This window comes from Chryseolinea serpens (genome assembly GCF_900129725.1).
GTDB classification, from domain to species: domain Bacteria; phylum Bacteroidota; class Bacteroidia; order Cytophagales; family Cyclobacteriaceae; genus Chryseolinea; species Chryseolinea serpens.
This window is the reverse complement of record NZ_FQWQ01000001.1, coordinates 115,343-173,013: the sequence shown is the minus strand read 5'-3', so window position 1 is coordinate 173,013 and position 57,671 is coordinate 115,343. Positions and strand designations below refer to the sequence as shown.

Here is a 57,671-nt window from a genome sequence, read left to right as displayed (position 1 = left end):
AATCTTTCCCGTGGCAGCATCATAAGCCCGCACAAAGCCCGGGGCGGCATCGTAGCCTTCACCGAGCGCTGTGCCCTGTATGAGCAAATCGCCATAAATAATGCCGGGGGATGTGGCCCACACCGCCAGCGTGCTGGGGTCTCTACCTAAACCGTCGCGCAGATCGACGCGGCCTGCGACACCGAATGTTGGGATCAGACTGCCGTTGTCGGCGTTGAGGGCATAGAGATGGGGGCCTGCTGAAAAAAATATCCGTTTGTCTGTCCCCTTTTCCCAATACGTTACGCCGCGGTTAACGCCCGTTGCCTCGCTGTTCACAAAGGGATCGAACTTCCACAGTTCCTTTCCCGTGCCTGGTTCGAGTGCGACGAGTTTTAACTGCGGCGAAGTGACATACATCTTGCCGTTTACAATAATCGGATTGCATTGAATCGCTGAACGGTTCCCTTCCCGCGCATCCCCGGTGTGATACGTCCAGGCCACTTCCAGTTGGTTCACATTTTCCGGTGTGATCTCATCCAGTGTCGAATAGCCGGTGCTGCCGGCATCGCCGCGATAGACCGACCATGTCGTGTGCGCTTCGCGGTTCTTGGTGCACGCCAAGACGATCGCCAGGATGAAACAGGCAAAGAAGGGCGTAAAAAAAGAACGGTCTCTTGGCATGGTGAAAGAAGTTTTACGGCTCGAAAGTCGGGATCACATTAACTTATCACATCCCGTTAAAGATCTAAAATGCGTCTGTTGCGTACTGAATTTTTATCTCACCGCGCGAGCCCTGCATGTCCAACGCGCGCACCGTTGCGTGCAGATACTCGCCGTCGTGAACAAAGCGCTTCATCTCCAGTGCTTTTCCCGAGACGGCAACGTTGCCGGGCTTAGGGCACTTAATCTTCACGGTTTGTTCGCCATACATTTTTAAGTGGAGCTGCAATTCATTTCCTTGCTGGCGCATGGCATAGGGGTTGTAGGTGCCGTCATGCAAAACGTGCACGGGCATGGCTTGCGTTCCGAGGGTATACGTTAGTTCGTAGAGCTGGGGAGCGAGTTGTGGTAGATATAAAAAAGCAAATCCTTCCTCTTCATAATACGCGGGGATCATCCCCCCATTGAGGGTTGCCGATGAAACATGCTCTCCTTTTTTCAACAGGATCTTCAACACCATGTTGCCCAAGATGTCCCGGGCATAGGCTTCTTTCGGCATCTCGCTATTGTCGATCGTCACGGAGCCCTCGCGTGTCTCTGTTACTTGCGTATACCGGCGATAGAGCCATTGGGAGTGCAGCTGTTCGGTGTTCTTGGCGATGTAGCGATCTTCCAGTCTTTGAAATTTTTTGTAGTAGTTGATCCACTGCGTCGTCACATCGGCTTGTACAAAATCGTCTTGTGCCAGCCAGTTCACCCAGTGGCTTTCTACGATGTCGGTGCTTTGCATATCGATGAGCACTTTGGGCAACGATTGCAGCTCATACCAAAGGTTGCCATAGTTCATGCGATTGATCACGTGCGTGCCGTGGTCGAAGCCGCCACCGTTGGTTTCGGGTGGAGGCGACAATTCGGGGATTTGTGCAAAATCGGTGTTCGCATATTTAACGCCGGCTTCGGTCAGCAATTTTCCCAGGCTATAGTCGCCGTCGGGATTCCAGTAATAGCTATAGGCGCAGGGCACGAAGCTTTCGGGAAACGAGTGGCCGTGTTGAGGGGTGATGTCATATTGGGCCATGATCTCGATGAACCCCTGGATATGTTTCCGGAGGTCGTTCTCCGGCCAGGGCTTGCGGTCGATCAGGTTGTACCATTCCGCCCGGCGTTGAATGCCATCCCCGGCCCAGTACTCGTGGCCCGTGCCGTGGAAACCGAATTCCATAAAAGCGGCCTGTTCTTTCACATAGGCCATGATGGCAAATTCCTTATCGCTCACCCGGCCTTTGTTATTCCATTTCTCGCGCTGATAGGTGGTGGTGGGATATTTGGCCAGCACATTCTCCCGGTCCATTTCGCTCAAGATGAAAAGGCTTTGAATGCGGGCGCCTACTGCTTTGCCCACTTCCACCACGTAGGAATAGTCGTTCAAATCGAATAGACGCTTCACGCCGGCACGGTGGGGACCGGAGGGGGTTTGGCGCGAGAGGTTGCTGCCTTCATTCCATCCCAAATCATCAATGGCCACGGCAAAGCCACGGGGAAAGATGATCCTTTTCAAATTGTTCCGCTCCATCGTTCTGTACTGCTTTAAACCATCGACAGTTTTATCGTTTTAAAATTTTCATTGCATTTGTTTTGTACACCTTCTTCAGCACGGCGTCGCTCAGCCCAAACCCGCTCAGGGCCCAATGGTAGCCGGTCTGGCCGTTCGAATAAAAATGCTCATCGTTGGACTCCAGGATGCGAAATGTAAACGCATACATGTCCGGGCTCGCGCCCATGTCCGTTCCATATACAATGCGATCCTGGTATTTTTCAAAGAAGGCTTTCATATACCGCGGTATCGTGGCCGTTTCTGCGTAGCGGGCCGCGAGGTCGGCATACAAGTTCGGATATTTGTCGAATAGATTGCCGAGAATGCTGAGATCATATTCGCAGTTGGCATAGTGACAAGCAATGAATGTGGTGCCCGGATTATCACGCACGGCATTTTCCAGCGTTTTGATCAGCTGCGCATGGCTCAAGATGCCTGGCTTTGTCTGGTCCACTTTCCATTCATAGGCATTCATCAAACCATCGTTGGTAGAGTCCATGGGCTCATACATCCACATGGGTTCAGCCACGTGAACGTTGACCGGCAACTTCAATTCGCCGCATTTTTTCCAAAGGGGTTTCATGCGCGGGTCGTCGATGTGCATGCCCCATCCCTTGGTGGGCGACGAATAAAATTCACCCAGCCCTTTGTCGCCCAACTCCCCTACGCCTTTGGCTCCGAGGCGCGCGCAACGTTCCAGTTCTTTTACGGCACGCTCCGACCAACCCGGTTCAAGATAGCCCGTGTGATCAAAACCGCACCACACTTCGAAGCGGTTGCCAAAGGCCGAATATACCTGATAGATAGAGTCGAACTTGGCGCCAGTGGCATACGACAGGATGAGTGTTTTTTCAATCCCGCACTTGTCCATCGTTTTCACCCATTCCTGAATGTCGGCTTTGGTTTTGCCGTAAGGATGCGAGTGCATGTCGATGACCGGGAATTTCGCTTTCTCGATCCGGGTGATGGGAATTTTATAGATGGATTTTGGCCGATAATTTTTTAGGAGCAGTTCATCGGGTGTTTGCGCCTGGGCCGCCGCGGTGATAAAAAGCAGCCAGACGCCGAATCGTTTTACAATTGTCATGGGATATTTTAGTTAGGGGAAACCACTTCCAATTTCTCGCCGATCAGCTTCACCACCGACTGCGTGGCCTGCGGAAAGATCTTGCGCAAATCTATTTCATCATTGTCCTGCAACACTTGTTGCAGTGTTTTCATAAAAATGTTCTTCGTCTCCGTGGCCAGGTTCACCTTGGTGATGCCCCGCTTCACTGCCTCGCGGATCTGTGCTTCCGGAATGCCCGACGACCCGTGCAACACCAGCGCCGCTGGCGTGGCCGCGTGAATGGCCGACAACAATTCGAGTTGCAACTGTGGCGTTTCTTTGTAGAATCCGTGTGCCGAACCGATCGCGATCGCCAGAGCATGTGCCCCCGTTTCATCGATGAATCGCTTTGCTTCTTCCGGCTGCGTGTATTGACTCACCTTCTGCACCTGGCCCAGCTTTGCTACGTATCCTAACTCCGCTTCAACATTTGCGTTATACTTTTCCGCCAGCCTCACGACCGCGGAGGTGATCTTCACATTTTCTTCGAAAGGTTTTTCACTGGCGTCGATCATCACCGAATCGAAACCGGCATCGAGACAGCGGTGTGCCATTTCCTGCGAGCTTCCGTGATCGAGGTGAAGCCAGCCCTCTACCCCATATTCTTCCAACGCCGTTCTCGCCAACCCTGCGGCTACGCGCAATCCGAGGTATTGGATGGAGCTTTCCGACAATTGAAGGATGATCGGCTTGTGGGTTGCTTTTGCCGCCTGCAGCACGCCGGAGAGGGTTTCAAAATTATAGAAATTCGTGGCCAGCAATGCCTTGCCGTTTTGTCCGAGAGCTTTCAGTTTGTCTTGTAGGCGCATTTTAAAACGTGTAGTTAAAAGTGGATTGTGCGATGGTCTTGACCAGGCTCAGGTTCTCAAATGCGCCTGTGCCGCCGTGACGTGTCGTGTTGATGGCTCCCGTGAGGGCGCCGAACTCCAGGCATTCCTGCCAGGATCGTTGTTGCAAAAATTTATGGATGAAGCCCGCATCAAAGCTGTCGCCCGCCCCGATGCTGTCCACCACCGAAGTATTCACGAATGCGCGTTGGTGATAAAGCGATTGGCCATCCCAGAGGTAGGCTCCCTCGCTGCCGTTTTTTACCACGAATGCATTGCCGAATTCGCGCATGTAGGCCAGCGCTTCCTGGAGGTCAGCGATGCCCGTGAGGGCTTTTAGTTCTGCCGTGTTGGGCATGAAAATGTCGACGTGGGGAAGCAAGGCTTTCAGGTCGAGGTCCCACGTCTCGGAAGGGTCCCACTGCGGGTCGATCGAAGTTGTGAGGCCCAGCGCCTTGGCTTGCCGGAAGAGGGCGACAATATCTTTGCGGATACCTTGTTGAAGAAAGATGGAGCTTAAATGCAGGTGTCGCGCCTGGAGGAGCTTTTCGGTGGAGATATCCTCCAGTGTCAGGTGACTCATCGCGCCGGGGTAGGTCACCATGGCGCGGTCTTCCGAAAAATTCAATACGATGGTGGCACCCGTGTTGTGTTGCGGGGTGTGGAGGATATTACGGGTATCCACGCCCTTCGCGTGCAGGCTGGACAGGATGTGATCGCCAAAGTTGTCGAGGCCGATCTTGCCGGCATAAGTCACTTTCGTTCCCAACGTACTGAGGTTGCTGGCAAAGATGGCCGAGCTGCTGCCCAACGTGAGCGTCATTTGATGCGCCAGCACTTCTTTGCCCATCTCGGGGAATTTGTCGATGGTGTTCAGGATCAGGTCTACGTTCAATTCGCCCACCACCAATACATCGAAATGTTTCTCCATAGTTCTTTTCGGGGAATTAAAAGCCAGTATAGAAAGACCGTTGCATTTTCCAAAGGGCTTTTATGTGAGCGAATAGATGTTTACCCCTTCCACCACACGCGTGATGGCGCCCGTGGCCGATGGTGCGTCGGGCATCAGACCCGAGGCGAGCGACTTGAAGAAGCCCAGCAACTGCGCCGGTATGATGTAGCATACGGCCAGGAACTCCTCCTCTACCGATTTTCCATTTTCGGAAAGCTGAAACGCATGCTGCAGGGTGATGTCTTTGATCTCTGATTCGGAAATGCCTATTTCCAGGAGCGGAGGCGTTCCTTTCTTCATGGCCAGGATGAGATCTCTTTCGTAGTGATAGGCGTAGGCGTTGTTCGTCAACAGGTACACCACCAACGTGGTTTCGTCCACGACGGCTTTTGGACCATGACGGAAGCCCAGGTAAGAATCATTTTTACAGATCACTTTGCCGTCGGTGAATTCCTGCAATTTTAAGTGCGACTCGGTGGCGGTTCCGAAGAACGGGCCTGAGCCGAGAAACACGGCGCGTCGAAAATCTTTTTTGGCGATCTCCCGGAAATCTCCGGCATAGAGCTCGATCAATTTGCGGCCGTACTTGATAACGGTTTCCACACTGCTCTCCAACGTTTTCAGATCTTTCCGCTTCGCGATGAGCAGGCCCACCAACAACATGGTGGAATAGCTGCTGGTCATGGCCAGGCTTTGATCGTTGGACTCGGGTGGAAGATTAATGATGTAGTGGCGGGACTTGGAGGAGTAGTGTGCCAATTTTCCCTCGGCATTGCAGGTGATGATGAGGTGATAGCACGTGTGGCATATTTCGTCCGCCAAGGCAATGGCCGCCACGCTTTCGGGACTGTTGCCCGAGCGCGCAAAGGAAACGAGCAACGTTGGGATCTCTGGTGTTAAATAATCTTTCGGATGCGAAACGATGTCGGTTGTGGCGATGCAGTCCGTGGCGATGCCCGAATGGCGTTGAAAGACACCGCGCAGGGAAAGGCCGATAAAGGCACTGGTGCCGGCGCCGGCTAAAATGATCCGCTTGGTATTGCCCAATGCCTCGTCCATAAACTGGGCGATGGCAACTTCCTGATGTTTAATCTCTTCAAATGTTTTCTTCCAAAGTTCCGGCTGCTGGCAAATCTCCCTGGCCGTGTGTATCCCCCCTGATTTGACGAGATCGGATGCCTCTATCCCCAGATATTTCATATGTCCTTGTCTTTTAGTCGTGACAGAGCAAAAGTAGCAATAAAAATAAATTATACTTTCGTTTTGTTGCTTTTTTATAGTTCAAAACTTTCTTTTATTTACTATTCGATAACATTAAACCTTTTGAAGCGTGATCTATTTCATTTAAGGCTTGCTAAAGGTTATTTTCAGCTTATGAAAGAAAAACGCCAAATTTCCCCGTTCCAGGCCTATGAATTTACGGCTTTCCAAGGCACAGGAGAAGGCGCGCGTCCTCATTTCCATGGTTGGAAATTGCTTTTACCGGCATCCCAATATTTAACATTCACCCTAGCCCTGCACTTTTAACTTATGAACATTCGCATTTTCCTTTCCCTACTTTTCATTTTCCCGTTGCTGGCAACGGCGCAAAAGGCCGTGGTCACTGAAACCGAAAAAGAGTTTCTCACCTACCCTTTCGGCGAACCCAGCCCCGTGCCTATCCTGGCCGAGCGCAGCAACCGCATCTATCCGTATCACTCCTTCGATGGCTACAGCGCCACCGGTCAAAAGCAAAAATGGAAAGTGGTCAAGTTGGAGAACGACTATATTGAAGTGTACATCCTCCCGCAGGTGGGTGGCAAAGTGTGGGGTGCCATCGAAAAATCGACGGGCAAGGAATTCATCTATCGCAATGAAGTGATGAAGTTCCGCAACATTTCCATGCGTGGCCCGTGGACCAGCGGCGGCATCGAATTCAACTTCGGCTACATCGGCCACACACCCGCTACCACGAATCCCGTAGATTACAAGACGCAAGAAAATGCCGATGGCAGCGTGAGCTGTTTTGTCGGCACCATGGACCTTCCCTCGCGCACGCAATGGCGCGTGGAGATCAGGCTCCCCAAAGACAAGGCCTATTTTGAAACCCATGCTCTCTGGAACAACCCCACTCCGATCACACAATCGTATTACAACTGGATGACCGGCGCGGCTGTGGTTTCGGATGATCTCGAATTCTTTTATCCCGGCGACGAAGAACTGGGCCACGATGGCGCGAACGGTCCCTGGCCCGTGGATGCCGCCGGCCGCGATATCTCGAAATACGCCAACAGCAGATTCGGCTCCCACCGTTCCTCGCACATCGTGGGTGAATACACCGACTTCATGGGCGGCTATTACCACAAATCGAATTTCGGCTTTGGCCACTGGGCCCTCTACAACGATATGCCTGGACACAAGCTGTGGCTCTGGGCGCTGTCGCGCAACGGCGGCATTTGGGAAGATCTGCTCACCGATACGGATGGTCAATATATGGAGTTCCAGGCCGGCCGCATGTTCAACCAATTCCAGGCCTCATCCCTGCGTACACCGATCACCCAAGTTCCATTTTCTCCCGGCATGACCGACCGTTGGCAAGAGCTATGGTTCCCCGTGAAAGACATCGGCGGCCTCAGCGATGTTTCGCCTCAGGGTGTGTTGCATGTGACGCGCGATCAGGGAAAGCTCTCCATCGGCGTGAATGCATTGGCAGCCTCGCAGGCAAAGATCATCGTGACCTCGAACGGAAAGGTTATCCACGCGGAAAGCAAATCGCTCAAGCCCATGGAAGTAGTCCAAACGTCTGTGCCGCTGGACGGCAAAGCTCCTTTTGAAGTGGTGGTAGAAGGCATGGACCTGCGGTATAGTTCCGAAAATAAAAATCTCATCAAGCGACCTTTCGCTTCCTCCTTCAAAGCCGATCCTACCAGCGCGTCCTATTTGTATTATGCCGGCATGGAACAAAAGGAATCCCGAAATTATAAAGGCGCCAAAACATTTCTGTTGAATTGCCTGACCAAAGACGCCCAACACATCGGTGCCGTGACCGCGCTCTCCGAATTGTATTATCGCAGTCACCAATTCGACTCCGCGCTGTACTACAGCAACCTGGGTTTGCAATTGGATGCCTATGATCCTGGTGTGAATTATTATGCCGGGGTCAACTACCGGGCGCAGGGGGACTTACTCAATGCGCTGGAAACCTTCGGATGGGCCGCGCGTTCTGCCGAATACCGTTCGCCAGCCTATGCGCAAATGGCCGCCATCGAAATCCAACGCGGCGACCTTACACTGGGCGAACAATACGCACAGCAAGCGATTGATTTTAATCGGTATAATTTCAACGCCCTGCATACGCTCGCGATCATCTATCGAAAAACAAATCGCGCCGCCGAAGCCGACAAAACCCTGGAGAAGCTGCTCACCGCAGACGCGCTCGATCATTTTGCCGATTTTGAGAAATACCTGCTGCACAACACACCCGACAACCTCGCCCGGTTCAAGGCTACCATTCAAAATGAATTCCCTTATCAAACTTACCTGGAAGTCGCGCTGCAATACCAGTCCCTGGGACTTGCCGACGATGCCATACAAGTTCTTGACAAAGCACCGGCCCAACCGTTGGTCCACTTGTGGAAGGCCTACCTGAAGCAAGATGCCTCCGCCTTGACTGCCATCGCCGCCGAATCACCCGCGTTTGTTTTTCCGTTCCGCCTCGAGACGGTGGAGGTGCTGCAATGGGCCACACAAAAAAGCGACCATTGGAAATTCAAATACTATCTCGCCCTCAACGATTGGGGCATTCAACGCGAGAAAGATGCGCTCACCCTGTTCCAAGCCTGCGGCACCGCGCCCGATTATGCGCCCTTCTACACCTCGCGCGCCTTCCTCCAGAAAGGAAAAGACTCCCGGCAGGAACTCGCTGACCTGGAAACCGCCCAACGCCTCGACCCAAAAGACTGGAGGACCACCAGCACACTGATCGAATACTACGAACGCCAACAGGACCATCAAAAAACACTGACGCTCTCAGCCGCTGCTGTTAAGAAATTCAAAGGCAACTACACCCTGGGGCTGCAATATGCGAAAGCCCTTCTTAACACCGGCCAATACGCCGCCAGCGTGAAAACCCTGGAAGGAATGACCATCCTTCCCTTTGAAGGTTCCAGCGACGGCAAGACCGTCTACGAACAAGCCTACATGCTCTGGGCCCTCGACCTGATCGGCAAAAAGAAATACGCCGACGCCATGACCAAACTGGAGAAATCAAAAGCATGGCCCGAGAATCTCGGCGTGGGCAAACCCTATGACGCCGACACCCGGATGCAGGAATATGCGGAGGCATTCTGTTTGCAAAAAATGAACAAAGGCAAGGAAGCAGAAGCGCTTCAGACCGCGATCATCGAATACTCCAATCAACAACCGCTTGAGCCGACCCTCAACAACATTTTACCGTTTTGGGTATGGCAAAAGAAAGGAGACAAAGCCGCAATGCAAGCGTGGATTGAAAAGCTGAATACTGTGGCCTCACAACGTCCCGCCCATCGCTGGGTAGTGGCAACTGCCAGCGGCGACCAGAGCGGCAAGCAATCGGCTGAAACCGGGTTGAAAGGAAATCCTTATTTCTTGATTGTTGAAAAATTGAAGGGCTTAGGCATATAAAATTCCCCATATCAGAGTGTTGACTCCCTCGCCCGCAACTTGTTGATGGATCTCTACGAACAAGTTGCGGGCGCGAGTCGTATATCCAATGTCCATTAATCTGCTCAACAAAGATGCGGAACGTTGGCCTCCACTATACTCCTGCTATTTTACCACTGGCAATTTTCCGTATACATAATATTGGTGGCCATACAGTACTGGTATGAGGGCTAACATCAATTCTTCTGGGTAATCGTCATTTTCTAAATGAAATCTATAGTTCTTTCCATCAATTAGTTCGATTTCGATGTCTTTCACCTCAGCTTCAGATTCATTTGTCACGTAAGCGTCTTTTAGTTTAGTCAAATCAATTTGACTAAGTCCTTTACATATATCATCAAAAGTACCCGCTTTAAGCTGAATGATCTTCGTTCCAGTACTTGGATCTTTGTCGCTTAATTGCTGGAAAATAAGATTATCACCTCGTGAATAGGTTACCTTGTAGTTGTTAGCAAATAGTCCCAGACCTTGTTCGTATACGTGTGCCTTGATGGTTTTAATCGAACAATTCAAGTTAGCTTCTCTACTTCTATCTTGTACCAAAATCACTGTATCTCTGGCGGCTTTCAATGTTATTTCGTCACTGCGAGTACATTCTATTTTGAACGATTCCCACCGGCCATACGGCACGCTGTATATCTGCAATGTATCGTCTATAATCCGGTAGCTCTCGGTGTTTCCATAGTATACAAAGGGATATCGGCCCAGCCTCCAGTCGGAAGAATCCCATGGTAAAATACTGTAGGAAAAACCCGATGCAAGTTCAAGTCGATCTTTAAAAAATTCAACACGATTACCAGAATACAGATGCCCCGATCTCCGAAAGTCGCGAGACAAAGTACCTTCTTTGATCAACCATTTACCTTTCAAGTCACAATGCACGTGACAGCTACATGTAATTATAGAGATGTATAAAAGAAGCGTCAGGTTGATGAATTTCTTCGGAACTATCGTAGAACATTTCATTTGCTTCTGGCTTGAGTTAGCTGAGTTTATTGAAGCCCCCTTGCTACGCAATGAAGGTTAATAGTCGATCCTGGCCAAAGTCTTATCAACTCTCTGAATTAACTCCTCCGGTGATCCGAGGTCTTTCAAAAGGGTTCTAAATTCCTTAAAGAAATGGGCAGATTTCTGCCTTGTGCCCGTAAAGTAAGTTTCTGCTTTACCATCAATAAAGCTTGTAACTTTGAACACCCCAAATTCATCCAGGCCTCCTTCGCGAAGTAAGTCCTCGCTACTCTTAATATATTCAGACAAGGACTCAAACAAGCGCTTATCGACTTGAACAAACGATTCAGGCGCGACTACCTGCACTTTCTCCGTTGTTATGATTATTGGTGCCATCATCGCATCGCGGGGACCAGCCTGATCGATTCTAATATGATCAGACGTTATTTTACTTAGTGTTTGCGCCTCACAATATGTGTTTAAGAGCAAAAAAGAGATAATTATTGATCTTACCATTTTGTTTTATTTGTAAATGAGTCTAAATGCCAAGGACTAGGCTGCGCTACTTTCAACGGAATAACTGTGAGCTTTCCCTGATTAATGTCGAAACCGTAGGTCATCGTACGAAGTGGCACGAATACACCATTTTTTATTCCACCTATTGTTAGCTCCGCACGCCAGAAAACAGACTTAAAATTTATGCTTCTGCCTGGGTAATCCACCATTATCGTCTTAAAACCATCAGTATTGAAGGAAACAAAGGTATAATACGGCACTCCGTCACCCGGAGTGTCGTTAAATGGCGAAGACTGCGAATAGCTGTTTAGCGCATTAGTTCGAACAGTCTGGATCCATCCGTACTCCGAAAATTGTTCATTGGGGTCGTTAAAACCCAGTCTTATAAAAACACCAAGATATCTAGGATCGGAATAGTCTGCGTCATAATCTAAAACTGTAATTCCTCCTCCTACTTGCTGCGCGGCCAACCTCGCAATCCTCGCAATCCTCGCCTTCTCCACCTCACTCGCCACCCCATGCGCCACATGATTCGCCGACGCCACAATCGCCCCCACAGCAAATCCCCTCCAAAAATCATCTCCCGTGGCCTCCGACGCTAACCCAGAAACCCTGCTGCCGAACCAATCGAAGCCGTAACCTGAACCCACGGCGCCCGACTCCGCCACCGCCGAGCCGACACCGAAACTGATACACCCGACACTGCGCCAACGTTCAAGGCAAAGGTGCCCTTACCGCCTTAAATACTTGTATAAATCTTCGTTGTATTCCAAAATACCCAAGTAATAATCGGTTACACTGAACTGTATTGTATTACTCCGATCATTGTTAACTTCCTCCTTGTTTAGTTTGTCAGTCGAAAGAAAAACGAAGTACTGCGCTCCCTTCACAAGCTTCATTGCCGGTGGAAAACCTTCGCCACTACATTTGGCACTATGAAAAACAATTATCTTTTTTCTGTCGGGCGGAATCTTTTTTTGCTTGAAAATTTCAATTACGTCTCCATGAGCCGAGGAATAACACCTAAAGTTTTCCATCAAAAAAAATGAACTATCGATCGTCACCTTTATCAGCAATATCTCATCTGAGTTCGCCTTCAGGTTATCAATTGCTTCCGTACTCTGCCCATATAAAGTACCGACTACAGAAATAAAAATAATCGTAACTACCGCTTTGCTAATACTTAACATGGTCCGGTCCTATTGATCCTTTAGAGGTCGGAGTGCTCGGCCCCCTTGCAGCGCAACTACTTCACATTCAAATAAAGTGTATCAGAAACTGTTCCACTCCATCTTTCAAAACCATTTAAAATCTTTGGCAATTTCAAATGAGGCAACCTGGTTTTTACCTGTTTGTCATTAACATCCGAATAACTGTTGATTATTTTGTATGAACCCGGAGGTAGAGAGTTTATCCTAGTCATGTCCTTAGAGCTTTGGTGAGGCCTTAAGAAAGCTATTCGATCAAACTTCATCCTGACCCAGTTCATAACATCAGCGCTATCCTTCGTTGATTTGACAAACCGCTTATCACTCACGAATTCAGTGTAAAAAGCTCTTGCAAGAGAATCTGTAAATTTGCCTATTGACTGATCAAACACGGAAACTCTAGGAGCGACATCTCGCAGTTCAGCCGCGATTTCATCTCGATCTTTATTTATTACTTCAAAAGACCACCAACCTTCATTAAAGTCAACAAACTTATCTCCCTCTTGTTTCAGCACGTCAGTCGTGAAATATTGCATTCGATCAAAATACAATTTCTTGTTTGTTCGGTTTTCAATCTTTCCCAGTACTGCCGCTAATTGACCAAATTTTTTAGACTTAACGACAGATAGTTCAATAGCACAAACCACGTCATCCTTTTGAATTTCTGACGCAGTGCAGAGCAGCAGCGTAACAACTATTAATTCAATTTTCATTTGATTTCACGATTTTCACCAGCTTTTTTGTACGCTTCTACCATCCGTCTCCCATCATCCTACCAAAAATGAAGTAAATAGTTGCTGCCAAAATAAGGACTAGCGCAAGACCAATCTGTTGTCTTTTTATCAAAAGGATCAAGCTAGAGATTCCAAAAACCGGAATATTGACCATTGAAATCATGAAAGAATAATACACTAAATGAGCGGAGAAGTAGTGTGCATACACGACAGAATTTATTCGCTGCCAGTCACGAGGATACAAGAACGAAAGAAAACCATATAACGATATCATGATCATTATGCTTGCACTCAGAATCAAATAGATAAAGAATAGTTTTTTAAGTGTTTTCATTATCGCTCCGACGTTACTCCGGAAACCGCGGCAGCCGAACCAATCAACGCCGAGGCCTGATCCCTTGCGCCAATCAACTACTCCAGCCCACTCGAGTCGATATTTTCAATCTTCAACCAATTGCAACGTATAAACTGGGCGATCTGACAATTCAATCTGAAACTTGTCTTTTGTATACCTATAAAAAAGAATAAACTTATCTTTTATCTCAGCCGCAAATTCTTCTTCCTTTTTACCGACTATTTTGATTCGATTTACAACCCGGCCGTTCGAAACATCCGGATAGTCTCTTATCAATTCATAACGTGACCAAGATGAGGAGTTCTTCACTTTTCCGTCCATCGTAAAGGATAGACATTCATTAACACCAACAATGCAGAAGTGCTTGGCCATCTGTATGCGGAATACTGCCCCGTAAAAAGTACTAAATGCAAATCCTTGAAATTCGTTGACGAATTTAATCTCTGACATTCCAGTTGCGGATTCCATACTCAAGATCAAAAAAAAGCCCTGAGTGGAAAGAAAATACCGTGTTTCTGATACTTCCTTTAAATCAAAGTACATTAAATTAACAAAGCGCTCGACGTTTAATATCTCAATGCGTCCTCCATCGTACCCCAGCTGTGCAACGCTTTCTTCGCTTCCATATGCCTTTACCAAAACTCCCTGACTATTAACGGTAATTGACTGGAACGGAATAAGCATTTCTTTTGTGTCTTGTCTGACGGAAGCAGACAGAGCCATGACATATTTCAACGGAATCCAACACCCCTCTGTCAATGGTGTCGAATGCGCTACACTGCACCAAGCACAGATTAACTTTACTATTATTATCTTTCTCATCTATTATTGTCTTTATTATCGTTAACATTTCAAACCCAACTCTATGATACATCATACTTCACTAATTCTACTTTACTGGCCAGTACCAAACAGCTGCCCCGGAGGCTAAAGTAGAACCGGGGATACCATTACTAATCAGGTCAATATGTCCCATGGACTGACCTCCTTCGAATGGCACTTTATAAAAGACTCCCTGCAAATTTGCTTTTTTTGTATCGAATGCCTCCGGTGACATAACTTCTGGTTTTGCAAAAGTTTTACTCAACCATTCCGCCAATGCTTGTGAGCTTGTCACCCATCCTTCTGAAGTGATTGAATATCCCTTCGATTTCGCATAATCTCTTAGCGGCTTCAGTCAACTCCGGCCGCCTCAAGCGTCACACACATTCTTACAGCACATTGGTTTGCCGCCCAATCATCTAGACTAGGATGGCGGATAATGGGATCTCCATTGTTATCAACAGAATTGCATGGATATTTTAACCACATAGTCTCAAAAGTTGGCCAGACTTGCTGCGCGAGCACCCTCGCAATCCTCGCAAACCTCGCCTTCTCCACCTCACTCGCCACCCCATGCGCCACATGATTCGCCGACGCCACAATCGCCCCCACAGCAAACCCCTTCCAAAAATCATCTCCCGAAGCCTCCGACGCCACCCCAGAAACCGCTGCCGCTGAACCAATCGAAGCCGTAACCTGAACCCACTGCGCCGAACGAGCCGTTCCTTTCAGCACCCCTGCCCCAACCCAACTGCCTGCAAATCCAGAAAGTGCACCACTTCCATAACTTCCATTCTGAGCAACTGACAAGGTACCTTGTATGTGCGCATGAAGGGTTGCGCTCAACAATTGTTGCCCGGCCCAGGATTGAATACCCGACTCCGCCACCGCCGAGCCGACTCCGAAACTGAATGCACCCGACACTGCGCCTACCCCGACGTTCAAGGCAAAAGAGCCCCAATTCCAATTGTCGAATCCGTCTTCGCTGAAGGCAACGCTTGCCGTATACGACGCGGCTGCCACGGCTGCGCCAATGATGATGGCCGCGGCTATCGTGATGGGCTCTTCTCCGTTTTGGTCGATCGTGCTCACCGGGTTGTTGCCCATGCCCACAAACAAGCTAAAGCCGGTGAGTTTCGGGTCCATGGTGGTGAAGCGACCCAGTTGCGGATCGAACCTGCGGGCATGGAAGTCGTACCACTGCGTGTTTTCTTCCAGCTCTTTTCCCTGATAAAGGTATTTGATTTCGCTTACATTCTCACGGTGATAATCGTTAAAGGCCAGCCCAAACGGATAGTAGTCGGCTTGTGACAAGAGCGGGCTTAAAGTGTGCTCTACCGTAAAGTCGTCGAAGTACACTTCTACCGGGGTGTCGTTTTCGTTGGAAATCCAGGTATACAACAAGCCTGGGGAGCGTACTTCAATTTCCATTAGCAACTGCTCGTGGGGCCGATCGGTGCCGTCTTCGCGGGCATTTTCGGATATACGCACTCTATCCGATGCCAGGGTAACGTTGCCATCGGGCGTGAGGATCACATAATTGAGAAAGGCATCCGGGCTGGCGTCCGAACGGGCGGCACGAAGGTCATCGGCTGGCCAGGTCTGCGCCGATGAAAGAGACATTTTTCCGCCATCCACGCCTATGCCGGCTCGTGCAGCGGCCACCGTTGCGATGCCCGCCAACTTATCGACTACTGCCCTCAGGTTGGGGCGGGCCAAGTCCAGGTATTTTGCATAGACTTCCATCTTCACTTTGTCGCCTGGCATAACGCTAAGCGATTTTGCGAGGCCTTTCCGTTCGTTGGTTGTGCCGTTGAGCCTGATGGCGTTGTAGGTCTTGCCGGCAACCGGTGTGGTTTCAGGATAAGTGTGGTCGTAGAGCGGGAGGTTCACCACCACGGCCTTGTCGTAGTACAAAAACTCGCTGTGTTCTTTTGCCGCATTCACGGTTTCCATCGTGGCCGTGGCGGTAATCGTATTCACCTTCGTGGTGAACGTAGCCCGCACGTTGCCCAGGTAATCCTTTAGATCGTACTGATATTCCCAGCCCCGGCCCGCGGGCACGACACGGCCTTCGTCGTGAAGGATGAATTGGAGCACGCCGTTTTCGTAAACAAAAGGCCCGACGTAGTCGATCGTTTTAGCAGTGCCTCCTGTCGTCACTTTCTGTCGAAGCTTTTCGCCGCTGGCTGTGTAAAGATAGGTCACAAATTCGCTGGCCGACCTGGAGATCAACTCCGGTTTATCCAGGTAGTTGTATTGTATGCTGTTCAGTGCCGTCAGCCCTTTGTTTTTGTCGGTTGTCAGGTTGCCGTTGGCGTCGTAATGATAGTCATCCTCTCCGCCGGTGTTGCCGTCGACAAAACCTTCGTTGTCTATCCCGTCGTCGGTCACGTTCATCAGCTTGTTAGTTTGATAAGCATATTTCAACACGTCCTGGTCAGTGCCTGATTCGCCGCCCCGGTTCATCGACAGTATGTTACCATTCTGGTCGTACTGAAAGTTGTCCTCGTTAAACTGTTCGACGTTCTCCCACGTGCCGGCCTTCCGGCTGTGGTTGGCCGACAGCAGCCGGCTTTGTGCATCGTAGGCGAACCGGTAGCCGCGCTCGGTCGGCTCGTCGATGCCTTGCGACGCGTCTTGTATGCCCAGCCCTTGATTTACACTCCACCGGGTAGCCGATATATTACCACTGTACAGGGATGTAAACCCGGGTATCCCGATGTCGTCGTTATAACCCAGCTCCATGCCGAACAGGTCCTTGGGGTCGCCGGCCGCCTCTGCCGCAAGGTCTGCGTGGTTAATGCGTGTCATCCACCCTTGTGCATTGTATCTATAGTCGATAACCTGTTTAAAGGTGACACCCCTGTCTTCGGAGTGCAGTTTCTTTGTAACGACCTGCCCCACCTCGTTGTACTCTAGACTCGAAAGCAGCACTTCGGGGGAATTGTTCACCTGGTGCCACACGTGAAGCAGGCGGCTGGTGTGATCGTATTCGTGGCGCCGGTACAAAACGATGGCCTTCTTTTGAGGAACGTTGTGCGTGGTCTTGCTTTTCAGCACCAGACCTGTAAAATCCAGGACCATGGTGTTGCGGTCTACACCGCCAAGATGGTTGCTCGCGGAAGTTTGCACCACCCTCAGCTTCTGATCATAGTAACGCGCGCCCCATAGCCATACGTTATTTGCATCCAGCACTTTCGTCTTGGTGGCTGTTACAAGCCCCTTCACTTGCAGGAACGGTTTCGCCTGCTGGCTGTATGCCTTGCCCGCCATGGCAACCGTCCCTGCAATGTCTTTGGCCACATAATTAAAGGCGGTATTCTGCAATGAGGCTATCGCCGCATAGTCGTCGTAGTAGGTTGCCGAAAGATAGTCTTCTTCGTTGGCCGCTTGCGGAAACGATGTGTTGCTGTAATAATGCACGTTGCCTGCGGCCGGTCCGACAAAGGTTTCAAACAGCGCCGGCGCGGTTGCCGTGGAAGGATGATAAAAGTCCGATACTGCCGTTTGCATCCCTTGCCGGTCGCGGTTCGCATGATCTTTATAAATGCCCGAGAGTATGGGCCTGTCATATTGGTCGTATTTGATAAAGGTCCATTCCCTCGGGCTTTTTGCGCGCTGGTTTCCATCCTGGGTGAGCACGAGCCGGTCGTATTCGTCGTACACCATGTCTATCCAATCGGCGTCCGGCGTCTTTTTAGTCACCATGCGCTGGTGGTCGTCGAACTGGTAGCAGAAGTCGTTATCCAGTACGTTTACTTGCATGGTCCCTGTATTGGAGGGGCAATTATTTTCGTCGGTGTAACTGACACTGACGGATTGCTCCCCGCCCTTGTTCCAGTGAACGAAAATTTGGTTTGTGTTGTCGCCTTTTATAATCGTTCCCCCCGTTACGGACCACCGGTAGTCACTCATTCTGCCTGCTGTGACATAGATATTCTTCGTGTTGCATACGCTGGCAACAGACAAGCCGCCGGAAAATCCCACTGGACTCTTCGGATAGATCGTTACGGGAATGCCGTTCGAGACACGGGAGGATCCCGCGCTAACGGTGTATAGACCTGACGATGTGGCGCTATAGGTTTGGGACGTTGCCCCTGGAATGGCCGTTCCGTCCTTTTGCCATTGATAGGATTGCGTGCTGCTGAAATTACTAATGGTCAGGGGCACGTTGCCCCCTTCGCATGCCGACGTCGCGCTGCTTGTAATGGTTGGCGGAACGAACGTGTAGGTCAAATGCAAGCCGAATAATTGGGGGCGCTGCTTGGGCTCTGGAAAGTCCGGTCGCGAATATCGGTTGATCATCAATAACAGCGCATCGCCTTGCCCGGGGTTGGCAATCACGTCCCGTACTAATGGCGTGATGTTGAGCCGGTAATCTTGGTAAAAGAAAGAAGTCTGCACCTCGTTGTAGCTTACCGCAACCCCTCCGGCCATGCGCCGAATGTCTGCCTGGAAGGTGGCGCGATTGTCGTCGTTACGAGCCGTAAGATCGAGGTAAACCTGGTCGATCGCGGCGCCCGGTGGTATTTCCACCAGGTTGATCCGGATCGTGAAGCTTAGATTGTGACCGTCGAAAGAAAAGCCGGCCACGTTGTTTGGGCCAAGCGTTACACTGCTATAATTTTGTGCCCTTAATGTTGAAATTCCAAAAAAGCACAACAGGAAACTAAAGGCGTATAGGGTTTTCAAAATCGGAATGTTTTAATGGATGGTAATTTTTTTGCCACGGGTTGAACTGGGGCCATGGTCAATCGATGTTGTGGAGTTCCTTCAAATGTTTTACGGCCTCGGGCGTAAGTATTTCCACCAGTCTGCCGAGCGGGTCGTAGATGTAGTAGGTATCGGCATAGTTGGTTCGGGTCAGCGGGGGATCCACGCCGCGCGCCAGTTGCACGCGCTTCAAAATCAAGCGGCCGTTCAAGTCCTTGAATTCGATCACAACGGTGTTATCGTCGTCGTATGTTTTCGTTTTGTACAACCAGCCGACCGGCCAAAAGTAAGGTTCAAAGAAGAACGTGTTGCTAAAGGGATTATAGCCAAAGCGCAAGACTTCATGTTCCGCGTTGAGCTCCAACCTGCTCTTCACGGCATGGTCGTTCAATTGCGCATCCGGGGTGGGCTGCCATTCCGGGCCGATACCGCCCTGCTTCACAATTCGGTTGAGCGGCGACTTCTCGAACACGGTCTGGCTATAGGCATCCGGTGTGCCGGCCACCTTGTCGGGTGGCGAGGCGTAGAATACTGCGGCATGCTTTTCGGCGCGGTCGACATAATTTCCTGGTTCGTCCTGCTCCTTGGTGAAGGCCAGGTATTGTCGCGAAGACATTCCGAATTCGTCGAAGTATACGGGCGTCACCACATCTTTACCGCTGGGCGATTCCTGTTGTACCACCGTTTGTATTTCAGTACCCAGGCCGTTGTAGTAAGTCCAGGTAATGTGACGTTGCTCTTTGGTCAAAGACGAGATGAGGTCGTTCACGGCGTCGGCGTTCGGCGCATAATGCGTTGGCTTGGGCAGAATGTCCTTGGCGGTGACGGACGTTTCACGCACAAAATTCATGTCGGGCAAAAAGGTCCGGGCCGCGGCATAGACTTCCTTCGTCTGTTCGGTACCCGCGCGTGAAAATATTCTGTAAGCGTAGGCAGTGCCCTCCGTGAGGTCTGCATCCTGATAGTCGTGTGTGCCTGCTGGCACTGTGGCAAGGTCTGCAAAGGTTCCGGAGGCGTCTTGTCGCTGGATCACGTATTCGGTTTGATTGCCGGCCGGCTCGTCCCAATGGAGGTCGATGCGATTGATCGCTACGGGTTGCGCCAGGAAGCCGATGGGTGTTCCCGGACAATAGGCGTTGACCGTGACAACCACCTCATCGGTGGTGCTGCATCCATCGGTAGTGGCGGTTACGGAAAAGGTGTAGCTGCCCGCTGTCGTCGGATCGAAGGTTATTTCCTGTGTGGTTTCTCCAGTGCTCCAGGCGTAGCTATCGGCCTCTCCCGCACGCAAGGTGGCTTGGCCGGCAACGCATATGGTCTCGTCCATACCTGCAGAGGCTTTGGATTTGAATTGCGGCAGAAACGTTTTCGTGTTGCTGCAGCCATTGAGGGTAACTTCAAGGCTGTAGGAGGTCCAATCGCTGGGCGCCACCGTTACGGCGCGCGTGGTGGCGTTCATGGGTTGCCAATGGTAGGTCGCGCCGGGAACCTCCGAGGCTTCCATTACAAACGACTCACCCGGGCAAACGTCGGGCATGCTCACCAATTCAACTTCGGGCCGTTCGTGCACCACGATGGTGATCAGTTTCGAAACCGGCGAGCACCCGGCTTTGGATAACGTTACCTTAAGCGTGGTCGTGGTATCGGGTGCAAAGATGAATGGGTCTTTAATCACGCCAATGGTCTCTTTCTCTACATCGTCTGGTATTTCCCACGATGCGGTGACGTCGGGATTGTTTACCGACAGATCGACCTGGTCGCCTTTGCAAAGTGTCTTGTTGTTGGGAAAGGTGATGGCTGTACCGCAGAGGTTTACGGGTGCCGACAGTTCCTGCACTTTGACAATCCAGTAATCGTATTGCCCCCTGTACCGGGGGGGCTCTGTTTTGTCGGTGCCTTGATCCGAATTGGAGTAACCGCCCAGTACATAAGTGTCGTCTTGCGCCCCCGTCGTGGCAGTCGTTAACCAGTCGTCGTAATAAAATAAGGGACCTCCTCCAAAACGCTTATCCCATTGCTTATTTCCCGTGGCACTTATGCGCAGGCACCAATAGTCGAAGCCGCCTTTTGAATCTTCGGTGAGGTCGCTGCCGGCCGGCGAATCCGTATATCCAAACAGCACGAAATCCCCATTGTCTTTTTTAAGTATCGATGCGCAATAATCTGTTCCACTGCCACCAAAAACTTTGTCCCACACTTTGTTGCCGCCGGCGTCAATTTTAATGACCCAAAAATCGGTGCCCTGCGAGGGCTGGCTTTTATCAAGTCCGGCCTGGGAGCTCGACGCCCCGCCCAATAAGAACCCGCCGTCGTCGGTCTGGACCATTGTGGTGAGGTGATCGAATGAATCGCCTCGAAACTTCTTATCCCATTGTCTTTCTCCATGCGCGTCTATTTTAATAACCCAATAATTCGCTGCCGTATAGTCGTTGTCGCCGCTGGCAAATCCACCCAGCAAATAACCGCCATCGCTGGTTTGAACCACGGCATTGCAGACGTCCCATCCTGCCGTGCCAAAGGCTTTGTCCCATTCTTTGATGCCCCTGGAATCGATTTTTACGACCCAATAATCACCCGACCCCAAAGCAGGTGCAGTCCGATCGCCGCCTTGTCCCGCTACACTGCTTCCGACCAGCAAGTATCCATTGTCGGTGGTTTGAATCAACGTCGATAATTCATCATAGTCCGTTCCACCAAATCGCTTGTCCCATTCTTTAACGCCTTGAGCGTTGATCTTTACGATCCAATAGTCGTGGTCTCCCCGTGACGATTCGCTTTTATCCCATCCGATCTCCGCGCTGGAAGAACCACCCAGCATATAGCCACCGTCATTTGTCTGAACGAGAGACCTGAGGACGTTAGCTCGGCGAGCAGGACCTGACTCTCCGCCGCCAAATCTTTTATCCCATTGCTTGTCGCCTTGTGCGTTTGTCTTTACTATCCAAAAGTCATGCAGGCTTCTGGCATCTTCGGTGACGTCGCCAATATTTCCTCCTTGTGTAGTGCCACCCAGCAAATACCCGCCGTCGCCAGTATTGACGATGGCATGACAAGCGTCGTTATACCCGCCAAACGTCTTGTCCCAAACCTTGTCCAGGTCTGTAGCAGTACGTTGGGCATTCGCACGCAAAGGAGCCTTCGCCTTCAATGCCCTTGGAGCCAACGCTTTCACTGTATTTTGACGGCTCTTGAGATACCCTGTCATTTGTGTAATCATGGGAGCATCGTATTCATAAGGCAGCTTTAGCAGCCGGCAGGCTTGTACCCTCAGGAGGCTGTCGCCGGGGGAAATTTTCGTCTTAAAGATCTGCGCCATCGTTCGTTGACAGCCCGGCAGATTCATGACGAGCATGATCATTAGAAAGTATTTCATGTGTCTCATAGCTCAATCGGTTGGTGATTTCTTAAATCCATAGAGATAGTGCTTCACGATGTTCTTGTTATCGTCGGTGATGTAGTGTTGACGATCGAGCCTATCGTAGTAATAATAGGTCGTGATCATGGAAGGCCCGGTCTCGGCCACCTTTTGCTCTTTGCTGTTGTAGGCGATGGTGGTCATGTAAGCCCCCGGTGGATGCAGGCGTAGCTCGTCGAGGTATCCTGCAGGGGCAACTTGAATGGTGCCTGGCGTGGCCAGGTTCACAACGACCTTCCTTTGCGTCCAGCCTAATCGTTGCAACACGTCGGTTTCCGACACAACGCTCCCGCCGGAAGTGCTGGTGGTGACCGCGCCGTCCCGGTACCAGAAGTACAGTTCGTATGTTCCCACCGGCAGGGTCGCGCTCGTCGCGGGCTTTCCCTTTAGCGATTTGCTTCCTGTGAATACCCGGCTGGCAGCGGCATTGAGGGCTGCCGGATCGAAGGTCCAGCCTTTGTTCTGGCCGGGCTCAAAGCCCGTGTAGGCAACCTGGTCGTATGCGGCATGGGAAGCGTTGAGGATGGGGTTGCGTTTCAGATCGTCGTAGGCGGCCGCTTCGGGCGTGTTCTTAAAGTTGAAACTCTCCAGGATATTGCCCACGGCGTCGCGAAGCGTGACCTTGTTTGTCAGCCGCCAGTCGGGCCCCGGATCGGTGCCATCGTAGTGGGTAAAAGATTCATCGCCCGAGCCGCGCCACACGTACGAACGGGTAGGCTGTGGAACGCCGGTGGTTTGCCATAGCGTGGCCGTGCTTGAGATCGTGTTTCCGTCTACCCTGTTGACCGTGCCCACGATCTCGCTGAGGATATTTTTCGCCGTGGCGGGCGATTCGTTTGGCGGCGCCGGGTATACATCTTTGTAGTATGCATAGATCGTCTCGGACCCCATCCAAGTTGCTTCACCGTTATACTGTTTAGTGCTTGAAACCAGCCCGGTCTGTGCGTCGTAGACGGTGATGGCGGCTGTGGTGAAGGTTGAATGGTCCGGATAATAGGCGGTGCTGATCGTCTTGACGGGCCGCAGAAAGCTGCTTATGCCAATCCACACGGGTCCGCTGGCGGTGTTGCGAAAGATGTTGTTTTCATAACGCGAATAGAACGTGGTAGAGGATTGAAGCTTGGTGCCAACATCGTCGTACACTTCGGTGAGATACGGGGTACCCACGATCTGCCCGCCAAATGTTTCATCCTGGGCCTCGGGCACATTAGTGTACTTTCCGCTCTTCAGATCCTTGCGATTGTAATAATAATGTCGCGTGAATCCATGAGGGCGCTTCGCCGGGTCGAGGCTGCCATTGATCACGTCCACTTGATTGAATGTAGGATAGGCCCCGTTGGCCGACATGACGGCAGAAGCGGTGTTATAGCTAAACGATTTCTTGAAGTCGAGATACCCGTCGTTCACGGTGATGGAGGACACCACCAGCGATTCGTGGCCTCCGGTAATCTGATCGTCGCTCAGTCGGAACAGGTATAGCGCTTTCGACCTTTCCTTGGTTGGGTTGGTCCGGTCGAAGGCTACATAGATGTTGTATCCACCAAAATGTTTGTCCTTCCAGCCATCCTCCCAGATGTGCACGACGTCGTCCATGAGATAGGGAATAGTATACGCCTGGTCCCTGCCGTTTTTCAGATAGTGGATGACCGTACTGCCGGGAATGTCTGACGTCGATAGATCAAGCGGTATGGATTCGGTAAAGACATTGGGCCCAACGGTATTTACATCGCTACCCGACCTCCCTTCGGTAGGAAACTCCGCAATGTTCAACCACGATCCGTCCGGCTCGCGGTAAAGGATCGCTCCACCCAGAAGCACTGCGCTTGAAAGACCCGCGAAGACTGGAGTCTGTCCCTCGTTTTTTGTCCATGTATTGGTGTTGGGATCGAATTCTGTGTGAACAAACCATGGAAAATCTGGCAGAAAAAATTTGCCCCCGTAAACGATACCTTGCGGTGTAAAGAAGGTCTTGTTTGTGTGATGGTTTCGACCAAACGGATTCGTCACAAAATTGCTGCCGTTGAAGGCGCCGATGTAACCCACATTGCAAAGGACCCGGCCTTTGTCATTTAGGAATACGGGGTCGCTTTCTTTGTAGGTGGTGAACAGTTCGATCCGCTTGGTAATATTATAGTTATCGTCCCACTGATAGGCATACTCCGGGTTGTCGTCGGCCATGCATAGGGAAAGGGCCGGTGCATTGTACCAAAAGGACCGGTCTGTACCATCGGCGTCGCGTTTGGCTTTTCCGCTGGCAAAGCGAAAGTTGGTGGGAAATACATTTCGCACCCATTCTAAATCTTCCGTCAGATACCAAATGGTGGTAAGGTCTTTCCCGTTGGGGTTTTCGTCGTTGTTGTGGTAAATGATATAGTTGTTTTCACCGGATAGGGCATTGTCTATCGCGGTGAACGACGTTTCGTGGTCCTCCATCACCCACATCGAACCGTTCCAGGTATAGGTTGTAAATCCGCGCGAAGCCCTCGACCCAAGCGCTATGTACCGGTTGCCGCTGAAAAGAAATGTTTCAGATGCCCAATAGCCTTCGTCGCACTTCTTGTGAAAAAAATAGTAGGGCAAGTCTATGTTTTCGAATTTGAACTTTTCCCACCCGGTCTTGGACTTCCTAAAGACAAACAGGTCCTTTCGGTTGCAGTCGCCGAACGACCCGTCGCTGTTCTCCGACCGTTTTACAAAAGCAAAGAAGTCGGGCTGCAGGGTAAACAAAGCTTTGAAGCGGTTCAGGTCGTCGCTAACGTCGTAGGCGCCGATCCTTCCCATGTTATACTCCACCCACTCGCCTTCCCATTGATAGATATACAGATATCCCTGGGCATCATAGATATTACCGGCGTCGTTTAGCTCACGCCATATGACCACGACATAGTCCGACCCCACTTGCAAGTCGGCGAAGCCGATAGACTTCCCTGCCGTAGGCGCAGGAGGTTTTATCGTCAGGTCTCTTTTGCTCAAACCGTTCACCGGTTTAAGGCTGACGCCGGGGATGGTATATTTTCCGTTTGAATAGACAAAACCTCCGAGAATATTGGATTTTAATTGGTAGTTATAGGAGATGACTCCGCCGATGGAATTGTCCACGTGCGAGAGATAACCCCGGGCATCACCTTCGCGATGATAACCGAATACCGTAGCGGGAACTTGTTCTCCGTTGGCGTTTGTCTTTTGTATTTTTGTGAGCAATCGCTTATAAAACTCGCCGACGCCTTCCTTCCCATATATAAAATCATAGTCGAGTTTGATGGTATACAGCAAGGCTTTCTTCTCATCGTAGGTCGCCACGCTCGACAAGTAGCGCGACTCGTATTTTTCCTGATAGGCATCCGGTTCGGCGGCTTCAACGTGCGGGTCCTGATATTCCCGCTTCACCGCCGGGTTGCGAAAGGCATAAGGCGCCGAGCATTGCTCGCACAGCTTGTCCTGGTATTTCAGCTCAATCGAATTGCCGGTGGGTCCCACAATCTTTCTCAGTGCGGATGCCCGGGTGTGGTACTTGCCGGTGGACGCGCCGACGCGCTCTTCGATATTGGTATAATAATAGGTCAGTTTGTCGCCCCATAAATTCTCGACCGTCGACAGGTTCCACGCATAGGCTAGCGGCAATTGTCCGGCCTGCACGTTGCTGTCGCCCATCCAGTTGCCCCAACGAACCATGTACTGTACAGTGCCGTCAGCTTTGCTTCTCTTGTTGTCGCCGAATACGCTTTTGTAGCCATTGTCTTTTGTGATCACCCACTTTTCGTCGTTGTAATAATAGAGGATAATCCAGGGTTGATGCGTTTCGAGCACATAGGTCCGGTAATTCTTTTTGGGGGTGTGTTGGTCGGCATCCGTGCAGACCAGCTTATTCAAAGAACCGCTTTCCGACAGGTAAAATGTGTCGTCGTGTCGTGTACCGGTGTTTTGGTGGTCGGCAACAATGTGGGTGAAATCCAGATACCACCCCAGCCCTACTGTGCCTGTGGGTGCATCGCGATTCCAGGTGCCGACTTGCTGCTTTACACCGGCCGAGTTGTACAGGATGGTAAGCTGCGGATTCAGTCCACCGCGACCGGGCAGCGAAGCCAGGGTCATGGGGAAACCCGCCTGGCCGGTAAAAAGATTAATGCTGTTCTGCAACGACCCCACGTCGTTCGGGTTGGCTGACAGCATGGGTTGTTGATTGTCTTGTGCATGGTTGCTTGTGCAGGGAACAACATACAAGCAAACTGTGATAACGATAGCCGAGATTTTCATGAGGAGAACCTTTGAAGTTTACCAATAACTGGGTGACCTGCCCCTCATTCCAACGCGGTTTCAAATACGTCTCTGGCACTGCAAAAAATTTGCAGTCTGGAAAAAAAGTGAATTTTTTTTAAGAAACTCAAATGAGGTAGTCCTCGCTCCCAAGGATGTTCACTATTGAATGGGTGAAATCGAAAACCTCCTGGCTGCCAAACCAAAACCGCAATACCCTGCCCGTTGGGGTATCATTGAATTGTGAAGGCCGTCGAGGTGAAAGAAGTGATGTTGCCCGGGTTTACAGGCGGGTCTTTTTTTTAACCCAAAACTCTCGCCCTCGCCCTTGTTGGTGTTCTTCACCAACAAGCTTTAGGCGCGAGGCAATAAATTTTTGTCAAGCCATTTGACGTTTCATATTGTTTGCGCCTTGAACGATTTCTGCGCGATAAGGTGAACTCATGCCTCATGTTGTTGGTGAAGAACACCAACAACGGCCCAACAACGGCCGGGCACGGCGGGGTATAAAACGAAAATCCCCGCGGTGAACAAGTGCTTTTGTTCAGCCGCGGGTCTTTCCTTTTTTAACCCAAAACTATGTCTTTACTGAAATTTGTGTTCCGGTAGTTTGGTGAGTTCGCCCTGGAGGTTGTCCATGGCTTTGGAGACGAGGTTGTAGATCGATTCGGTACTGATCGCCATGAGGTTGGCGATCTCGGTGTAGCTGAGGTTGGAGTAGAATTTCAGGTATACGGCTTCCTTTTGTCGTTTCGTCAGGACTTCCAAGGCGCGGTTGATCTTGCGGCGTTGCTCTTCTTTGCGTTGCTCGGAGATGATCTGGTCTTCCTTTGAGTGAACGAATTCGAGCGTGGGCCACTGAAGGAAACTGTTCTCGCGCGTGCGGGTCCTCTTCAATTGGCGTATAACCTTTCGTTGCAGGGAACTGATCAGGTAGGCCTTCACCGAGTCGGGGGTGGACAAATTGAGTTTGTTCTTCCAGATCTCCATGAACAGGTCGTGGATGCAATCCTTGACCAGGTCCTTGTCGGTCGACACGCGAAGGCCGTGTTGGATGAGCGTTTTGAAATAGCGGTGGTATAGCATGGCGAAAGCTTTTCTGTCGCCGCTTTGGAAATTACCCCAGATCACCTCGTCACAGTCCTTTTCATATTCGGTCGTGTATACAGGTTTTGCTTTCATAGGCGCAGGGGTTTAGCTTTCTATTTCCTTCGTAACCCGAAACATTCGATTTGGTTATGGCCAAAGGCCACCATCTTATATTTCGTTTACTTACTAAACAAAAATAAAATTTTATTTTTCATTTCGAATAGAAATCGAAAACATTTTTTCAATAAAAAATAAGGAAATGAAACATTTATTAGGTGTTTCCGATAACGATCGAAATAAACGAGGTTTTTAGAAACAGGCCTGCGGAAGGATCATAAGGATATAGGGCAAATTGAGCTTATAAAATAAGTTACTGTATTTACTATCTTTACTTTCGTAAAAACCTAACCTCATGGCCAAGAAAAGAGACAGTACCGTTGGCAGGCGAAAAGAGATCCTTCATTTGCTCTCGGAAAAAGGCGAAGTGTTTGTGGAAGAGCTGAGCAAGTTGTTCAGCGTTAGCGAAGTGACCATCCGCAACGACCTGGACCAACTCGAGCAGAAGAATACCCTGATCCGCGCCCGCGGTGGCGCCCTGAAGTTCGAGACCGGCGTGGCCAACGACCAACGCCTGGCCGACAAGAGCCGCATCAACTTCCAGGAAAAAGCCCGCATCGGCAAAGTGGCCGCCCAACTCATCACCGAGTCGGACACCATCATTATCGACTCGGGGTCCACTACCTCTGAATTGGTTCGTAACCTTCCTGATTTACAGGACCTTACGGTCATCACCAACGCGTTGAACATCGCCAATCAACTGATCACCAAGCCCAACATCAACATGATCATGCCGGGGGGCTATTTGCGGAAAAATTCACTTTCCCTGGTGGGTCCGCTGGCTGAAAAAAGCCTGCGTAACTTCAATGTCGATAAAGCTTTTCTGGGTGTCGATGGTTTTGATACGCGACAAGGGGTGTTCACTCCTAACGTGGAAGAAGCCCGCCTCAATGAGATCATGATCGAGATATCGAAAGAGGTGATCCTGCTGGTCGACTCCAGCAAATTCAAAAAGCGCAGTCTCGCTTTCATCTGTTCCATCGAACAGATCGATAAAGTGATCACGGACACCAACATCACCCCCGACGACAAAAAACGCCTTCAAGACGCCGGCGTAGAGGTCATTACCGTGTAGGACAGGCAAAAAGGTGAAAAAATCCCTTATTTGTTCTGAAACATAAGCTTAAATAAATAATGTACTTTCGTATCATTGTTTTATATTTAATCTTATGGCAAAAAAAACCTGGTTGCTTTATGCGATCATCACCACCGTTTTTTGGGGCGCATGGGGCGCACTGATTGAAATTCCAGAGAAAGCAGGCTTTCCCGCCACGCTCGGCTACTCCGTGTGGGCCATCACAATGATCCCGTGTTCGTTGGTAGCACTCTATATTATCCAATGGAAACTGGAGTACGATCTCCGCTCCATTTTTCTGGGGTCGGCGATCGGCCTATTGGGTGCGGGGGGTCAGTTGATCTTGTTTCAGGCCTTGCGTGAAGGACCGGCCTATATTGTATTTCCCCTCATTTCGCTATTCCCGATTCTGACCATTTTCTTGTCGCTCTTCTTTTTAAAAGAAACCGCGACGCGCAAACACTGGATCGGGATCATCATTTCACTGGCAGCCATCTTGCTCCTCTCCTATCAGCCGGCGTCCGGCAACGGTTCGTCGGGCTATGGCTGGCTGCTGTTGTCGATCAGCGTTTTTATTCTCTGGGGGTTGCAGGCCTATGTGATGAAGTTTTCAAACAACGTCATGAAGGCCGAGAGCATCTTCTTTTATATGATGGCGACGGCCGTCCTGCTCATTCCCGTGGCGGTGATGATGACCGATTTTTCGAAGCCGGTCAACTGGGGCTTTAAAGGTCCCTATCTGGCCAGCCTGATCCATGTGCTCAACGCCATCGGGGCGCTCACGCTCGTATATGCGCTTCGCTATGGCAAGGCCATTATCGTTACACCGATGACGGGACTTTCGCCGCTGATTACCGTAGTGCTTTCGCTGATCTTGTATGGCGTGATCCCTGGCGCTGTTCTGTCGACAGGCATGGTTTTCGCGATGATCGGCATATATCTCTTATCGGATTAAATCCTTTGTCTCACACGAAGAAGCATGATGCCCGGAGCTATCCTGCCGATCAACTGAAATCGCTTTAGAATAATCACCAATATGAATGCTATGTTATACAGTAGAAGAAACTTCTTAAAACAAACCGCCGCCGCAGGTTCACTGCTTACCCTGCCCGGTGTGGGCATGTTCCAAGCACTTGCCGAAGAAAAGCGGACTACCGTCAGGATTGGGATGATCGCTGTCGGGTTGCGCGGGCAGGATCACATGCTGGAATTGCTCAAGCGCACGGACGTGGAGATTGTGGCCATGGCCGATCCCGATCCGAAGATGATGGCGATGGCCCAGGCGCTCATCAAAAAATACAACAAGAAAGCCGCTGTTGAATATGGCAAAGGTCCTTATGACTATCGCAACTTGCTGAAGCGTACGGACGTGGACGCGGTGTATGTCTGCTCGCCCTGGGAGTGGCACTTACAACACGGCGTCGACGCCATGGAAGCGGGGAAGATCACGGCCATGGAGGTGTGTGGTGCCATCAAGCTGCAAGACTGCTGGGATTTTGTGAATACCTATGAGAAGACAAAGACCCCGTTCATGATGCTGGAAAATGTCTGCTATCGCCGCGACATCATGGCCGTGTTGAACATGGTGCGTCAGGGAAGATTTGGCGAAGTGCTCCACCTGCAAGGCGGCTACGAACACGACCTTCGCGGCGTGCTTTTCACCAACGGCCAGACCGACGAACCCGGTGTTGACTTCGGAGAGAAGGGCTTTAGCGAAGCGCGGTGGCGCACGCAGCATTATGTGAACCGGAACGGCGAGCTCTATCCCACCCACGGTCTGGGGCCGGTGGCCAACATGATCGACATCAACCGGGGCAACCGCCTGGCACGGCTGTCTTCGATCGCGAGCAAAGCGCGTGGGCTTCATGATTACATTGTGAAAAATCCAAAAGGCGGGCCCAACCATCCCAATGCCAAGGTGGTGTTCAAGCAAGGCGATATTGTGAACACGCAGATCCAATGCGAGAACGGTGAGACGATCTTGCTAACCCACGACACATCGCTCCCGCGGCCTTACAACCTCGGCTTCCGTGTGCAGGGTACCAATGGCTTGTGGCAGGATTTTCATGCCGGTGAACCCGAGGCTGGATTTATTCATTTTGAAGACAAGAGCCCGCACCATAAATGGGAAGATCCCAAACCGTATTTGGAGGAATACGATCATCCGTTATGGAAGAAGTATTCGGCGCTGTCGACGGAGTCGGGGCATGGGGGGATGGATTTTTTTGTGGATAATGCTTTTATCGAGTGTATTAAACGCGATGTGGAATTTCCTTTGGATGTGTATGATTTGGCTACGTGGTATGCGATCACGCCATTGAGTGAGAAGTCGATACAGGAGAAGGGGCAGTTGCAGGAGATACCGGATTTTACGAAAGGGAAGTGGAAGACCCGGAAGCCTATATTTGGGGTTCACGGGGAGTATTGAATGCAGTTTTTAACCGCGGAGGCGCAAAGGCGCAAAGAAATGCATTTAGATTTTCTTTGCGTTGACTTTGCGCCTTTGCGTCTTTGCGGTTAAAACCTATCTTACACTACAGAACACCACCCTTATGACTACCGGAAGAAGAGAATTTCTAACCACCGTATCCCAAGCCATCGGCGCATCGGTGTTGCTGGGTGCGTCCGCCAGCGAAGCATTCGCGCAGCAGCCTGCTCCCACCGTTGGCGAAGTGATCGACCTGATCCTGAAAACCATCCCGGGTGCCCCGTTCCCCAAGACGGTAGATACGCTGAAGTCGGGGAATGCCTCGCAGAAAGTGACGGGCATCATCACCACCATGTTTGCGACCGTAGAGGTCATCCGCAAAGCCATCGCCACCAACGCGAACTTTATCATCGCCCACGAACCCACCTTCTACAACCACCTCGACGAAACGGCGTGGCTGGAGCAGGATGACGTGTACAAATACAAACGCGATCTCCTTGAGAAGCATAGCATCGCCGTTTGGCGCTTTCACGACTACATCCACAGCCACGTCCCGGATGGGGTTAGGATGGGCGTTATGACGGCGCTGGGTTATGAGAAATATTACGACGAGAAAAATCCGCGTGTCTTCACCGTACCCTTTCTGAAATTGAAAGACATCGTGGCCAACGCCAAACAGAAACTCGGCATCCCTACGGTGCGCGTCATTGGCGATATGGATCAGAGTTGTCAGCGCATTCTTCTGCTTCCCGGAGCCTCAGGAGGCCGAAGCCACATTCAGGGCATTGAAAGCGAAAAACCTGACCTGCTTATCATCGGAGAACTGAGTGAATGGGAAACTGCCGAATATGTCCGCGATGCCCGATTAAAAGGCGACAAGCTCGCTCTTATCGTGCTTGGTCACGCGGTAAGCGAAGAACCGGGATTAGAATGGATGGTTTCTTTTCTGCAGCCGAAGGTTCCCGGTATAAAGGTTACACACATTCCGTCGGGAAATCCGTTTTTGTTTGCGTAAGCGCGGGATTCACCATAAGTCATTTTTTAGTCCGTGTAGTGTCCATCGTGTCCACTTGCTCGGGTCAGCGTTTCGCCGTCCTTGAAAACCAGTTGAAGTCCGTGCTCCTCTTCCCAATCACAACCGCATGAGACACACAAATAAAATTCGCCGTGCTCGTTCCAATCGATGATGATTTCTCCCGGACTTACATGGTTCCATATCTCGGACGAAGTTTTAACGGTCAATGGCTTTGTGTACCCATGTTTTAAAGTTTCATGGTAGTACTTGTAAACTCTTTCCGAGTCCTGTATTCTGTTCACAGCGTTTAGGCTTAAAAAGGCTCGCAATGTTTTGTCGGCCTGTTCCAAGTATGGCCCATGTTTAGCCTCCACAAAACCTATCTTCATTTTAATATTGTCAAAGTAGGGAATTTCGAAGGGTTCGCTTGTGTAGAAATCCGCATCGAATTCACTAGGTTTTAGTCGTCCAACAATTTTTGACTCAATTTCCATTATTCAATTTCTTTATCCGTATTTGTTGTAAGGCGTATCTAATTCTTTAATTTCTTTTAGACGTTCAATATAAAGGCCTCTACCGCTCTCGAAGCCAAATTTGATCACTTTGTTTAGTTTTAAATAGGTTAAAATGAGATGAGCATGATCATGGCCCAGAACGCTGCGTTTAAAAAAGTCTTTAACATATATTGTCTCCGCCAGAGGAATTTGATTCAACTCAAAAACCATCTCGTTGAATCCATCTTTAATGGTATCATCAAATTTTACAGGGTATACAAAATCATACGGCACGTCAGGTTGTGCTTCACTCATTAAACCTCCAAACATATGCCTAAAGCCGTATCCAAAAAACCACTTTTCACACTCGATCAGATCTTCTCTCTTAAAAAATTCCCTTTCCTCTCCACTTTTTCTACCCCAAAAGAATTCAAAGTCCCGGAGAAATTCCGTGTCAAGTCGAATTCTTACAAAATCAAAGTCTATCGTTTCAAGCAAATACTCAAATTTCAAAACGAATTCAGACAAGGCAGTTCCCCCCTCCACGTTCTTATAGGTTGCCGCAAAACTTGCAATGGGATATTCATAAAAATACGGCGACTCAGTGGAGCCTAGATTAAACATCTCGGGCCTTATCCAGGGGTGATTTTCGTCCGCATCCATATTTTCAATAGCTGTTTCGAAAGAACGAACGTCCCGCACTAAGATGATTCCACTAACGATTGATATTTCTCCCATTGATTTTGTATTATAACGTTGATGAAACGACTAAATGCATAGCACTTCTTAAGGGAGGACGCGTCTCACTCTCTCCACGAAGTCGTTCATTATTTTAATCTGCCCTTCGTTACAACGGCAATTTAATTTCATGTTAGTCCTCAATTTGTCCAGATCTTCTTTTTCATGCCCCTCCTCTGCCGCTATTTCAATTTCCCCGGCCACCGTCTTTGCCCATTCTTCGAAGTCTTCGTCGGTCAACAACCGCTCACTATTAAAGTAGTCAACGAATTCTTTTGTCTTCGTTTCTACGAATAGTTTCCCCATCACTCCTACCGCTTCCGCGTATGCACCATCAGCGTTTTTCATTGTTCGTGTAATCGTTAAAAAATAGAAGGGTCCTGTCTCGTCATTTGTTTTTAGAACACTATCCAACAACGACAAAACATCGACCTCGTCCGATGGCTGCCGAACGCCGTTAAACAGGTCTTTACAAACCTGGGGTATTTCTTTATGCCTGATGTAAAATGAAATAGGGTGTCCTCTGAAAACTGAGTCGCTGCTCAACGCGGTCGATCTAACTTCGGTATCGACCTCCCCTTTATTGTCCTTTGAATGGCAACAGTATTGACTCAGTATTAAAAAGATTAGAATAAGATGTCTCATAGTCCTTTGACTTTCCTTTGCCCCTAACATTTGGTTATAAACAGTGGGAGTACCTATTCCCCTGGTTGTCATTTTGCTTTGCCAATATCCCGAAAAACACAGTCTCCTCAAAATTGAATGTTTCCTCCATTGCTATAACTACTCCTGGCTCCTCAAAAAAAAAGCCCTGCCCCCCGGAAGGTGACAGAGCTTTTTCCTTAAAGCCAATCGCTCAAATTATTCCCCCGTGTAACCCGGGTTCTGACTGCCTAGAATCTTTGCGTCGTACGTTGGGATGGGGTACAGGTAATCGTCGTCCGTAATGTTTGGGAGATAATCCGGGTGGTTCACCTGGTTTATCTTGACCAACAGTCGCTTGCGGATGATGTCGAACCAGCGGTCGTATTCAAAGCAAAGTTCGTGGTTGCGTTCGTCGATCACAGCGTCGTCGAAGGCTTCCTTGGAGAGACCGGCGAGGTCAACCGAAGCATCTGGAGTGGAGATCGGGAGGTTGTGGGCACGGCGGCGCACCTGGTTGATCGCTTCGTAGGCTTCGGGTGTAGGTGCACCGTTGGCCATGTTGGCGGCTTCGGCATACATGAGCAACACGTCGGCATAGCGGATGATGGGCAGGTTTGCCGTGGTCTGGCCGCTTTCGTATTCGTCTTGGGTGATGTAAGGCACCGTGAATTTCTTCACGAAGGGGCGCTGTTCATCAAAGTCGGTGTACGGAATGCCGTCGAATTCCAGGATCAGGTAGGCGTCCTGGCGGGGTTCGGTCGTTTTCAGCCATTCGTCGCTCCAGGTGGGATCGATGCTGGCGTCGCCCCATCCATCCATGACGGACGGTGTCCAGATGTGTGCGTCGGTGGCCGGGTCGTCGGAGGTGGAGTTGAAGCCCCACATCACTTCGGGGCCGTATTTGTTTTCGGGTTTGAAAACGTCCTCAACATTTTCGATGAGCGAATACGCGCCATCGTCCATCAGGTCGGCGGCCAGGTCTCTTGCCTTGGCATAGTTCTCCGTCTTATTCAGCGGAGCGGTGGCCATGGTGAGGTATACTTTGGTGAGCAATCCCTTGGCAGCGCCGGCTGTAGGCTTGCCGGGCTGTCCATCCCAACCCGTGGGCAGGTTGGCGATCGCATATTGAAAATCGCTGACGATAAGATCATAGACCGCCGTGCTGGGGGTGCGTTCCTTGATGGGGTTGGTCACGGGGTCCGGAAGATCTTCCGTGATGAGGGGCACGTCGCCGAACAAACGCACGAGGGCAAAGTAATTAAAGCCACGAAGGAACTTAGCTTGTGCTTCCAGTCCATCGATCTCACTTTGATCAATTCCTTTGAAGTTACCTTTCTTGATGGCCCGCAGCACACCGTTCACATTGTTCAGTGCCTTGTAGTGCTGATCCCACAGCCCGCTTCCAAAGTCACTCGGGATTACCATGTCGCCGTCCAGCAACTGGTCGTCATAGATAAAGTTTCCATAGCCGTAGGAATAGCCGGGTGCCCAGGCGTCCCACAAGGCGTTCATGGAGGCTGTGAGCGCGGCTTCACCTTGTTGGATGGTGGCATAATAATTATCGGGCGAGGTAAAGCCTTTCGGGTCTTCGTCGAGGCTCTGACAAGCCAACACTCCCGTGAGCAACAGCGGCGCGATGTATTTTTTTAATGATTTCATCTTGTTCATGTTCGTACGGTTAGAAAGTTAGATCAATACCCATGGTATATACTTTCGAAGTCGGGTAGTTGGCGAAGTCAACGCCAATGTTGGCATCGTTCGTGTTGAACGAACTCACTTCCGGATCGTAGCCTGTGTATTTGGTGATGGTGAACAGGTTCTGACCCGACACATAGAGTCTCAAACGGTTCATGCCCACTTTTCGCGTCAACGTCTGCGGGAAGTTGTAGGCAAACGTGATGTTCTTCAGGCGGATGTAAGAAGCATCTTCCACCCAGCGGCTCAGACGTTGGTCGCCCACGGTCACCTTATTGGTCAACCCGGCAGCTTTGCGCACGCTTTGTTTGGTGAATGCAGGAACATCGGTGTCTTGGTTGTCGGGTGTCCAACGGTTCATCAGCGCGGTGCTGGTGCCTTCACCTGGTCTTTCCAAGCGCACCCGGTTGAGGTTAAACAGGTCGTTGCCCTGCACGCCCTGGATGAGGAAAGAGAGATCGAAATTCTTAAAGGAGAAACGGTTGTTCCATCCGAAGATAAATTTGGGGAACGCATTGCCGATCACGGTCAGGTCTTTGTTGTTGATCAGGCCATCGCCGTTCACATCTTTGTAGTGGATGTCGCCGGGCAATTGTCCAAAGGCCGCGGCTTTGTCGCGGTCAGATTCGCTCCAGGTTCCCTCGGTGATCCAGCCTGTCATTTGACCGAAGGGCTGTCCCTCCTGCAAATAGAGCAGCGCCGTATTGGCGTTGGTGCTGATGCCATAGCCTGCGCCGGGTGTCGTGCGGAATGGCAACTTGTTGGCGTCGGTCAGTTTCAGCACTTTGCTCCGGTTGCCGGAAATATTGAAACTGGTATTCCACCGCAGCGGTCCCACCAGCGGGTCGCCGCCGATCGAAAGCTCGATGCCTTTGTTACGGGTAGAACCCACGTTGTCGATGATGTTGGGGAAGCCTGTATAGGTGGGCAACTGGCGGCTCAGCAACAAGTCCTCCGTGGTTTTCACATAGTAGTCGGCCGTCAAATTCAACCGGCCGTTAAACAAGCCGAGGTCGATTCCGATGTCGGTTTGTGTGGTGCTCTCCCACTTCAGGTTTGGGTTGGCCGCACGCACAATGTCCATTCCGATGTCGGTCACGCTGCCGCCGTTGTAGGGGTACCGGGTGTCAGCGGTGGCGCGGAGCTGCGAAAGCGAGGCATAGGGTGAGATGGCCTGGTTACCCGTAACCCCCCAGCTGGCGCGCAGCTTCAGGTCTGTGATAGCATCCACGTCTTGCAAAAATCCTTCTTCCGAAATTCTCCAGGCAACGGATGCCGAGGGGAAATAGCCCCATTTGTTGTTTGCCCCGAATACCGACGAACCGTCTGCGCGATAGCTGGCGGTCAGCAAATATTTATCAGCAAAGGAATAATTCACGCGGCCCAGGAATGAATTGATGACGCGTTTGGTATTGAACGACGAGGGCACCACAGAACTCGCGCCGCCCAGGTCATAGATACCGGCTTGGTCAACCAGAAAATCGTTGGCAAGGATAGACATGCCTTTGTTTTGTTCCACCTGTTGCTCGGCCACCCCTGTGATCACAAAGTGATGACGTCCCACGCTTTTATCGTAGGTAAGGATGTTGGAGTTTTGATAGCGGGTATAGATGTTGTCGTCCACATTACCCTGTCCGTTCTTCTGAAAACCGGCAAACGTGTTGTTATTGAGGTAGCGGAAGTTGTTCTGGTTGCGGGTGATGGCGCCGCCGGTGATGCGAAACGTCAGGCCCTTAGCGATCTTGAAATCGAGGAAGGCATTGATGTTGTTGCGGATAGAGTTGTTTTCCGTGTAAGCTTCCTTGGCGCTGGCGACGGGGTTCCACATGTTGGGCTCACCATAACCAGAAGGGTGCTTGCTGTAGTTGCCGTTTTCATCATACACCGGAATGGTGGCGTTCCACCGCGGAGCCACGCTCACCACCTGTCCGAGGGGATCGATGATGGCCGCGCCTTCGCCGAAGGGCGGGGTGTTGCCCGTCTCCTTTATACCGGCCCAGCTCAAGCCAAAGCTTGCCCATTTCGTGATGTCCACGTTTACATTGGCACGAAGGCTGAAGCGTTTGAAGGAGGAGTTGAGGAGAATACCTTGCTGATTCAAATAGCCACCCGAAACTAAGTATTGCACATTCTCGCCACCGCCGCTCACCGAAAGCTGGTGATTTTGCATGGCCGCCGAACGGTATACTTCCTTCTGCCAATCGGTACCAAAACCGGCCTTATCATAGCCGGCAATTTGGTCGGCGGTGAAAACCGGTGTCGGCGTGATCACAACGTTGCCGGGTTGATCCTGCGACGCTTTGAAGTCGTTGATGGTGCGTGCGAAGTCGCCGCCGCTCATCACGTCGAGCTTGTTTCTCAGTTTTTGCACGCCGAGGTTGTAGCTGTAGCTCACCACCGGGTGTCCTTTCTTTCCTTTTTTCGTGGTCACCAGGATAACGCCGTTGGCACCTTGCGATCCGTAGATGGCCGTCGCAGAAGCGTCCTTCAACACTTCCATCGACTCCACGTCGTTCGGGTTGAGCGAGTTGAGGTCGCCGCCTTGCAGACCGTCGATCACGATGAGGGGTTGGTTGCTACCGAGGATCGAGCTTGAACCCCGGATCCGGATGGTCGTGTTACCGCCGGGTGCACCGCTTTGGTTCAACACCATGACACCTGCCGCGCGGCCTTGTAACGCCTGGTCTACACGCTGCGTAGGCAACTGTGCCAGTTCGTCACCCTTCACACTGGCGATGGCGCCGGTGAGGTCGCTTTTCTTTTGGACACCATAGCCCACCACGACAATGTCGCCCAGGGTGGCCACATCCGCGATCAACGCGACGTTGAAGACCGTTTGTGTTCCAATCGAAATTTCCTGCGAGACATAGCCGATATACGAGATCACGATCGTGGTAGCGTCGTCCGGGACCGATAGTCTGAAGCTGCCTTCTGCATCGGTGGTCGCGCCAATGGCGGTTCCTTTTACTACGACGCTCGCGCCGGGAAGCGCTTCGCCGTCACCAGTCACTTTGCCGCTGATTGCTTTTTCCAGGGCCACTGTAGCCGCGGTGGCTTTGGGCGGCTCATTGGCCCGGGCCGCGATGCAAAGCATGCAAAGCCACACGAGGAGAAAGGCTTTGCCTGTGTTGTGTAGTCGTTCCATCATAGTTGTTTGGTTTTGTTGTTGGTAGAGTTGGTAGTTAAGATTTGTGTACGGGTTGCGTAAGACAGGGCAAAGTTTTTTCTTCGTCCTCATCCAGGCTTTGTTCCAGCCTGTTCCAGACTTCATGCTCGTCGGCATCGATCTCCTCTTCCACCCGGTCGCGTAGTTGCAACAGGATGGTCCGCGCTTCCTCCAGCAACTCGAAATGCTGGTGTTGCCACGATTGCCACATCGACTGACCGTCCCCATCCGGGTTGAGTACCCATTGCTGAAACGATTCATTCAGCACCAGGTCTTTTACTGAGTATTTGAATACCTCCATCGTGCGTAGGGTTGGCGTGTTACTGGAAAGAGTCCGGGCGGCTGCGGTTCTCATCGTTCCCGAATGGATATTTTTGGGCCAAAAAAGAAGGGGACTCCCCTACAGAGTCCCCACAACCTAAAACACTACTTCCTTTATTTTATTTCCGCACCAATGCGGGCACAATGTCTTCGACAGCATGCTCATCGCCTTTTGCCGGACCGTGCCACACGCCGCCGCCAAATGTGATAACATAGATCTGGGTGGAATCCTTCGGATCGATGTCGACACGCTTACCCCATTTAAAATTGTAGCCTTTTATTCGTGTCCAGGTCGATCCTTCATCCTCCGAACGATAGGCCGAGCCATTGAACCCGCAGGCGTAGTAGGTATCGATTCGCTTGTCATAGGTGATGTCATGCATATGCTGATCGCCGGACAGCACGGCCTGCCAGGTCTTGCCGTCGTCGGTGGAAGAAAAAATGCCGCCGCCTATATCGGACGCGAAAGCGCCCTTCCTGTTTCTGCCCCATGCCGCAAGCAACAGGCGATTGCTCTTTGCGGTTGTTATTAGGGACATCGGTCCGTTGGTGGCCGCTGGCAACGACACTTTTGTCCAGCTTTCAGCTCCGTTGTCCGAACGGTAGAGCGCGCCATCCAGGGCGGTCCCGATACTTTCGTCCTCACCCCTGCGGCACACAACCAGGAACAATACGCCATCCGAATCCCGGCGGGTAATCCGCCAGGCAAAAGGTTCGGCGCCCCCGATGCCCTTGTTTTTCTGTTGCCAGGTCTTGCCACCGTCGGTGGATTTATAGACGCCCTTTCCAAAGGCGCAGGCGTAGAGCGTGCGCTTTTCTTTCGGGCTTGTGGGATCGAACAGGATGTGTGTCATCGCGGCTTCGCCAATGTCTTTGCTGATGATCTGCCAGGTCTTACCATCGTCTTCCGTGACCAGCACGCCGCCTTCATAATTTTTCACGCCGCTACGCCGCCACATCTTTGGTCTGGGCAGGTCGTGTGTGCCGCTCATGACGCCCCAGGCTTTTCCTTTCACTTCCGGGTCGAACGTCAGCCAATACACGCTGTTTTGCCAGGCGCGGGGTACGCCGTTGTTCCGCGTGGCGCTTTGCCAGCTTTCACCGCCGTTGTGGGTTTCCATGAGGCCCACATCGGTGTTGGCGATGAAGGCATGGCTTCGGTTGGACGGGTCGAACATGATCCCGTAGCCCGTGGTCACTTCCAATCCGCGCGAAGTCCAGCCGCCGTCCTTTTTGGTGGTGTATACTTGTTCCCAGGTCTTACCTCCATCGGTGGTCTTCACGGTGCGACCGAAGTCGGTGCCATAACATACTTCAGGATGTGTCGGCGAAACGCCAATGGAAAAAGGATTCTCTCCCCAGGTAGGTCCGAATCTTTCGTTGATCCATTCTTCCGAAAAATTGGCCGACGGGTAGTTGTGTTCTTTTGTCAGTTTATCTTTCCAGGCCAGCGTCCACGTCACGCCAAAGTCGGTGCTGCGCGCAACGCCCATGCAAGTGGTGTCGGCGTGCACTTTCAGATCCCGATACGATACGTACACCACTTCCGGGTGCAGGGCGCTGGTGGCAACGGTCCGGTATTCGGGAAGTTCGGCGCCTTTCATGCGGTACGACAAGATCCCGGCTTCGCGGTTCGTCCAGGTGGCACCACCGTCGGGGGAATAGAAAATTCCCGAGGCTTTTCCTTCCGGGTCAAAATAGGATTTGCCGGCCATGGCATAGAGCACAAATACATTTTTTGTCTCATCATAGCCACCTGTGAACGTCGTGAGTTGTGACACGCCCTGGGGAGCGGGATTGGTTTTCCATGCGCCGTTTTCGCGGACGGTCACACCTTGCGCTCCGGCAATGTAGATCGTGCGGTTGTCGGGCGAGGATTTGGGAACGACGAACACGTTCTTTACGTGGTCTTCGATGTCGTGCTCTTTTTTCCACTGCAGGCCTCCATCAACGGAGGTATAAAATCCGGTTTGTTTGTCGATGGAAATGGCGGCGTATAATTTCTTAGAATCCGCGGGATCGATCGCCAGGGCCAGCACATTTCTCCGCGTGCTGTCTTTGGTCACCAGCACTTCGGAGGCATGATCTCCTTTCGACACCACGCCGTCGACTTCGGAGGGTCCGGGATACCACAGGCTCCAGGTTTTCCCGTGATCGACACTTTTGAACAAGCCGATGGAGTTGGCATACATCACATTGGAATCCAGCGGATCATACACAAAATAATGCACCGGTCCGCGCAGGTTAAACATACGCCAGGTCTCTCCACCATTCGCGGTGATGAACGACCCCGTCATGTCACACGCCACCAAAGCATGGTTGGTGTTGAAGGGGCTTACGGCCGGGAAGAACATCGCTCCGCCTCCCCCATAGCCCGTGAACCCCCAGGCATCGTTTCTCCCATTTGGGTTTTTATGGACCTCCTTTTCTGCAGTGGGTGTGTCTGGTGTAGGCCGGCAACCTGTTAGTGCACCAAAAATTAGCGCACTGATCATCAAAAAAAATCCAGGTGCAACGCGTATTGTCTTCAATGTCATAGTCTATTCTGTTTCGGGAGTTCCATGCAGTACGCTGGAACCGTAGGTGGTGAGATAGATTTGTCCGGGGTGGTGGGGATCCACGATGGCACGCTGCCCCCAATGAAAGTCGTAGCCTTTTATTTTTTTCCAGGTCTTGCCATAGTCGTCGCTGCGATAGGCGGCCTGGTTGAACGTGTTGCAATACAATCTTCCCGGGTGATCGGCGTCTACGGTGACGTCGTATACATATTGCGTCTTATCAAAAATCGAGGTCCAGGTTTCGCCGGCATCTTCCGACATAAATATACCGCCTGGTATTTTTATCAATTCATTCCCTCCGGTCGAACGTGCAACCGCACCTCCCACAAGATCAGCCAGGTCGAGATCTGACCAGCCGGCGAGATAGATGCGGTTGGGATGCTCGCGGTCATAGTCCATACCGTTGGGGAATAGTGGTCCGTCGTTGACCTTCAACCGCGTCCAGGTTTCTGCGCCATCGGTGGAGCGATAGACATCGCCGGAATAAAACTCCCTTCCCGTCTTTCCACCTTTGTGCATGGGCGTGGGACTGACGGTGAGATATAAATTTCCATTGCCAGCCAACGTCAATTCAAAAGCACAAGTATTCTCCCCGATGCCCTTGTTTTTCAGCGTCCACGTTTTGCCGTCGTCGATGGATTTGTAGACCCCCTTGCCGTATACGCTCACGTACAACGTGCGCTGACCGGCGGGAGTGTTGGGATCCATGACGATGCACGTGGATGGCGAATCGAAGCCCATCCCTTCGTTGGTGGGCTTCCAGGTTTTTCCGCCGTCGAGGGAAACACATACGCCGCCTTTACCGTGCGACTTCCAAGCGGGGTTGCGCGTCATCTTGCCGCGGGGAAAATCGTGCAGGCCCGACCACACCGACCACACTTTATCCTTCACCTGCGGATCAAAGACCATCCAATAGCAAGTGTTGATCCATTCGGTGGGCACACCTTCCGTCGACCGGATCCAGCTCTTCCCGCCGTTGTAGGAATGATGATAACCGATGTCGGTGTAGCTGATGGCGATGTGACTGCTATCGAACGGGTCGAAGTGGACACCATAGGCGTTGGTCACATCGAGACCGCGGCTGATGAACGTGCCGTCGGGTTGGGATGCACTATAGATCTCGTTCCAGGTTTTGCCACCGTCGGTCGTCTTCATGGTGCGATACCAGTCGGTGACCACGGCCACATTGCCGTCTTTGGGATATACGCCCACGTCCATGAGCCGGATGTATTCGCCGCCAAAGGCTTTCTCGGCCCAGGCATCTTTCAGGTTGGTCACTCCTATTCCGTCTTTCACACCGTATTGACCAGATCCCCCACCGCCCTTCCACACCCATTCCCAATGCTTGCCGGCATCGGCCGTTTTCATAGCGCCATACCAGTAGATCATTTTGTTGCCGGCTTTCTTTTCTTCGTAGCGATTGGAAACGAGATAGGTTTTTTCGGCATCATTTTCCGCGCAAGCGATCATCGAGTAGCTAGGCTTGATGCCCACGTTGTCGTTTGTCAACTCCGGGTTGGTCAGTCGCGTCCAATGTCCACCCAAATCCACTGATGTCCAGACTTCAGTATGGCCAAACTCCTCTTGTATTTCTTCTTTTGGATCGTGATGCAAGGCATAGAGAAGGGTCTCGTCGCCCTTTGTCGTCGCCCCACCGGTAAACGAAAATGCGGGAGCCATTTCTTTTGGAAGGTCCTTGTGCTCGAACGTGTGGGTCGTCGTGTTGAATGTATGAACAGCATCGGACGTGAAGACCAAAATGCTGTTCGAGTCTTTATCTGCGGGGGCATAGATAAAATCGATGCGCTGGGGCAGTTGTTCTTTTTTCAGCGTCTTGCCGCGATCATCCGAATAAAAAAAATCAGCCCCCATGCTGAAATACAACGCGTCGGGCTTGCGGGCATCCAGGCGAACAAAGCCTACATGTCCGTTTTTCCGATTGTATAAAGTGGTGTCGGTTGTCTCGATGGAATAACCACCGTGATCGCCCTGGAATATCTCTTTCGACACATCTTTCTTCAAGGGGAAGATCTGTTCCCAGGTCTTTCCCCCATCGGTAGAGCGGTGCAGCGCTGTGGCGCCGATGTAGATCGTGTTCGGATCGTTGGGGTCGTAAGCATAGGATGAGGCGCCGTTGGAAAAATTGATCTGGTCATAGGAAAAACCTCCGTTCCGGGTAAGATACGATCCCGTCATATCGCAACGCACCATAAAATGATCCGGTGTCTCATAAGCGAACGTCGGAATAAACGTAGCTCCACCACCCCCCGGTCCAAGCTTTTCCCATTTCGCTGCTTCAGCTTGCGCCTTGTTTTCAGTCGCCGGTTGCCGGCAACTGGTCAATCCAATGACAACAGCATATACAAGTATGCTTCCGATAATTTGTTTCATCCGGGATTTATGGTTTAATCGTTGGTCAATAGCTGGTGCGACATCCATTCCTCTACTTTCTTATTCATGGCCAATTCGTAGACGTACATCCAATCCGTGTTGTTTGTGCCATTGGCCAGGTGATGGTGAAAATTGGAATCGAGTTGGTAGCCTTCCGGGTTGCCGAGGATTCGGGTCTCGCCATACACGTTCTCGAATTGTGCACGAAGCTTTTCAAAATTCTCCGTGAAGGTTTTCACCTGGGCAAGGGACGTTTTTCGAGTGCCCTTGGCGGCGTTGTCATATTGCTCCAGTAAAAGCAGCTGCATCGCGGAATAGATCTGCAGTTCATTGATCTGCTCCATCACCGCCAGGGCATACTGGTTTCGGCTGGACACTTCCTGCGCCTTTTTGATCTTTCCCTTGATGGCGGTATATTTTTCAACGGCCTTCTTTGCGCCCTCGATCTTGCTCTTGTAGGCCGCACTCCACGCGCCGGGCTTTGCCGGATCGGGCAAGTCCACCAACTTGAAATCTTTGTGATAATTATCGCGATCGCCTTCCTTCAACAAGGCCGTCTCCCAAAACGGAAGCGCGTCTTCCAGTGCATTCTGAAAATCCATCGAAGCATCGGCCATGGCCGGAGAATAGAAACGCTGGCGGAACAGGGTGTGGGCCTGTGGCTCTGAGATGTCTTCGTAGTTCCAACTGAACAACCCAAAGTCATAGATGCCGCGCCAGATGGTTTCAAAGTGAACGGAGCAATCATCCCAGGCTGTGCAGAGGATACCATCCATCTTCTTCTCCGAGGTCAGGCTGCAATAGTCTTTTATGGGATTGAAGTTCGAGCGGTTGCGCGGCAGCATGGGATAGATGGGCTGGGCTGAGGTGGCCGCCATCACTTTCAGGTTGTGCGCCTTATACCAATCGATCGCCCGGCGGTTGCCGGGTATCGCGGGTGTGTCGTAGTTCCAGCGCATGTACACACAGTTCTTTGGAAAAAGTGTAACGTTCTTGTCCAGCGTGGCCTGGTTGTTTTTCCAAAGCTCTTCTACTTTGGCTGCGGGCATCTTGTCGTCGTAGGTGGTTTGATACAGGTCGGCGAGTTTGAAGACCATGTCGTCCCAGAAGATGGGAATGCGGTCATGTGCCAAGGCGAAGTCGGTCACTTTTTTGAGCCAGTACATTTGAAGCTCCAGCGGCTTCATCCCGGATTTTTTGCTGAGTTCCGATTTCCCCAACGACCCAACTTCATCACCACCGACGTGCAGATATTTACTGTAGGGCGTTGCCTTTATCGCATCCTCGTACAAAGCAAATTGCAAGTCGTAGGTCCCGGGATGAAGTGGATCAAACACCCAATCCGATGCGGGGTCGTCGCGCAGTTTTTTATATTCTTCATGCTTCAGGATAAACGAAGCATGTCCCAGCCCCTGCACCAGCGGACTGATCTCGATGTGCCGCTCTTGCGCATACCGGCTGATGGCCGCAAATTCTTCGATGGAGATCGCATTGGCCGCGCCCACGACAGGAGCCTTGCGATAGCGGAGTTTGTCTTCAAATTCGATGATGATGGCGTTGACCTTGATATTGGCCAGCCGGTCGATGATGCTGTAATAATAGTGCCCGGTCTCTAAATGATGTTTCATGTCGAGGTGGATCGCGCGATAAGCGATCTCCGGGTAGTCGGTGATGCGGCAGGCGGGGATTTCGATTTGCTGGTCGGTAGCATCTTCGATCAGTTGGATCAGCGTCTGGATCCCATAAAATAATCCTGCGGCTTGCCGGCCTTGGATGCTCACTTGTCCACCGGAAACTTCCAGCACATACCCTTCATCCGAAGGCACAGCCAGGTCTTCCCGAAGCCGGAGTGTGATGATGCCTTCTCCCCCATTTTTTCGCAACGGCAAACTCGCCAATGCTCCCGACATCACCGGCCGCTCCCCTACATTAAAAAGGTACACACCGCGCAAAGCGGAGGGCAACAGACCTTTCCCTGAAAGCAACTCTATTTTCTGCGGCTGCGGCAGGATCCTAAAGTGCCGTTGGAAGTCGGCCAGGTCCGCCGCTATTGCCGTGGTGGTGAGCACCAGGGTAAGTAGACAAAATGGGATGATCGATTTTAGATGCATATAAGTATAGGTATAACGCCGGGTTCCGGTCTCACCTTCGATGGAAGGAGGCAGGGATCTTTTATTTCTCATCAAAAAGCCGGGCCCACTTTCGCACATTCCGGAAATTTATTTCATCAGCATATTTCGAGGTTGAGTGGTAGTTCGCTCCGTGCACGAAATGAAACCTGTTAATGAATTGTGCGGCAGGCCTAGACGTGAGTCCGTTATTTTCCTAACTTCACACGCTTACCATAATTCCTATGCAAACCTCACGAAGAAACTTCATCGCCCAATCACTCCTGGCCACCGCGGGACTCTCCACCGCCTGGAACGTCGCCGAGGCTTCGAACATGGCCCAACCCAGTATGCCTCCACCCAAAGTTGACGAAGCATTTAAGATAAGCATCTTTTCAAAAAATCTACAGTGGCTCAACTACACCGAGATGGCCAAAGTAGCTGCCGACCTCGGCTTCGACGGCGTGGATCTTACGGTGCGTCCACTGGGACATGTATTACCCGAAAACGCAGAGACCGATCTGCCCAAAGCAGTGGAAGCGATAACAAAGGCAGGGCTTAAAATGTATATGATAACCACCGCCATCACTGCCGCTGATGAGCCTCACACGGAAAAGATTCTGAAGACGGCCAGCAGCCTGGGCATCCGTCATTACCGTACGGGATGGCTGACTTACGACGATAAGAAAAGTATAGAAGACAATCTCAAAGCCAAACGCGAGCAATTTCAAAAGCTGGCCGACCTCAATGCCAAGTATAGCATTTCCGGTGAATACCAAAATCACTCCGGCTTATACTTCGGCGCACCGCTCTGGGACCTTCATCGCATTCTCCAGGAAATAAACTCGCCCTGGCTGGGTTCACAATTCGATATTCTTCACGCCTACGTGGAAGGGTTCAACGCCTGGCCTATCAGTCTTAAATTGATTGCACCCTACATCCGTTCCATCTGCCTGAAAGATTTTGTCTGGGGAATAAAAGACGGTAAGTGGGCGCTGCAAACCATGCCCGCCGGAGAAGGACTCATCGATTTCAAGAAATACCTGGGCATGCTCAAACAATACAACGTCAGCGTTCCGGTATCGCTTCACTATGAATATGATCTGGGGGGAGCCGAGAACGGAGCTTTCACCATTACGATGAGCCGGGATAAGGTGCTGGCCGCTATGCGCAAGGACATTCTTACCTTCCGGAAGATGATTCAGGAAATGTGAACCGGCTTGCTGAGGAGCCGTGAATGAAGCGCGTTGGAAAACGTCTCTAATCTTTTCATTTTGCAGGGCACAAAAAAACCGGGCTCCAATGAAGCCCGGTTTTTTATTTTGATCATTTTCTGAGCGTTTACTCCACTTGTCCCATGATCCGGAACAAAGCGATCCGCGCCGAGAGATAGTCGTATACGGCTTCCAGGTAGTTGGACTGGGATTGTGTAAGCGCAAGTTCGGCGTCCGTCAGCTCCAGGCGTGATGACACGCCGCGGGAATAGCGGAACTGAATCATGTCATAACTGAGCTTGGCCGTTTCGTTCACCACCACCGCCGTTTGGATCCGCTCGATAGAGGCGTTGCAGTCGGCGACAGCCTTGTGTACGTTGGCGCGAAGTTGTTCATGCGCATCGTTCAACCGGAGGGTTGCCTGTGACTGAGCCAAGGATGCTTGTTTCACGCGGGCCGAGTTTCCAAAACCACTGAAGAGCGGCACAGAGACCTGCAGGCCCACAAAGGAGCTCGTCGGATAATGTGCCGTACCATAGTCAAGGGAATTGGTCTGTGTCTGCACCTGGTACTGTCCCACGGCCGCCACAGAAGGCTTACGCGATGCCGACGCGATTTTCATTTGTTGTTCCTGTACCTGTGTTTGCAACGCCAACACCCGGTACGATGCGTTGCCACCCACCGCAGCTTCGTATACTTCCTTTTCCGACGGAAGCGAACCTGGAGAAGGTACCACTAAAGAATCCGTGAGAAGAATCTGCTTCGTGGAATCCATACCCATCAATGCCTTGAGCTGAAGCTTGCCGGTCTCGATGGCATACGAAATTCTCAAGAGCTCGGGCTCCAGGTTTTTCACCGAAGTATAGGCCCGCAGTGTGTCCACTCGCAGTGCCTTGCCTTGCAGCAACAGCGACCGTGAATCTTTCAAAGCCCGTTGGTTTCGGTTGATGCTCTCTTGTTGCAGGCGAAAGCGCTCGTTCAGTACCAACAATTGCAAATAGGTTTCCTTCACTTGCGACACCACGTCTGTCTGCTTTCCCGAGAGAACAATGCTGCTCTCCCGTTCTTGCAGGCGCGAACGTTGAACAGAAGGAAATGCCAGGGGATTGTACAAGGGCTGGATCGCCGTCACGGCTGCCGTTCCCTGGTCATCGCCACCGAACCTTCCATAGGATATTTTTCCATCCGGCTCGGTCCCGTTAAACCCGAAAAAAGCCGGGAGTTGGAAATAATGGTTAACCGCCAGCGTGGCATTCACCGTCGGCAAAAACAAGCTGCGCGCCACGATAAATTGTTGCTGCGCCTTGTCGATGTCGAGCTTGCTCGCTTTCAGTTCCGGGTTCTCGGCCATGGCCGTTGAAACCGCGTCGTGCAAGGACAACGGTTGCTCCTGCGCCACGGCCGGGCTGGCCGCGAGCGCAAGAGCGAAAAGAGTGAGGTATTTTAAATATTTCGATTTCATAAACATGCAATAATGTAGGGTGTGTGAACTCAGGCGACGACTACTTCTTCCGTGCCGGTTTGGGATGGTCCGGGGTGCGGCTCAGCTTTCTTCGCATAGGGTCGTGAGAAATAAGAGTATACCGAAGGGATCACGTAGAGCGTGAGCAGACCGGCAAAAACCAACCCGCCGACCACCGCGATGCCCAACGACTGACGGCTACCCGACGACGTGCCCAGCGACAACGCGATGGGCAACGTGCCAAAGATCATGGCCAGCGTCGTCATCAAGATCGGACGGAAACGCGAACCGGCAGCATGCAACACAGCATCCGTAACCGACTCCCCTTCTTCCTTCCGCTGATTGGCAAACTCCACGATGAGGATACCGTTCTTGGTGATCAACCCGATGAGCATGATAATGCCGATCTCACTAAAGATGTTGATGGACTGCCCGGTGAGCCACAAGCTCAGCAACGCGCCCGTCAGCGCCATGGGCACCGTCAACAGGATGATGAACGGGTCGATGAGGCTTTCGAACTGAGCAGCCAAAACCAGGTAGATGAGCACGATCGCAAAGATGAAGGCAAAGATCAAACTCGAGCTGCTCTCCGCATAGTCGCGGCTTTGGCCGGCCAATGTCGTGCTGAAACCCGCGGGCAACACTTTTTTGGTGATCACATCCATTTCAGCGATCGCCTCACCCAAACTTACACCGGGTGCGGGCGTTGCCGATATGGTGGCACTGTACGATTGATTGTAGCGATAGATGGCCGGCGGACTCACGGTTTCATTCAACTTCACCAGGTTGTCCAGCGACACCATTTCGCCATTGCTCGCTTTGAGGAACAGTGAACGCAAATCAGCCGGCGCCGCACGCTCGCGACGATCCAACTGGCCAATCACTTCGTATTGACGGTCGTTGAAGATAAAGTATCCATAGCGTCTGCCACTCAAGGCCAATTGCAGCGTGCGACCCACTTCCTGTGTGGAGATACCCGCCTGGGCTGCACGGTCACGATCGATGGTGATGCCGATCTCCGGGCGGTTGATCTTAAAGTCAGGGTCCTGGAAGCTGAGCTTCTGGCTTTGATATACCTGACCCATCAGTTTCGGCATCACATCCATGAGGCTCTTCAGGTCGGGCGCCTGCACCACATACTGCAGGGGTTGTGAGCTCGAGAACCCGCCGATGGTAGGGATTTGGATGGGGATGATGATCACGTTCCGGAATTTTCCAGAAGCCGCCACCAGCTTTTGGTAGATCTGTTGCTGCGACAAGCCGCTCTTGCGATCCTTGGGATCTTTTAAAAAGACCCATTGGAAACCACCGTTCACGGGTTGCACCAACGTGCCAATGGAAGCGGCGATGCCGGCGTAGGTCCGGTTACCATTCAAGTCCGGTACAGAGTCGGACACATACATGTTGATCTCTTTCATGGTTTCCTCCATGCTTTCATAAGAGGTGCCTTCCGGCGCGATCACAGCCAGACCGATCATCGAGCGATCTTCCAATGGCGCGAGTTCTGATGGCAACGAGGGCAACAAGAAATAGGCGATGGCAAACGAACCGATCAACGCGATGAAGCCGAGCCAACGGAATTTAAAGAAGGCATGCAATGATCTTTCATACCCACGGTTCAAAGCTTCAAACCAAGGTTCGGTTTTCCGGTAGAACCATCCTTGCGATGCGTTGCGCTTCAACAAGTAGGCGCTCATCATCGGCGACAAGGTAAGGGCCACGAATGCCGACACGAGTACTGAACCGGCCACGACTACAGCAAACTCCTTGAACAATCGACCGGTGATACCACCGAGGAACAGGATGGGCAGGAACACGGCCGCCAGCGTAATGGTCGTGGAAATAACGGCGAAGTAAATCTCGTCCGATCCTTTACGCGCAGCCTCGATAGGACTCATACCCTGCTCGATCTTGCTATAAATATTTTCCAACACCACGATGGCGTCATCCACCACCAACCCGATCGCCAACACCAAACCCAGCAAAGTCAACACGTTGATGGAGAAATCGCCGATGTACATGATAAAGAACGCGGCGATGATGGAAACCGGAATGGCCACAAGGGGGATCAGCGTGCTGCGCCAGTCGCGAAGGAAGATGAAGATGATGAGGGCAACCAGTCCGAAGGCCAGCAGCAAGGTTTCTTCTACTTCATTCAGGGAGTTGCGCACGGGCACAGTAAAATCCTTACCTAACGAAATGATATATTCTTTGGGCGCGCTTTTAACGATTTCGTCAAAGCGTTTTGTAAACTCGTCCACGATCGCCAGGGAGTTTGCACCCCGTTGGGGTTGCACACCCGTTCCCACACCGTAGCGAGCGGTATTCCCCTCTCCTACGATCATGGCCGTGCGCTCGTTCTGCGATGACATGATGGCGGAACCGATGTCCTTGAAACGGACAATGGCACCTTCTTGCTCCCGGACGATCATGTTGTTGAAGTCATCCTCCGTGACGAGGCGGCCCGATGTGCGAAGGGTCACTTCGGTGTTCTCGCCTTCGATGCGGCCGCTGGGAAGATCCACGTTTTCGCGTTGCAGGGCATTTTGAACATCGGAGGGTGTCAACTTATAAGACGCGAGCTTCACGGGATCCATGCGAAGACGCATGGAGCGCTTGCGGCCGGCATAGCTATCTACAAGGCGTACGCCAGGAATGGATTGCAATCTTTCTTTGATGTTGATGTTAACAAAGTCCGTCACATCTTCCAGGCTCTTGGTGTCGCTCTGTACCGTGAGGAACACGAGGAAATCCGGGGGACCTGTTTTTTCTACGATGGTAGGTTCGATGTCGGAGGGCAACTGTTGACGTGACTTCGATACTTTGTCGCGCACGTCGTTGGCAGCCGCCTCGAGGTCGGCATCAAGGTTAAATTCAACGGTGATGATACTAACTTGTTCTCTGGATGTGGAAGACAGCGCGCGGATGCCGTTGGCTTCTGCGATGGCCTCTTCCAGTGGTTTGGTTACCTGCGACGCAATGATGTCGGCGCTGGCCCCGGGATAAACGGTGGTCACCGTTACAATGGGCGAATCCGTCACGGGATACTCCCGCGTTCCCAGCAAGGTGTAGCCCACGATCCCAAACAGGACGAGCAACACCGACATTACGCCAGCCAAAACCGGCCGCGATATACTGATTTGTGAAATAGCACTCATTTGTAAGTCTTGGAATTACTGTAAAAAAAGAAAGGGTAAATTATTTCAGCGATACGAAATGCACCGGCACACCGGGCACGAGGCGCAGCAAGTTGCTGGTGATGACGGTATCGCCTTGATGCAGACCCGAAAGAATTTCCACCGATGCAGCACTGCGCTGACCGATTTGCACGGGCACCAGGGTGACCATATTCTTCCGTGCTACATATAAGTTATAACCTTGCGACGAAGGCATCAGCGCCTGTGACGAAACACTGAGTGCTTCACCCGATGTGTTCAGGGCAAGGTTCAATCGGGCACTCTGACCGGCCAGCAAAATGTGACCAGGATTCGCGGCGACAGCGCGAACACGCAACGTGCGCGTAGCTTCATCCAGGCTGGATTCGCGTGCTACAACACGAGCGGTGTGTTCTTTGTCATCGGACGCGATGGTGAACGTTTGCTCGCTGCCTTCCACAATGATGCGGCTATATTTTTCAGGCACGGAGAATTCGACCTTCACAACACTGTTGTCTTCGATGCTGGTGAGCAACGTGTTCACCGACACAATGGCTCCGGTGTGGATGTTGATCATTCCCACCTGGCCGTCGAAAGGCGCCACGATGCGGGTTTTGTTGATGGTGACTTCCAATTCCTGGATTTGAGCGTCAAGCACTTTCAGGTTGGTCAAGGCTTCGTCGTAGTCTTGTTGAATGACGGCGTCGTGATCGATCAGGTCTTTCAACCGCTTTTCATTCAATTGAGCAAGTTTTTGTTGCTGACGGAAACGCTCGAGTTGCGCTTGCAGGTCGGCGTCGTCCAATTGGAACAGCAGCGTACCTTGTTTTACAAAGCTGCCCTCCTTCACGTTGACACGGATCACTTTGCGCGTAAGCTCACTCACCAGGTCCACATGCTGATTGGCCACCAGCGTACCGGTTACTTCCAGTGACTCTTTTACCACGCCGGGTTGAATGACTACGGCGTCGACCGGCGTGCCGACGGGGATGGATTTGGATGGAGCAGCGGCCTTGTTTTCGGCAGCCTGCGAATAGCATCCGGCCAAAATTGCGGATACAAAAACGAATCCCAGCAACGACCAGACACCGGCAATGCGATGACGATTGTATGTACTTTTCATGGTGACTTTAAATGATTATTTGTAATAGTTGATATCTGAGTAAAAAAATTAACAGCCTAGGGCTTCTTCCTGACAGCACGATGCGGCAGGCGTTCGGTGACTACAATACAGGTGGGGAGCGTTTTTGTGTTTCATGGCAAACTTGTTTTAGGTTGAGTAAAAATCTTTGCATTGATATATTTAAATATTTCTATAAATCGTTCTACGTAAGTTTTAGTTCCAGGGTTATAAAAATTCGAAAATTTTTCCCCGGGCACAGCGCGCAAGCGCCGCTCGACAACGATTGCACCCGCTTGTCCTTGTGTGTATGGTCCACCCTAAACCTCAGAAACTCAACTCTTTTAACGAATTGACGTATTTAAATAAATAAATATTAATTTTGAACTGAAACAGAGGCTGTATGAATCCCAAGAAGGCTGAAAAAATCGCGAAGGCGCTCGCCGATCCCAACCGGCTGCTGATCCTGCAAGAGATCAAAAAGCAAGACGACTGTCTGTATTGCGTCGACATCATGGACATCATCGACTTGAAACAGCCATCGATATGTCACCATATTAAGCAACTCACGGACAACGATCTGATCTTAGCAGAGAAAGAAGGAAGGAATTTGAAGTATCGGCTGAATGATGTGGTGTTGAATGAGTTTATCGATTTTTTGGAGGGGTTGAAGAAAGAGGAGCCAGGAGCCAGAAGCCAGGAGCCAGGAGTTAAAAATTTGAGTTCAGGAGCTAGGAGCCAGAATTTAGTAGTCAGTAGTCAGTAGCTAGTAGTCAGTAGTCAGTAGCCAGCATTCGCCATTCCGTGGTCAGAGTTTGTTAGGGATGTCATCAGGAAATCTGATCGGCATGAGGTGACTATTTTAAATCATTATAATCAATGCAAAAATCTTGAATTCACAGCGCCGCTGCTGGCTACTTAATACTTGCTACTGACTACTAAATTCTGGCTCCTGACTCCTGGATTCTGGCTCCTGAATTCCGACATCTGTCCCTCTAAATTTTAGAGTTTCAATATCTGCGAAGCATGTCCCTTCGTATCCACCTTGTCAATAACACTCGTAATCACCCCTTTCTCATCAATCAAAAACGTCGTCCGCGCTGTTCCCATGAACTTTTTGCCTTCGCGTTCTTTTTCCACCCAGACGCCGTATTTCTGGTTGATGGATTTGTCTTTGTCGGCTACGAGTGAAAACGGGAGGTTGTATTTCTTTTGGAATTCTTTGTGTGAAAGCTCATCATCGGTGCTGACGCCCAGCACGACATAGCCGGCGTCGCCAAGTTCGGCGATGTTGTCGCGGAGGTTGCAGGCTTCTTCGGTGCAGCCCGGGGTTTGATCTTTCGGGTAGAAATAGAGGACCACTTTCTTGCCTTTGTAGGAAGAGAGGGTGATGGTTTTGTTGTCCTGGTCGGTGGCGGTGAAGTCGGGGGCTTTGTCGCCGACTTTCAATTTGGTTTGGGCAAAATTGGTGAGCGTCATAAGGCTGAATAAAATGAGGGTGACAATTTTTGTTTTCATGGCAATGTTGCGTTAGGGTGAGTGAAGATACAATGTTTTCCCCGCAACACACAGCACCACAAATCCTCTTTGCGCCTCTCCTTGCGTCTTTACGCCTTTCATCGCTCGCCAAAGCTTTAGCGAAGGTGAGCGGTAAAAAATCCAGCCTACTTCAAGCTGAAGGTCTCCCCTGCCAGGTAAATGTTCATCACAATCCCCTTGGCACTCAGCTTGCCTCCCTTCTCTATTTTAGATCGCTTTGGATTTTCAAACACAATCACCTGCGAATCCCCCACCACTTCGGCGGTGTTGCCCGAGACGAGAATAGCTGTCGCCTCATCAATGCCGATGCCTTTGGCTTCCGGGAATTCGATAATGGCGCTGATCAACCGGTTATAGCGGCTTCGCTTTACAAAGTGTTGATCGATGATGGCGTTCTCGATGAAACCCAAACCGGGTTTGGTCTCGATGTTGGCGGGTTCGATGTTGCGGAACGTCGAAGCGTAGTCGGGGTGTTTCAGTTCGTTGCCGGTGATCATGATCTTGCTCATGACTGCAGCCCCTGCGCTGGTGCCCCCAACAAGGCATCCTTTGTTGTAAGCGTCATGTATGGCTTTTTCAATATCGGTACCCTGCACCACACCCATGAACCGCACCTGGTCGCCGCCGGAAATGTAAATGAGCTTTGCGTTCCTGACCGAATCCAACTTTTGGGCACTGTAGGTTTGCCCCTTGCGGAAGATGACGCCATACACTGTCCGTATACCTTGCTTGATGAATTGTTGATTGGCATAGTAGACCGCTGAGTCAGGATCCTCGCTTGACATGGGGAGGATGATGCCGTAGCCTCCTTGTTGCAGACCGGCCTCTTTGATAATGCGATCCACCATGGCGTCAGAACGTGAGCCTCCGCCGATGATAAAGAGTTTGCCACGTGCGCTCTTCGTTTGCGCATTTGCCTCCTGAAAGAATAACAATACCAAAAGAACGGCCATTATTCTCAAATGGGTAATTTTCATGTTGATGGGGTTACAATATCCTAATCGGAAAAAAAAGTGTTGCTTTTTAGGGTTTGATATTAGCACATCGCCGAAAATAAACAGATCGCGAAGGACCGGATTGACGGCGGCGAGATATAAAACAAAGAATGAGCAGCGACTGCACTGCTCATTCTTATCCTATTCTGTCGTTACTTGGTCCTGCCAAATGTCAACCCGCGAGCGCTTATGCCGGAATAGAAGGGCTCGGCAGCGCTTCCATCCAGGTTAGCACGCATGATGATGTCGTTGTTCCGGTCACCCCAATATATTTTCTTTCCGTGCTTCTCATAGGCCATACCGTAGATCCTCCTCGTAATCGAAGTAGCGACTGTAGATACTCCCGTGCCATCGAGGTTGGCCGACCGTAGTGTGGCTTCTGCGGCAACAGCGTCCCACGTTTCAAAGTAGATTCTGTCATCCACCACCACCATACCGGCGCCTCCCCCTGAGGTTACGATTTGCGTCTCCGTTCCGCCGACCAATTTCTTCATCCACACGTTGCCGGAATAGTTGTTCCAATAAAGGACCTTGTTGACGGGATCGACGGCCATGCCTTCGGGATCATTGGCTTGCCCGGTGACAACATCTTCAAAATCACCCAGGTCGGTCGTCAGATCAATACTCGTCCGGCGTATGCCGGTCGACGTATCCCAATAGAGCATCCTGGCATCGTAGTCGATCGTTACTGCGTCGGGATCCCCAATGTTTTCACGGAACACCACCATATTCTTGCCATCTGCATCGGCAACATAAATTTTTTCCGTATCAAAGTCCGCGATATAAACCTTGTCCGTGGTCGTATCGATAGCCATACCATATGAATCGCTCAGGGACGCGATCTCTGTGCTCTCCACAACCGGAGAATGATCGTTCACCAGCGTCGTAAACACCGTGCTGCCGTCCGTAAATAACAACGGCACGCCTGTAGCATTGGGATCCTTGACCACCACGGTAATGGACGTATCATTTATCTCTAGTGATGATCCCGTTACCACCACCATGTTCACCTGATACACACCCGGAGTTGTGTAATGGTGTTGCGGATTTTCCTCTGTCGACGATGTGCCATCGCCAAAGTTCCACGTATAGGCTACTGTTCCGGCTCTTTCCGGAACAATCGATTCATTTTTGAATGTTACGGTCGCCGGAGCAAAAGCATCGTTATCGATCGTGAACGTGAACTTCGGCACCGTGCTGGCTGGCGGCACGGGAAAGCTGTCGTCGGAGCAACTGTTGGTCGCCGCCAGACCGATCGCGATTAGAAATGTATAGAGTATCTTCTTCATGCGTCGTAGCTTATTTTCTTAAGAATATTCCCCGTGGACTTGCCAAGCCTGACTTCAGCGTCACCTGGTTGCCACCATCCAGATCAGCTTCCTCGATCGTACCCGAGTCTCTTCCCGACCAGTACAATTTATCTTTTTCGGAGTCGATGGCCATGCCGTAAATGCGGGTATCTTTGTCGTCTACCATTTCCACGTTGCTGCCATCGAGGTTGGCCCGTTTCAGTTGCGCGTCGTTCTGCTCATCGAAGTAGATCTTGTCATGTTCGCTGTCTACGAGAATAGCGTA

Annotated in this window: 40 protein-coding genes (2 of these 40 running past the window's edge); 8 read left to right on the top strand and 32 right to left on the bottom strand. The window is 51.2% G+C overall.

Features of this window, described 5'->3' with window-relative positions; translation table 11 throughout:
- The 6 genes from BUB30_RS00595 to BUB30_RS00570 all read right to left on the bottom strand — a co-directional run.
- A protein-coding gene (locus tag BUB30_RS00595; RefSeq protein ID WP_073129860.1) for an outer membrane protein assembly factor BamB family protein crosses the window boundary here: on the bottom strand, positions 1–663 show its beginning. The gene continues 1,470 nt to the left of window position 1, outside the view; the window shows 663 of its 2,133 coding nt (coding positions 1–663); the start codon lies at positions 661–663; its stop codon lies beyond the left edge, outside the window.
- A gap of 64 nt (positions 664–727) precedes the next feature.
- Positions 728–2,215: a hypothetical protein gene (locus tag BUB30_RS00590; RefSeq protein ID WP_073129858.1), complete on the bottom strand. Its 1,488-nt coding sequence runs from the start codon at positions 2,213–2,215 to the stop codon at positions 728–730.
- 31 nt (positions 2,216–2,246) lie between these two features.
- Complete coding sequence (locus BUB30_RS00585; RefSeq protein ID WP_073129856.1) at positions 2,247–3,323, bottom strand: amidohydrolase family protein; 1,077 nt, start codon at positions 3,321–3,323, stop codon at positions 2,247–2,249.
- Between the two features lie 8 nt (positions 3,324–3,331).
- A complete protein-coding gene (locus BUB30_RS00580; protein ID WP_073129855.1) occupies positions 3,332–4,153 on the bottom strand; it encodes a class II fructose-bisphosphate aldolase in 822 nt (273 codons plus the stop codon).
- 1 nt (position 4,154) lies between these two features.
- Positions 4,155–5,102 (bottom strand): carbohydrate kinase family protein, encoded by a 948-nt coding sequence (locus BUB30_RS00575; RefSeq protein WP_073129853.1) that lies wholly within the window; start codon positions 5,100–5,102, stop codon positions 4,155–4,157.
- 60 nt (positions 5,103–5,162) lie between these two features.
- Positions 5,163–6,323, bottom strand: a complete 1,161-nt coding sequence (locus tag BUB30_RS00570; RefSeq protein ID WP_073129851.1) for an SIS domain-containing protein — start codon at positions 6,321–6,323, stop codon at positions 5,163–5,165.
- Between the two features lie 123 nt (positions 6,324–6,446).
- Here BUB30_RS00570 and BUB30_RS34765 point away from each other — a divergent pair, with 123 nt between their 5' ends.
- Both BUB30_RS34765 and BUB30_RS00560 read left to right on the top strand, forming a co-directional pair.
- Positions 6,447–6,650: a hypothetical protein gene (locus BUB30_RS34765; RefSeq protein ID WP_143164711.1), complete on the top strand. Its 204-nt coding sequence runs from the start codon at positions 6,447–6,449 to the stop codon at positions 6,648–6,650.
- 3 nt (positions 6,651–6,653) lie between these two features.
- A complete protein-coding gene (locus BUB30_RS00560) occupies positions 6,654–9,764 on the top strand; it encodes a DUF5107 domain-containing protein (RefSeq protein WP_073129847.1) in 3,111 nt (1,036 codons plus the stop codon).
- Between the two features lie 144 nt (positions 9,765–9,908).
- On the opposite strand, the gene BUB30_RS34760 is transcribed toward BUB30_RS00560, so the two are convergent.
- The 10 genes from BUB30_RS34760 to BUB30_RS00505 form a co-directional block, all read right to left on the bottom strand.
- Positions 9,909–10,373 (bottom strand): hypothetical protein, encoded by a 465-nt coding sequence (locus BUB30_RS34760; protein ID WP_143164710.1) that lies wholly within the window; start codon positions 10,371–10,373, stop codon positions 9,909–9,911.
- Between the two features lie 453 nt (positions 10,374–10,826).
- Positions 10,827–11,267, bottom strand: a complete 441-nt coding sequence (locus tag BUB30_RS00550) for a hypothetical protein (protein WP_073129844.1) — start codon at positions 11,265–11,267, stop codon at positions 10,827–10,829.
- A complete protein-coding gene (locus BUB30_RS00545; protein WP_143164709.1) occupies positions 11,261–11,917 on the bottom strand; it encodes a hypothetical protein in 657 nt (218 codons plus the stop codon). The genes BUB30_RS00550 and BUB30_RS00545 overlap by 7 nt, the downstream gene beginning before the upstream one ends.
- 81 nt (positions 11,918–11,998) lie before the next feature.
- On the bottom strand, positions 11,999–12,457 hold the full coding sequence (locus BUB30_RS35395; protein WP_073129841.1) for a hypothetical protein: 459 nt from the start codon (positions 12,455–12,457) through the stop codon (positions 11,999–12,001).
- A gap of 56 nt (positions 12,458–12,513) precedes the next feature.
- Positions 12,514–13,188: a hypothetical protein gene (locus BUB30_RS00535; RefSeq protein ID WP_073129840.1), complete on the bottom strand. Its 675-nt coding sequence runs from the start codon at positions 13,186–13,188 to the stop codon at positions 12,514–12,516.
- A 460-nt stretch (positions 13,189–13,648) separates the two neighbouring features.
- Positions 13,649–14,386 (bottom strand): hypothetical protein, encoded by a 738-nt coding sequence (locus BUB30_RS00525; RefSeq protein ID WP_143164708.1) that lies wholly within the window; start codon positions 14,384–14,386, stop codon positions 13,649–13,651.
- Positions 14,387–14,737: 351 nt separating this feature from the next.
- Positions 14,738–19,081 carry an RHS repeat-associated core domain-containing protein gene (locus tag BUB30_RS00520; RefSeq protein ID WP_143164707.1) on the bottom strand — a complete coding sequence of 1,448 codons (4,344 nt, stop codon included), beginning with the start codon at positions 19,079–19,081 and terminating at the stop codon, positions 14,738–14,740.
- Between the two features lie 58 nt (positions 19,082–19,139).
- Entirely contained in the window at positions 19,140–22,475 is a 3,336-nt protein-coding gene (locus BUB30_RS00515; protein WP_143164706.1) for a DUF6443 domain-containing protein, read from the bottom strand.
- 12 nt (positions 22,476–22,487) lie between these two features.
- Positions 22,488–26,771: an RHS repeat domain-containing protein gene (locus BUB30_RS00510; RefSeq protein WP_073129831.1), complete on the bottom strand. Its 4,284-nt coding sequence runs from the start codon at positions 26,769–26,771 to the stop codon at positions 22,488–22,490.
- A 585-nt stretch (positions 26,772–27,356) separates the two neighbouring features.
- Positions 27,357–27,953 (bottom strand): RNA polymerase sigma factor, encoded by a 597-nt coding sequence (locus tag BUB30_RS00505; RefSeq protein ID WP_073129829.1) that lies wholly within the window; start codon positions 27,951–27,953, stop codon positions 27,357–27,359.
- 319 nt (positions 27,954–28,272) lie between these two features.
- Here BUB30_RS00505 and agaR point away from each other — a divergent pair, with 319 nt between their 5' ends.
- From agaR to BUB30_RS00485, 4 genes are all read left to right on the top strand, one after another.
- Entirely contained in the window at positions 28,273–29,052 is a 780-nt protein-coding gene (gene agaR, locus BUB30_RS00500; RefSeq protein WP_073129828.1) for a transcriptional repressor AgaR, read from the top strand.
- A 94-nt stretch (positions 29,053–29,146) separates the two neighbouring features.
- A complete protein-coding gene (locus BUB30_RS00495; RefSeq protein ID WP_073129826.1) occupies positions 29,147–30,007 on the top strand; it encodes a DMT family transporter in 861 nt (286 codons plus the stop codon).
- A 90-nt stretch (positions 30,008–30,097) separates the two neighbouring features.
- Positions 30,098–31,480: a Gfo/Idh/MocA family oxidoreductase gene (locus BUB30_RS00490; protein ID WP_245804008.1), complete on the top strand. Its 1,383-nt coding sequence runs from the start codon at positions 30,098–30,100 to the stop codon at positions 31,478–31,480.
- A 124-nt stretch (positions 31,481–31,604) separates the two neighbouring features.
- On the top strand, positions 31,605–32,495 hold the full coding sequence (locus BUB30_RS00485; RefSeq protein WP_073129822.1) for a Nif3-like dinuclear metal center hexameric protein: 891 nt from the start codon (positions 31,605–31,607) through the stop codon (positions 32,493–32,495).
- A 26-nt stretch (positions 32,496–32,521) separates the two neighbouring features.
- On the opposite strand, the gene BUB30_RS00480 is transcribed toward BUB30_RS00485, so the two are convergent.
- The 9 genes from BUB30_RS00480 to BUB30_RS00440 form a co-directional block, all read right to left on the bottom strand.
- Positions 32,522–32,989 (bottom strand): DUF6985 domain-containing protein, encoded by a 468-nt coding sequence (locus BUB30_RS00480; RefSeq protein ID WP_073129821.1) that lies wholly within the window; start codon positions 32,987–32,989, stop codon positions 32,522–32,524.
- Between the two features lie 12 nt (positions 32,990–33,001).
- Entirely contained in the window at positions 33,002–33,727 is a 726-nt protein-coding gene (locus BUB30_RS00475) for a hypothetical protein (RefSeq protein WP_073129819.1), read from the bottom strand.
- Between the two features lie 48 nt (positions 33,728–33,775).
- A complete protein-coding gene (locus tag BUB30_RS00470; RefSeq protein ID WP_143164705.1) occupies positions 33,776–34,372 on the bottom strand; it encodes a hypothetical protein in 597 nt (198 codons plus the stop codon).
- Between the two features lie 216 nt (positions 34,373–34,588).
- Positions 34,589–36,040 carry a RagB/SusD family nutrient uptake outer membrane protein gene (locus tag BUB30_RS00465; protein WP_073129815.1) on the bottom strand — a complete coding sequence of 484 codons (1,452 nt, stop codon included), beginning with the start codon at positions 36,038–36,040 and terminating at the stop codon, positions 34,589–34,591.
- 10 nt (positions 36,041–36,050) lie between these two features.
- Complete coding sequence (locus tag BUB30_RS00460) at positions 36,051–39,215, bottom strand: SusC/RagA family TonB-linked outer membrane protein (RefSeq protein ID WP_178376982.1); 3,165 nt, start codon at positions 39,213–39,215, stop codon at positions 36,051–36,053.
- Positions 39,216–39,249: 34 nt separating this feature from the next.
- Positions 39,250–39,534: a hypothetical protein gene (locus BUB30_RS35005; RefSeq protein ID WP_073129811.1), complete on the bottom strand. Its 285-nt coding sequence runs from the start codon at positions 39,532–39,534 to the stop codon at positions 39,250–39,252.
- A 139-nt stretch (positions 39,535–39,673) separates the two neighbouring features.
- Positions 39,674–42,091, bottom strand: coding sequence for a beta propeller repeat protein (locus tag BUB30_RS00450; RefSeq protein ID WP_143164704.1), 2,418 nt, complete (start codon positions 42,089–42,091; stop codon positions 39,674–39,676).
- A 3-nt stretch (positions 42,092–42,094) separates the two neighbouring features.
- Positions 42,095–44,503 carry a sialidase family protein gene (locus tag BUB30_RS00445; RefSeq protein WP_178376981.1) on the bottom strand — a complete coding sequence of 803 codons (2,409 nt, stop codon included), beginning with the start codon at positions 44,501–44,503 and terminating at the stop codon, positions 42,095–42,097.
- Between the two features lie 14 nt (positions 44,504–44,517).
- The gene (locus BUB30_RS00440) at positions 44,518–46,614 is read right to left on the bottom strand and encodes a glycoside hydrolase family 20 zincin-like fold domain-containing protein (protein WP_073134596.1); all 2,097 of its coding nucleotides are present in this window, start codon (positions 46,612–46,614) and stop codon (positions 44,518–44,520) included.
- A 242-nt stretch (positions 46,615–46,856) separates the two neighbouring features.
- Between BUB30_RS00440 and BUB30_RS00435 the strand changes: the two genes are divergently transcribed.
- Complete coding sequence (locus BUB30_RS00435; protein WP_073129806.1) at positions 46,857–47,825, top strand: sugar phosphate isomerase/epimerase family protein; 969 nt, start codon at positions 46,857–46,859, stop codon at positions 47,823–47,825.
- A gap of 127 nt (positions 47,826–47,952) precedes the next feature.
- Here the strand turns inward: BUB30_RS00435 and BUB30_RS00430 are convergent, their stop codons facing one another.
- Genes BUB30_RS00430 through BUB30_RS00420 form a run of 3 tightly spaced genes read right to left on the bottom strand, consistent with a single transcriptional unit; the run spans position 47,953 to position 53,565 of the window.
- Positions 47,953–49,287 (bottom strand): TolC family protein, encoded by a 1,335-nt coding sequence (locus BUB30_RS00430; RefSeq protein ID WP_178376979.1) that lies wholly within the window; start codon positions 49,285–49,287, stop codon positions 47,953–47,955.
- Positions 49,288–49,316: 29 nt separating this feature from the next.
- Positions 49,317–52,445: an efflux RND transporter permease subunit gene (locus tag BUB30_RS00425; protein ID WP_073129803.1), complete on the bottom strand. Its 3,129-nt coding sequence runs from the start codon at positions 52,443–52,445 to the stop codon at positions 49,317–49,319.
- A gap of 40 nt (positions 52,446–52,485) precedes the next feature.
- Complete coding sequence (locus tag BUB30_RS00420; protein WP_073129802.1) at positions 52,486–53,565, bottom strand: efflux RND transporter periplasmic adaptor subunit; 1,080 nt, start codon at positions 53,563–53,565, stop codon at positions 52,486–52,488.
- A gap of 400 nt (positions 53,566–53,965) precedes the next feature.
- On the opposite strand from BUB30_RS00420, the gene BUB30_RS00415 reads away from it, so the two are divergent.
- Positions 53,966–54,328, top strand: coding sequence for an ArsR/SmtB family transcription factor (locus BUB30_RS00415; protein ID WP_073129800.1), 363 nt, complete (start codon positions 53,966–53,968; stop codon positions 54,326–54,328).
- A gap of 236 nt (positions 54,329–54,564) precedes the next feature.
- Here the strand turns inward: BUB30_RS00415 and bcp are convergent, their stop codons facing one another.
- The 4 genes from bcp to BUB30_RS00395 form a co-directional block, all read right to left on the bottom strand.
- Positions 54,565–55,041 (bottom strand): thioredoxin-dependent thiol peroxidase, encoded by a 477-nt coding sequence (gene bcp, locus BUB30_RS00410; RefSeq protein WP_073134594.1) that lies wholly within the window; start codon positions 55,039–55,041, stop codon positions 54,565–54,567.
- A gap of 185 nt (positions 55,042–55,226) precedes the next feature.
- Entirely contained in the window at positions 55,227–56,078 is an 852-nt protein-coding gene (locus BUB30_RS00405; protein WP_073129798.1) for a cyanophycinase, read from the bottom strand.
- A gap of 170 nt (positions 56,079–56,248) precedes the next feature.
- Positions 56,249–57,385 carry a PKD domain-containing protein gene (locus BUB30_RS35000; protein ID WP_073129796.1) on the bottom strand — a complete coding sequence of 379 codons (1,137 nt, stop codon included), beginning with the start codon at positions 57,383–57,385 and terminating at the stop codon, positions 56,249–56,251.
- 10 nt (positions 57,386–57,395) lie between these two features.
- Positions 57,396–57,671, bottom strand: the 3' end of a protein-coding gene (locus BUB30_RS00395; protein WP_073129794.1) for a PKD domain-containing protein. It continues 1,071 nt past the right edge of the window; only the last 276 of its 1,347 coding nucleotides appear in the window; the start codon falls outside the window, past its right edge — the gene reads right to left on this strand; its stop codon occupies positions 57,396–57,398.

What these genes read in the sequence shown, in the direction of transcription:
- BUB30_RS00590 (WP_073129858.1), bottom strand. Translation starts at nt 2,215, where the DNA reads ATGGAGCGGAACAATTTGAAAAGGATCATCTTTCCCCGTGGCTTTGCC.
- BUB30_RS00585 (WP_073129856.1), bottom strand. Translation starts at nt 3,323, where the DNA reads ATGACAATTGTAAAACGATTCGGCGTCTGGCTGCTTTTTATCACCGCG.
- BUB30_RS00580 (WP_073129855.1), bottom strand. Translation starts at nt 4,153, where the DNA reads ATGCGCCTACAAGACAAACTGAAAGCTCTCGGACAAAACGGCAAGGCA.
- BUB30_RS00575 (WP_073129853.1), bottom strand. Translation starts at nt 5,102, where the DNA reads ATGGAGAAACATTTCGATGTATTGGTGGTGGGCGAATTGAACGTAGAC.
- BUB30_RS00570 (WP_073129851.1), bottom strand. Translation starts at nt 6,323, where the DNA reads ATGAAATATCTGGGGATAGAGGCATCCGATCTCGTCAAATCAGGGGGG.
- BUB30_RS00560 (WP_073129847.1), top strand. Translation starts at nt 6,654, where the DNA reads ATGAACATTCGCATTTTCCTTTCCCTACTTTTCATTTTCCCGTTGCTG.
- BUB30_RS00550 (WP_073129844.1), bottom strand. Translation starts at nt 11,267, where the DNA reads ATGGTAAGATCAATAATTATCTCTTTTTTGCTCTTAAACACATATTGT.
- BUB30_RS35395 (WP_073129841.1), bottom strand. Translation starts at nt 12,457, where the DNA reads ATGTTAAGTATTAGCAAAGCGGTAGTTACGATTATTTTTATTTCTGTA.
- BUB30_RS00535 (WP_073129840.1), bottom strand. Translation starts at nt 13,188, where the DNA reads ATGAAAATTGAATTAATAGTTGTTACGCTGCTGCTCTGCACTGCGTCA.
- BUB30_RS00525 (WP_143164708.1), bottom strand. Translation starts at nt 14,386, where the DNA reads ATGAGAAAGATAATAATAGTAAAGTTAATCTGTGCTTGGTGCAGTGTA.
- BUB30_RS00515 (WP_143164706.1), bottom strand. Translation starts at nt 22,475, where the DNA reads ATGAAATACTTTCTAATGATCATGCTCGTCATGAATCTGCCGGGCTGT.
- BUB30_RS00510 (WP_073129831.1), bottom strand. Translation starts at nt 26,771, where the DNA reads ATGAAAATCTCGGCTATCGTTATCACAGTTTGCTTGTATGTTGTTCCC.
- BUB30_RS00505 (WP_073129829.1), bottom strand. Translation starts at nt 27,953, where the DNA reads ATGAAAGCAAAACCTGTATACACGACCGAATATGAAAAGGACTGTGAC.
- agaR (WP_073129828.1), top strand. Translation starts at nt 28,273, where the DNA reads ATGGCCAAGAAAAGAGACAGTACCGTTGGCAGGCGAAAAGAGATCCTT.
- BUB30_RS00495 (WP_073129826.1), top strand. Translation starts at nt 29,147, where the DNA reads ATGGCAAAAAAAACCTGGTTGCTTTATGCGATCATCACCACCGTTTTT.
- BUB30_RS00490 (WP_245804008.1), top strand. Translation starts at nt 30,098, where the DNA reads ATGTTATACAGTAGAAGAAACTTCTTAAAACAAACCGCCGCCGCAGGT.
- BUB30_RS00485 (WP_073129822.1), top strand. Translation starts at nt 31,605, where the DNA reads ATGACTACCGGAAGAAGAGAATTTCTAACCACCGTATCCCAAGCCATC.
- BUB30_RS00480 (WP_073129821.1), bottom strand. Translation starts at nt 32,989, where the DNA reads ATGGAAATTGAGTCAAAAATTGTTGGACGACTAAAACCTAGTGAATTC.
- BUB30_RS00475 (WP_073129819.1), bottom strand. Translation starts at nt 33,727, where the DNA reads ATGGGAGAAATATCAATCGTTAGTGGAATCATCTTAGTGCGGGACGTT.
- BUB30_RS00470 (WP_143164705.1), bottom strand. Translation starts at nt 34,372, where the DNA reads ATGAGACATCTTATTCTAATCTTTTTAATACTGAGTCAATACTGTTGC.
- BUB30_RS00465 (WP_073129815.1), bottom strand. Translation starts at nt 36,040, where the DNA reads ATGAACAAGATGAAATCATTAAAAAAATACATCGCGCCGCTGTTGCTC.
- BUB30_RS00460 (WP_178376982.1), bottom strand. Translation starts at nt 39,215, where the DNA reads ATGATGGAACGACTACACAACACAGGCAAAGCCTTTCTCCTCGTGTGG.
- BUB30_RS35005 (WP_073129811.1), bottom strand. Translation starts at nt 39,534, where the DNA reads ATGGAGGTATTCAAATACTCAGTAAAAGACCTGGTGCTGAATGAATCG.
- BUB30_RS00450 (WP_143164704.1), bottom strand. Translation starts at nt 42,091, where the DNA reads ATGACATTGAAGACAATACGCGTTGCACCTGGATTTTTTTTGATGATC.
- BUB30_RS00445 (WP_178376981.1), bottom strand. Translation starts at nt 44,503, where the DNA reads ATGAAACAAATTATCGGAAGCATACTTGTATATGCTGTTGTCATTGGA.
- BUB30_RS00440 (WP_073134596.1), bottom strand. Translation starts at nt 46,614, where the DNA reads ATGCATCTAAAATCGATCATCCCATTTTGTCTACTTACCCTGGTGCTC.
- BUB30_RS00435 (WP_073129806.1), top strand. Translation starts at nt 46,857, where the DNA reads ATGCAAACCTCACGAAGAAACTTCATCGCCCAATCACTCCTGGCCACC.
- BUB30_RS00430 (WP_178376979.1), bottom strand. Translation starts at nt 49,287, where the DNA reads ATGAAATCGAAATATTTAAAATACCTCACTCTTTTCGCTCTTGCGCTC.
- BUB30_RS00425 (WP_073129803.1), bottom strand. Translation starts at nt 52,445, where the DNA reads ATGAGTGCTATTTCACAAATCAGTATATCGCGGCCGGTTTTGGCTGGC.
- BUB30_RS00420 (WP_073129802.1), bottom strand. Translation starts at nt 53,565, where the DNA reads ATGAAAAGTACATACAATCGTCATCGCATTGCCGGTGTCTGGTCGTTG.
- BUB30_RS00415 (WP_073129800.1), top strand. Translation starts at nt 53,966, where the DNA reads ATGAATCCCAAGAAGGCTGAAAAAATCGCGAAGGCGCTCGCCGATCCC.
- bcp (WP_073134594.1), bottom strand. Translation starts at nt 55,041, where the DNA reads ATGACGCTCACCAATTTTGCCCAAACCAAATTGAAAGTCGGCGACAAA.
- BUB30_RS00405 (WP_073129798.1), bottom strand. Translation starts at nt 56,078, where the DNA reads ATGAAAATTACCCATTTGAGAATAATGGCCGTTCTTTTGGTATTGTTA.
- BUB30_RS35000 (WP_073129796.1), bottom strand. Translation starts at nt 57,385, where the DNA reads ATGAAGAAGATACTCTATACATTTCTAATCGCGATCGGTCTGGCGGCG.